Origin of the sequence: Bradyrhizobium sp. CIR48 (assembly GCF_014198315.1) — a bacterium.
GTDB lineage: Bacteria > Pseudomonadota > Alphaproteobacteria > Rhizobiales > Xanthobacteraceae > Bradyrhizobium.
On record NZ_JACIHG010000018.1, the window covers coordinates 56,654 to 113,269 of the forward strand.

55 protein-coding genes and 4 pseudogenes (1 of these 59 running past the window's edge) are annotated in these 56,616 nt (G+C 60.6%); 37 read left to right on the top strand and 22 right to left on the bottom strand.

What is annotated here, in order from left to right; all coding sequences use genetic code 11:
- Nucleotides 1–65: 65 nt before the first annotated feature.
- The gene (locus GGD66_RS42310; protein WP_312014219.1) at nt 66–386 is read left to right on the top strand and encodes a hypothetical protein; all 321 of its coding nucleotides are present in this window, start codon (nt 66–68) and stop codon (nt 384–386) included.
- 639 nt (nt 387–1,025) lie between these two features.
- Here the strand turns inward: GGD66_RS42310 and GGD66_RS41805 are convergent.
- The 5 genes from GGD66_RS41805 to GGD66_RS38200 form a co-directional block, all read right to left on the bottom strand.
- Nucleotides 1,026–1,337: a PilZ domain-containing protein gene (locus GGD66_RS41805; RefSeq protein WP_183238182.1), complete on the bottom strand. Its 312-nt coding sequence runs from the start codon at nt 1,335–1,337 to the stop codon at nt 1,026–1,028.
- Nucleotides 1,334–2,095 carry a GGDEF domain-containing protein gene (locus GGD66_RS38190; RefSeq protein WP_183238181.1) on the bottom strand — a complete coding sequence of 254 codons (762 nt, stop codon included), beginning with the start codon at nt 2,093–2,095 and terminating at the stop codon, nt 1,334–1,336. The genes GGD66_RS41805 and GGD66_RS38190 overlap by 4 nt, the downstream gene beginning before the upstream one ends.
- Nucleotides 2,092–2,451: a PAS domain-containing protein gene (locus GGD66_RS38195; RefSeq protein WP_183238180.1), complete on the bottom strand. Its 360-nt coding sequence runs from the start codon at nt 2,449–2,451 to the stop codon at nt 2,092–2,094. The genes GGD66_RS38190 and GGD66_RS38195 overlap by 4 nt, the downstream gene beginning before the upstream one ends.
- Before the next feature lie 50 nt (nt 2,452–2,501).
- Complete coding sequence (locus GGD66_RS42520; RefSeq protein ID WP_409362399.1) at nt 2,502–2,669, bottom strand: hypothetical protein; 168 nt, start codon at nt 2,667–2,669, stop codon at nt 2,502–2,504.
- A gap of 769 nt (nt 2,670–3,438) precedes the next feature.
- Nucleotides 3,439–3,747: a hypothetical protein gene (locus tag GGD66_RS38200; protein ID WP_183238179.1), complete on the bottom strand. Its 309-nt coding sequence runs from the start codon at nt 3,745–3,747 to the stop codon at nt 3,439–3,441.
- A 471-nt stretch (nt 3,748–4,218) separates the two neighbouring features.
- On the opposite strand from GGD66_RS38200, the gene GGD66_RS38205 reads away from it, so the two are divergent.
- A complete protein-coding gene (locus tag GGD66_RS38205) occupies nt 4,219–5,241 on the top strand; it encodes an ABC transporter substrate-binding protein (protein ID WP_183238178.1) in 1,023 nt (340 codons plus the stop codon).
- 544 nt (nt 5,242–5,785) lie between these two features.
- Here GGD66_RS38205 and GGD66_RS38210 read toward each other — a convergent pair.
- A complete protein-coding gene (locus tag GGD66_RS38210; RefSeq protein ID WP_026202761.1) occupies nt 5,786–5,977 on the bottom strand; it encodes a CsbD family protein in 192 nt (63 codons plus the stop codon).
- A gap of 2,219 nt (nt 5,978–8,196) precedes the next feature.
- Here GGD66_RS38210 and GGD66_RS38215 point away from each other — a divergent pair.
- Genes GGD66_RS38215 through GGD66_RS38230 form a run of 4 tightly spaced genes read left to right on the top strand, consistent with a single transcriptional unit; the run spans nt 8,197 to nt 10,983 of the window.
- Nucleotides 8,197–9,156 (top strand): DUF3618 domain-containing protein, encoded by a 960-nt coding sequence (locus GGD66_RS38215; RefSeq protein WP_183238177.1) that lies wholly within the window; start codon nt 8,197–8,199, stop codon nt 9,154–9,156.
- 11 nt (nt 9,157–9,167) lie between these two features.
- Nucleotides 9,168–9,836: a hypothetical protein gene (locus GGD66_RS38220; protein WP_183238176.1), complete on the top strand. Its 669-nt coding sequence runs from the start codon at nt 9,168–9,170 to the stop codon at nt 9,834–9,836.
- Nucleotides 9,833–10,249 carry a phage holin family protein gene (locus GGD66_RS38225; RefSeq protein ID WP_018322505.1) on the top strand — a complete coding sequence of 139 codons (417 nt, stop codon included), beginning with the start codon at nt 9,833–9,835 and terminating at the stop codon, nt 10,247–10,249. The genes GGD66_RS38220 and GGD66_RS38225 overlap by 4 nt, the downstream gene beginning before the upstream one ends.
- A gap of 20 nt (nt 10,250–10,269) precedes the next feature.
- A complete protein-coding gene (locus GGD66_RS38230; RefSeq protein ID WP_312014223.1) occupies nt 10,270–10,983 on the top strand; it encodes a hypothetical protein in 714 nt (237 codons plus the stop codon).
- Between the two features lie 92 nt (nt 10,984–11,075).
- Here GGD66_RS38230 and GGD66_RS38235 read toward each other — a convergent pair whose 3' ends face one another.
- Entirely contained in the window at nt 11,076–11,339 is a 264-nt protein-coding gene (locus tag GGD66_RS38235; RefSeq protein WP_183238174.1) for a GlsB/YeaQ/YmgE family stress response membrane protein, read from the bottom strand.
- A gap of 41 nt (nt 11,340–11,380) precedes the next feature.
- On the bottom strand, nt 11,381–11,836 hold the full coding sequence (locus GGD66_RS38240; RefSeq protein WP_018322502.1) for a YidB family protein: 456 nt from the start codon (nt 11,834–11,836) through the stop codon (nt 11,381–11,383).
- Nucleotides 11,837–14,005: 2,169 nt separating this feature from the next.
- On the opposite strand from GGD66_RS38240, the gene GGD66_RS38245 reads away from it, so the two are divergent.
- The gene (locus GGD66_RS38245) at nt 14,006–14,506 is read left to right on the top strand and encodes a hypothetical protein (RefSeq protein ID WP_183238173.1); all 501 of its coding nucleotides are present in this window, start codon (nt 14,006–14,008) and stop codon (nt 14,504–14,506) included.
- 139 nt (nt 14,507–14,645) lie between these two features.
- Here the strand turns inward: GGD66_RS38245 and GGD66_RS38250 are convergent, their stop codons facing one another.
- Both GGD66_RS38250 and GGD66_RS41810 read right to left on the bottom strand, forming a co-directional pair.
- Complete coding sequence (locus tag GGD66_RS38250) at nt 14,646–14,915, bottom strand: low affinity iron permease family protein (protein WP_246783518.1); 270 nt, start codon at nt 14,913–14,915, stop codon at nt 14,646–14,648.
- A gap of 6 nt (nt 14,916–14,921) precedes the next feature.
- Nucleotides 14,922–15,762 (bottom strand): annotated as a pseudogene (locus tag GGD66_RS41810) (PhnA-like protein).
- A gap of 700 nt (nt 15,763–16,462) precedes the next feature.
- On the opposite strand from GGD66_RS41810, the gene GGD66_RS38255 reads away from it, so the two are divergent.
- The 5 genes from GGD66_RS38255 (at nt 16,463) to GGD66_RS38275 (ending at nt 23,324) form a co-directional block, all read left to right on the top strand.
- Nucleotides 16,463–19,831, top strand: coding sequence for an adenylate/guanylate cyclase domain-containing protein (locus GGD66_RS38255; RefSeq protein WP_183238172.1), 3,369 nt, complete (start codon nt 16,463–16,465; stop codon nt 19,829–19,831).
- A gap of 453 nt (nt 19,832–20,284) precedes the next feature.
- On the top strand, nt 20,285–20,608 hold the full coding sequence (locus GGD66_RS42525; RefSeq protein WP_409362400.1) for a cupin domain-containing protein: 324 nt from the start codon (nt 20,285–20,287) through the stop codon (nt 20,606–20,608).
- Nucleotides 20,609–20,770: 162 nt separating this feature from the next.
- Nucleotides 20,771–21,730: an ABC transporter substrate-binding protein gene (locus GGD66_RS38265; RefSeq protein ID WP_018322497.1), complete on the top strand. Its 960-nt coding sequence runs from the start codon at nt 20,771–20,773 to the stop codon at nt 21,728–21,730.
- Nucleotides 21,731–22,461: 731 nt separating this feature from the next.
- Nucleotides 22,462–22,713: a hypothetical protein gene (locus GGD66_RS38270; protein WP_183238171.1), complete on the top strand. Its 252-nt coding sequence runs from the start codon at nt 22,462–22,464 to the stop codon at nt 22,711–22,713.
- Between the two features lie 368 nt (nt 22,714–23,081).
- A complete protein-coding gene (locus GGD66_RS38275; protein WP_183238170.1) occupies nt 23,082–23,324 on the top strand; it encodes a DUF6894 family protein in 243 nt (80 codons plus the stop codon).
- 28 nt (nt 23,325–23,352) lie between these two features.
- Here GGD66_RS38275 and GGD66_RS41815 read toward each other — a convergent pair whose 3' ends face one another.
- Both GGD66_RS41815 and GGD66_RS41820 read right to left on the bottom strand, forming a co-directional pair.
- Nucleotides 23,353–23,718, bottom strand: coding sequence for a tyrosine-type recombinase/integrase (locus GGD66_RS41815; protein ID WP_312014220.1), 366 nt, complete (start codon nt 23,716–23,718; stop codon nt 23,353–23,355).
- Nucleotides 23,609–24,031, bottom strand: a complete 423-nt coding sequence (locus tag GGD66_RS41820) for a hypothetical protein (protein WP_246783516.1) — start codon at nt 24,029–24,031, stop codon at nt 23,609–23,611. Before GGD66_RS41820 ends, GGD66_RS41815 begins: the two co-directional genes overlap by 110 nt.
- 289 nt (nt 24,032–24,320) lie before the next feature.
- Between GGD66_RS41820 and GGD66_RS38285 the strand changes: the two genes are divergently transcribed.
- Nucleotides 24,321–25,631, top strand: coding sequence for an adenylate/guanylate cyclase domain-containing protein (locus GGD66_RS38285; RefSeq protein ID WP_183261767.1), 1,311 nt, complete (start codon nt 24,321–24,323; stop codon nt 25,629–25,631).
- Nucleotides 25,632–25,804: 173 nt separating this feature from the next.
- On the opposite strand, the pseudogene GGD66_RS38290 reads toward GGD66_RS38285, so the two are convergent.
- The 7 genes and pseudogenes from GGD66_RS38290 to GGD66_RS41830 form a co-directional block, all read right to left on the bottom strand.
- Nucleotides 25,805–27,158 (bottom strand): annotated as a pseudogene (locus tag GGD66_RS38290) (IS1182 family transposase).
- A 970-nt stretch (nt 27,159–28,128) separates the two neighbouring features.
- Nucleotides 28,129–28,605 (bottom strand): DUF2269 domain-containing protein, encoded by a 477-nt coding sequence (locus GGD66_RS38295; RefSeq protein WP_026202655.1) that lies wholly within the window; start codon nt 28,603–28,605, stop codon nt 28,129–28,131.
- Nucleotides 28,605–29,882 (bottom strand): SDR family oxidoreductase, encoded by a 1,278-nt coding sequence (locus GGD66_RS38300; RefSeq protein ID WP_183238168.1) that lies wholly within the window; start codon nt 29,880–29,882, stop codon nt 28,605–28,607. The genes GGD66_RS38295 and GGD66_RS38300 overlap by 1 nt, the downstream gene beginning before the upstream one ends.
- A gap of 22 nt (nt 29,883–29,904) precedes the next feature.
- A complete protein-coding gene (locus GGD66_RS38305; RefSeq protein ID WP_020508791.1) occupies nt 29,905–30,459 on the bottom strand; it encodes a hypothetical protein in 555 nt (184 codons plus the stop codon).
- Between the two features lie 46 nt (nt 30,460–30,505).
- On the bottom strand, nt 30,506–30,640 hold the full coding sequence (locus GGD66_RS38310; RefSeq protein WP_183238167.1) for a DUF2934 domain-containing protein: 135 nt from the start codon (nt 30,638–30,640) through the stop codon (nt 30,506–30,508).
- Between the two features lie 1,176 nt (nt 30,641–31,816).
- Nucleotides 31,817–32,003, bottom strand: a pseudogene (locus tag GGD66_RS41825) (NAD(P)-dependent oxidoreductase); the annotation flags it as partial.
- Between the two features lie 80 nt (nt 32,004–32,083).
- A pseudogene (locus tag GGD66_RS41830) lies at nt 32,084–32,550 on the bottom strand (metallophosphoesterase family protein).
- A 169-nt stretch (nt 32,551–32,719) separates the two neighbouring features.
- Here GGD66_RS41830 and GGD66_RS42130 point away from each other — a divergent pair.
- The 14 genes from GGD66_RS42130 (at nt 32,720) to GGD66_RS42315 (ending at nt 43,904) form a co-directional block, all read left to right on the top strand.
- Nucleotides 32,720–32,842, top strand: coding sequence for a hypothetical protein (locus GGD66_RS42130; RefSeq protein WP_018322011.1), 123 nt, complete (start codon nt 32,720–32,722; stop codon nt 32,840–32,842).
- 113 nt (nt 32,843–32,955) lie between these two features.
- A complete protein-coding gene (gene coxB, locus GGD66_RS38320; RefSeq protein ID WP_245283345.1) occupies nt 32,956–33,939 on the top strand; it encodes a cytochrome c oxidase subunit II in 984 nt (327 codons plus the stop codon).
- A gap of 2 nt (nt 33,940–33,941) precedes the next feature.
- Nucleotides 33,942–35,849, top strand: a complete 1,908-nt coding sequence (ctaD, locus tag GGD66_RS38325; RefSeq protein ID WP_183261775.1) for a cytochrome c oxidase subunit I — start codon at nt 33,942–33,944, stop codon at nt 35,847–35,849.
- Nucleotides 35,846–36,445 (top strand): cytochrome c oxidase subunit 3, encoded by a 600-nt coding sequence (locus tag GGD66_RS38330; RefSeq protein ID WP_018322014.1) that lies wholly within the window; start codon nt 35,846–35,848, stop codon nt 36,443–36,445. The genes ctaD and GGD66_RS38330 overlap by 4 nt, the downstream gene beginning before the upstream one ends.
- Entirely contained in the window at nt 36,442–36,795 is a 354-nt protein-coding gene (locus tag GGD66_RS38335) for a hypothetical protein (protein WP_018322015.1), read from the top strand. Before GGD66_RS38330 ends, GGD66_RS38335 begins: the two co-directional genes overlap by 4 nt.
- Nucleotides 36,783–37,706: a cytochrome c oxidase assembly protein gene (locus GGD66_RS38340; protein ID WP_018322016.1), complete on the top strand. Its 924-nt coding sequence runs from the start codon at nt 36,783–36,785 to the stop codon at nt 37,704–37,706. The genes GGD66_RS38335 and GGD66_RS38340 overlap by 13 nt, the downstream gene beginning before the upstream one ends.
- A gap of 86 nt (nt 37,707–37,792) precedes the next feature.
- Nucleotides 37,793–38,581, top strand: coding sequence for a heme-binding protein (locus tag GGD66_RS38345; RefSeq protein WP_246789170.1), 789 nt, complete (start codon nt 37,793–37,795; stop codon nt 38,579–38,581).
- A gap of 101 nt (nt 38,582–38,682) precedes the next feature.
- Nucleotides 38,683–40,530 (top strand): methanol/ethanol family PQQ-dependent dehydrogenase, encoded by a 1,848-nt coding sequence (locus tag GGD66_RS38350; protein ID WP_183238166.1) that lies wholly within the window; start codon nt 38,683–38,685, stop codon nt 40,528–40,530.
- Nucleotides 40,514–41,365, top strand: coding sequence for a substrate-binding domain-containing protein (locus GGD66_RS38355; protein WP_018322019.1), 852 nt, complete (start codon nt 40,514–40,516; stop codon nt 41,363–41,365). Before GGD66_RS38350 ends, GGD66_RS38355 begins: the two co-directional genes overlap by 17 nt.
- Nucleotides 41,365–41,994, top strand: coding sequence for a cytochrome c (locus GGD66_RS38360; protein ID WP_183238211.1), 630 nt, complete (start codon nt 41,365–41,367; stop codon nt 41,992–41,994). The genes GGD66_RS38355 and GGD66_RS38360 overlap by 1 nt, the downstream gene beginning before the upstream one ends.
- Before the next feature lie 19 nt (nt 41,995–42,013).
- Nucleotides 42,014–42,391, top strand: a complete 378-nt coding sequence (locus GGD66_RS38365; protein WP_183238165.1) for a cytochrome c family protein — start codon at nt 42,014–42,016, stop codon at nt 42,389–42,391.
- Nucleotides 42,392–42,681: 290 nt separating this feature from the next.
- The gene (locus tag GGD66_RS41835; protein WP_246783513.1) at nt 42,682–42,960 is read left to right on the top strand and encodes a hypothetical protein; all 279 of its coding nucleotides are present in this window, start codon (nt 42,682–42,684) and stop codon (nt 42,958–42,960) included.
- A 144-nt stretch (nt 42,961–43,104) separates the two neighbouring features.
- Complete coding sequence (locus tag GGD66_RS41840) at nt 43,105–43,587, top strand: PQQ-binding-like beta-propeller repeat protein (protein ID WP_312014224.1); 483 nt, start codon at nt 43,105–43,107, stop codon at nt 43,585–43,587.
- On the top strand, nt 43,584–43,904 hold the full coding sequence (locus tag GGD66_RS42315; RefSeq protein ID WP_026202666.1) for a PQQ-binding-like beta-propeller repeat protein: 321 nt from the start codon (nt 43,584–43,586) through the stop codon (nt 43,902–43,904). The genes GGD66_RS41840 and GGD66_RS42315 overlap by 4 nt, the downstream gene beginning before the upstream one ends.
- Nucleotides 43,905–43,992: 88 nt before the next feature.
- Here the strand turns inward: GGD66_RS42315 and GGD66_RS38375 are convergent, their stop codons facing one another.
- Nucleotides 43,993–45,795, bottom strand: coding sequence for an SDR family oxidoreductase (locus tag GGD66_RS38375; RefSeq protein WP_183261769.1), 1,803 nt, complete (start codon nt 45,793–45,795; stop codon nt 43,993–43,995).
- Nucleotides 45,796–46,327: 532 nt separating this feature from the next.
- Between GGD66_RS38375 and GGD66_RS38380 the strand changes: the two genes are divergently transcribed.
- Nucleotides 46,328–47,110 carry a Crp/Fnr family transcriptional regulator gene (locus GGD66_RS38380; protein ID WP_018322023.1) on the top strand — a complete coding sequence of 261 codons (783 nt, stop codon included), beginning with the start codon at nt 46,328–46,330 and terminating at the stop codon, nt 47,108–47,110.
- A 6-nt stretch (nt 47,111–47,116) separates the two neighbouring features.
- Here the strand turns inward: GGD66_RS38380 and GGD66_RS38385 are convergent, their stop codons facing one another.
- A complete protein-coding gene (locus tag GGD66_RS38385) occupies nt 47,117–48,031 on the bottom strand; it encodes a hypothetical protein (protein WP_183238163.1) in 915 nt (304 codons plus the stop codon).
- Nucleotides 48,032–48,045: 14 nt separating this feature from the next.
- Nucleotides 48,046–48,333: a hypothetical protein gene (locus tag GGD66_RS38390; protein WP_183238162.1), complete on the bottom strand. Its 288-nt coding sequence runs from the start codon at nt 48,331–48,333 to the stop codon at nt 48,046–48,048.
- A gap of 326 nt (nt 48,334–48,659) precedes the next feature.
- Here GGD66_RS38390 and GGD66_RS38395 point away from each other — a divergent pair, with 326 nt between their 5' ends.
- The 9 genes from GGD66_RS38395 to GGD66_RS38435 form a co-directional block, all read left to right on the top strand.
- A complete protein-coding gene (locus GGD66_RS38395) occupies nt 48,660–49,760 on the top strand; it encodes an inositol-3-phosphate synthase (RefSeq protein ID WP_018322027.1) in 1,101 nt (366 codons plus the stop codon).
- A complete protein-coding gene (locus GGD66_RS38400) occupies nt 49,760–50,356 on the top strand; it encodes a histidine phosphatase family protein (RefSeq protein ID WP_018322028.1) in 597 nt (198 codons plus the stop codon). The genes GGD66_RS38395 and GGD66_RS38400 overlap by 1 nt, the downstream gene beginning before the upstream one ends.
- Nucleotides 50,353–51,456 carry a glycosyltransferase gene (locus GGD66_RS38405; protein ID WP_183238161.1) on the top strand — a complete coding sequence of 368 codons (1,104 nt, stop codon included), beginning with the start codon at nt 50,353–50,355 and terminating at the stop codon, nt 51,454–51,456. Before GGD66_RS38400 ends, GGD66_RS38405 begins: the two co-directional genes overlap by 4 nt.
- Nucleotide 51,457: 1 nt before the next feature.
- Nucleotides 51,458–52,264, top strand: a complete 807-nt coding sequence (locus GGD66_RS38410; protein WP_018322030.1) for a sugar phosphate nucleotidyltransferase — start codon at nt 51,458–51,460, stop codon at nt 52,262–52,264.
- Entirely contained in the window at nt 52,261–53,025 is a 765-nt protein-coding gene (locus tag GGD66_RS38415; RefSeq protein ID WP_183238160.1) for a TIGR04290 family methyltransferase, read from the top strand. The genes GGD66_RS38410 and GGD66_RS38415 overlap by 4 nt, the downstream gene beginning before the upstream one ends.
- Nucleotides 53,025–53,978, top strand: coding sequence for a beta-xylosidase (locus GGD66_RS38420; protein ID WP_183238159.1), 954 nt, complete (start codon nt 53,025–53,027; stop codon nt 53,976–53,978). The genes GGD66_RS38415 and GGD66_RS38420 overlap by 1 nt, the downstream gene beginning before the upstream one ends.
- Entirely contained in the window at nt 53,966–55,171 is a 1,206-nt protein-coding gene (locus tag GGD66_RS38425; RefSeq protein WP_183238158.1) for a phosphopentomutase, read from the top strand. The genes GGD66_RS38420 and GGD66_RS38425 overlap by 13 nt, the downstream gene beginning before the upstream one ends.
- A 210-nt stretch (nt 55,172–55,381) precedes the next feature.
- Complete coding sequence (locus tag GGD66_RS38430; RefSeq protein ID WP_183238157.1) at nt 55,382–56,494, top strand: NAD-dependent epimerase/dehydratase family protein; 1,113 nt, start codon at nt 55,382–55,384, stop codon at nt 56,492–56,494.
- Nucleotides 56,494–56,616, top strand: partial view of an NAD-dependent epimerase/dehydratase family protein gene (locus tag GGD66_RS38435; protein WP_026202667.1) — the 5' end (the start) only. Its footprint extends 942 nt past the window's final position; the window shows 123 of its 1,065 coding nt (coding positions 1–123); the start codon lies at nt 56,494–56,496; its stop codon lies beyond the right edge, outside the window. Before GGD66_RS38430 ends, GGD66_RS38435 begins: the two co-directional genes overlap by 1 nt.

Sequence of the window (56,616 nt, forward strand, 5' to 3'; positions counted from 1 at the left end):
GGATTGGATCCACGAAAGTAAAGCACGACGGCTACCGGATGCTGGTCATCCGGGAGGATACCCGAATGCGCCTGCTTTCCCGCAACGGCACCGACTGGACCAAAAGCTACCCCTGGATTGCCGAAGCGGCGCTGAAGAACCGGCAGAAGCGCTTTGTGATCGATGGCGAGGCCGTCATTCTTGGGGTGGACGGCATCAGCGACTTCAACGCGCTGCACAGCCGGCAATTCGACCACGAGGTGCAGCTCTATGCCTTCAATGGGCGGCGGCGACGACTTGCGCTCCTTGCCCCTCCACCTGCGCAAAGCAAATCTGCAGCAGCTGCTAGCGCGCCGACCAGACGGGATCAGCGTGGCACCGTTCGAACGAGGCGAGATCGGGCCTGACCTATTCCGCGCTGCTTGCCGCATGGGCCTTGAGGGGCTGGTTTCGAAGCACCGCGATCGGCCGCACCGAGGGGGTCGGCAGAAGCATACGCGAGCGGAAAGATGTCGCCGCTGTTGCTCGCAGGGCCGGCAGCGGAGCAACGAAAGGAGCGACCGAAGCCGCTCGTCCCGTGTTGACCGATCTTACGCTGTGCGCCCAACGTGCCGTGCCGCCAATCTCTCGCAGCATCCCGGCCAAGGTCAGGCAGTTAAGTCCAAAAATGCGAAAGCGTCATTGTCCGCTTCGGTTCAAGCTGCGAAAAACTCAGGCTGAGCAATCAGGTCAGCTCTAATGTAATGCCGGACTTTCGTCCGCCGATGCTCAATTCGCAGAAGGGCCAGAAGGCGGCACCTCTGCCACCGAAGGGCGCGCTCACATTTTTGATCAAGGCGGGAATGAGAACTGCCTTGTGGTCGAGCTCCGCGATGAAAGAGGCTGCGCGTTCTGAACGGCCGGGGGCGACAGCGCTGGGTTGAGCTTGCGTCGGGCGGGCTCGATCTCGCCCGTTTGCTGAGCGAGACCACGCCCTGCTCCGCTAGCCGGCGGCCTTAGACCGGCCCCGTTGCCGCGATTCGCTCATTGGCTTCCGAGGGAGCACACTACTGTTGGGCCGTAGCTCGATTGAGCTTCCGGTTTCCGTTGGCTTGCTTCAGAAACGTCACGCCGGCCTCCGTACCGTTCACCCAGGCCACCTCACATCGCCCGTAAGCCAATCCGGTCGCGGAAAGCACGAGAAAGAACTCTTTCGGAGGCAGACCGTGATCTGAGGCGTCAACAATGAGCCTCGCCCCAGTATCAGACACGTCTTTGACAGTGCAGGCCCGCTGCCAAGAACCGTCAAACGCCATAATGTTGGCGGTAAAGGGACGGGCGAATTCGATTCGCCGTGCTCCTCGTTTGTTCGGCTTCACTCTGTCGTCCTCTGCAGGCTGGCCAGAGATGGAGCGAGGCGCGGCGCATCGGCAGCGCGACTGGCGGTAGTCGAACTGACCACTGTGCAGTTCCTGCCTCGCTTCTTGACATGGTAAAGAGCGATGTCAGCGTCGCTGAGTAATGTGAATTCATCGGACGTGGCGTGGTTTTTTTGCGCCACGCCGACGCTAACAGCCACGCGAGAAGTTGGTGACCGAGGGTGACGAATCTTCAGACGCTGAACCAACAGTCGAATGGCATCGGCGACCCTCGCTGCTTTCTCCTCAGTGCCCCCTGGGAGTATTACTGCGAACTCCTCCCCACCATAACGCGCCGAGAAGCCTCTCGTATTCGCCGTTGCGCGGCCAATCACTTCAGCAACCTGTTGCAGGCATGCATCACTCGCTGGATGGCCCAAACCGTCGTTGAATTCCTTGAAGTGGTCGATGTCGATAAGGAGAACCGAGACAACATCATGCGCAGCGTAGGCATCTCGCAAAAATGCATCGAAGCTGCGCCGGTTTGCCAGTTTGGTTAGCCCGTCCGTCATTGCGAGCTGGGCCGACTTCAAGTTCGCCTTGGACAATTCGTCTTCCATCTCCTTCTGCTTCGTGACATCCCCGAGGACGCCCACAATCTCCGCATCGGCCGAAGAGAAACGCTCAGCGATCTTGAAGTGGGCCTCTAACCACACGATAGAACCAGTCGCGCGCCGCATCCGGAAGCGCACGGACGGAGAGGCCGCCTCCTCCTTCATTGCTTACTCGCATCGATCACTCTATCACGATCATCTTCGTGGACGACATCGAGGCACAATCTGCAGAGAAAGGCATCTTCACAAGTATCCAGCACGGTAACCACGGAAGGCGACACGTAGCGAACGTATCCCTTTTTATCCATAACGATCACGATGTCGGCGATGTTGTCCTCGAGGAGCCGGAAGCGCGCCTCTCGTTCTTGCAAGGAGCGTTCGACCCTCGCACCGAACCGTAATTGGGCGTTCAGCAGGCATGCAACTCCAACGACCACTGCCAAAAGTATCCCAGCAATCAGAGCGTCGGAGGCAAGATCAGTGCGCCAGCTCTCCAAAACTTCAGCCTCCGACTTGGCCACGGTGACGACCAAAGGGTGGTTTGAAGTCTGCTCGTAACCGACGTACTTGATCAGACCATCGAACGGAGATGTGATCTGTAGAACCCGGAGGCGCTTTCGCCTATGCGTTGCTGGAAGAGAGACGTATCGCCAATTGTTCGGACACTCTTAGCCGCCGGCCAGCGCACCAACAGAGTGCCGTCGCTCTTCAAGATGCTGATCCCGCCCTGGGTGCCCAAGTTGAATGAGCTGAAGAACGAACTGAAGAACTCGCAGTGCGAGGCAGGCTATGACGCCTCTACCACCGGGCGAAGAAATTCTCACTGTCGGCATCATGAGCCTCACTGTCCTAATCGAGGTTGCGCTTTTCGCCTCGATCGGGATGTTCTGATAGACGCGCGCGGCGGGTTGGCCGGGAGGACAACTCAATCCCGGCCAAAATTTTAATCCCGGGCCAAAATTTTTGCATCGTTCCCGCAACACGGACCTACCCGCAACGGAACCAATTTTCATCGAACACAATTGTCTTGTCGTCAGCGATGGGAGGATCATCGCCATGAGGATCAAATATCTCTCCGCGATTGTAATAGCTGTTCTTGCCGCTGGTGCCGGGATGGCCGTCAATTCTCTCGGTTCGCTACCTACCGAAACGCAGTCCACGCCGAACATGCAAGTGGCAAACCGACTAGCTGCCTCGGTTGATCCATTCTTGCTTCGGTACGGTGGCTAATAGGCGGCGTTGCAGCCAACGGTGCTTGCATCCAGTGGTAATTCATTTCGCGCTGTGGTTGGATTTTTATTCGCGCAGCAGCGATCTTGAGTTGTTTGACGAAGTTTTGCTGAAATAGAAGGCTGCTATGCTAGATTTTAGGTAACTAGCCCTGTTCCGTTTTTGCACCGATAAGCAAGTTAGCTGATCATCCTTTGAAGTTTGACGCAGCCTGTGGATGGGCTCACATCGGGCAGCATCGCTGGGGCTTAGAAACTCGGAATATCTCATAGCGATACTCAAACGATGGGGGCCCCATGCCCGCCATATTCAACCTGCTCTATCGCGAATACTGCCGCGCCCGCCTCGCTGAAATGCGGAAACAGCTTCTGATTGCCAGACAAAGTCCTGAAGGCTTGCAAGCCGATTATGTTCGGGATAGCGTTTGCAGGACAGACACGCAGCATGAAATCAATTACGGCGCGCCGAATTGAAGCGGCCGCGAGACATGGACTCTCCTTGACGCCGTTGCGGTCGTCCCTGACCATTTTCGTTTTGCTGGCTCTCGGGGTCTGGTAGGCGGCGCACGGGTGCGGCGCTTGCGTCATGGCTACTCTGGCTGCGCTTGGGCACAGGCAAATGCGACAGCCGGAAATTTCAAGTATGTCCTTAGTCCCGCAGAGGCGCGGAGACGATACGCTGGCATGGAAAGCACTTGTAGACCCGTACAGCCTGCCGATCCACGATTGCGCGCAACGCTCCTACCGGTACCATTTCACGTCATTTTTTCGCAGACAGGAGGTGGCGGGGCGTTACAGTCGGCTCGATTCATGCGACTAAGCGCATACCCGAAGCCGGGACCGGCGAACACTTGGGAAAATACGGGTGGCAGAAGCCGCGGTTGGCACTTCAGCTATTGAGGGGAAACCGGACGGCGGACGTCGCTTGCTTTTGCCGCCGCTTTTTGACCCCAAGCGGACCTTGCTCGCCGCCGCCCCGCAAATGCAGCTTTGCCGCTCACACAGTCTTATGACAAAGTGCTAGATTGTTCGCGCTCCGGCGTGATCCTTGGAGGGCACATGCGACGGCGGGAGTTCATCGCGGGTACGGCGATCACCGCAGCCCTGAGCTTCGCAAAGCCTGTTTACGCTCAGACTGATGCTCGGTCGCCGGGCATAAAACGGATCGCGATTGTCCATACCGCCGAAAAGCCCGAGGGAATGACTATCAACGGTCGCCTGACGTTCAAAGCCTATTTTGGGGAGTTGAAGAGGCTTGGCTATGTCGAAGGACAAAACCTGCTCGTGGACCGGTATTCGGCGCTCGGTCAGTCCGACCACTATGGAGACTTGGCTCGCACAATCGTTGCCAGTCATCCTGATTTGATCATCTCGCTCTCCGGCCCGATTGCACGCCAGTTGAAGCCCCTGACCACTACAATTCCAATATTAGTTAGCAGCGGTGACCCGGTCGCCGGCGGAGTCGTGACGAACCTGGCCAGACCGGATAAAAATATCACTGGAGTGAGTGTTGATGCGGGATTGGGAGTATACGACAAGCGTCTGCAATTCCTTAGCGAGACGGTGCGAAACCTACGCAATGTGCGGGTGCTCATTCCTTCATCTGCGACGATGTTTTGGGAAACGGGTCTCGCACCCCTCCGAGAAGCCGCAGGCCGGGTTGGTATTCGGATTGCCGCTGTATTGCTCAGCGAGAAGCTCGACGGAGCAGCGTATGAGCGGGTCTTCGATGAAATGGAAACAGACCGCGTTGACGGTCTCATGGTTGCGCATCAGGGCGAACACCTTACGAACCGTCAACTAATCGCTGATCTAGCCGCCAAACACCGTCTGCCTGCTGTCTACCCTCATCGCGAATTCGTCGATGTGGGCGGTCTGCTGAGTTACGGCACTGACCTTGGGGACGCCATGCGTCGTCTTGCAGATATGACCGATCAAGTGATGAAAGGCGCAAAACCGGCTGGCATCCCGTTTTACCAGCAAACCAAATTCGAGCTGGTGCTCAATCGAACAACGGCAAAGTCGCTTGGGCTGGAATTTCCGGTGAGTTTGTTGGCTGTCGCCGACGAGGTGATCGAATAGCGCTTCATATCTGCTGCAGCGGCACTGGAGGCGGGCTTAGCGAGCTGCAAGTTTCAAGGATTGGGCGCAAGCCGGTTTGATTTTAGCATACGGCGCTGACACCCGAGATCTCTTTCGCAGACCAGCTGGTTTCGTTGACAAGATTATCAAAGGAGCAAAAGCCCGCCGAACCGCCTGTCGAACAACCAATCGAGTTTGAACTGGTCGTCAATTGCCAAACTGCCGGAGCGCTCGGTCTGACCGTGCCACCGTCCGTGCTCGCCCGTGCCGACGAGATAATCGAATGAGCTCTGCGTTGCATGAGTCCGTTAGTGGCCCATCAGCGCAGTTGAGACACCTGAGTTCCGCTTAGCGGGTCGGTACGGACTTTGATTGCTCAGGCCAAGTTTTCGCATTATGACCCAGAGCCGAAATGGGCTAGTTTCACTTACGTATGTGGATTGCGGAGGCAAAGCCTACGAGCTAGAGCGGCCCCAAAGCTTGTCGTGGGACTGACAGAAAAGAAAAGGCCGCCCATAGGCGGCTAGTTCAGACCTTCTTCTACTTACTTCTTGAGGGCGTCAGCGGCGTCCCGCGCGGCGTCCTTCACGTCTCCCGCAGCGTTATGGGCGGAGCCCTTTGCCTTATCCATCTTGCCTTCGGCTTCCAGGTCCTTGTCTCCGGTAAGCTTGCCGGCACCCTCTTTGATCGCGCCCTTTGTCTTGTCGGCGGCGCCCTTCACATGTTCACGGTCCATGATCGTTATCCTTTCTTGTCCGGAAGACGAGCACAACGAAACCGTTGCGCGGTCGTTCCTACGAGACGCGGTGCCGCCGTTGCGCACTAAGACTTGGCTGTAGCGGCGGATGAAGAACACAGATTGCACTCTGTGCTGCTTACTACTGCGTGAGATGTGTCAACGCAGCAGTCACAAGTTTTCATCAGTAGGGCGGAAATGTTCGGGGCTGCGCACATTGATCAAGCGGCGGGGCTAGATGGAGAAACAGCCATGCGATACCTATCGGCAGCTCCTTGTCGCACTTCCAATGATGTCGATACCTGCTGCCGCCCAGCAGCAAACGGAGACGACGTCTCAATCCGGTGTTGCTCAAAACGTGCAAACTCAAGTCGATAAGGGCATTAAGATCCGCGATTCCGGCGAATCCGGCTATGTTGGCAACCAGGACCGGCCTGGCTCGGCTTCTCACGCACCGGGAGAGCCAACGAGCACGAGCGGGGCGACAACTGGTAGCAGTGCCGCCCGGCAATCCATCAAACATCAATAGTTCGCAGGCCGACTACAACGCTTCCTTGAGGGACGGCTCCGCGTCGAAGAAAGAAATAGCCTTCGAGGACCGCCTTAGAAAATGAGATCGCCCGCGATCTGCCAGCGGCACAGGGAGTGAACCCGCAAGAACGCTCGGCGGGTTTCTTTGTTTGAGCAGGGCGTTTGCCTCTTTTGGAGATGTCGGCTGTTGGCCCATCGCTTCCGCTCCTCGTTCCGTTTGCTGCTAACCCAAAGCGGAAAACGACCGTTCAACCGACCTCGTCACGCCTTGAGCACATGCCCCTGGCCGCCAGTCCTAACTGTCAATCCTGCGAAGTCGAAGGGCCGGGTGCGTCTGTTTGATGACTAGGGCAACCTCCAGCCCCGCATTATTCAGCGCCTCAACGATTAACTACCCCAGCAGCTTAGCGTCTTCACTCGCGATCCGAGCGGTGGAATGATCTTTGAAGAAGTCGCAAACTGTTGCTGCGATGATGGTGTTGATTTGGTGGGTGCCATGCATTTGATGCTCCCCGAGACCTCGCCACTTTCAGAACAGGAGCGTAACCTTGATAAGCTATCGTAATTCGGAAGCGAAAATTTCAGGCGGATCGGAAGTCACTGCTGGGCAACTACGTGCTTCCTCGCAACTTGACGCTTTTCAACAGTGCTTGCTTTGTCGAGTTCAACTTCCTTCTGGATAGCCGCCAGGGAATTGCCGATCTTGCTCACAATCTTGGCTAGGTCAGCTTGCGATATGCCGAGCCTCCTTTTTGGATCTCACCTGCTTTACATCCGCTAGATCGAGCGTCGTACGGATCGGATGTCGCGGCCTGGAACACAGCATCAAGAGACTCCCACCGCCCTCACCGGCGCAATGTTCTCGCCCCAACCTCACGGAAAGGGCGTGCAGGCGATAACTATCCTGTCAGTTTGCAATGCGAGCTTCGAGGGGACAAGCGTCCAAAGGTAGCTGGGCGCTTTTTAGCAACCCAATGGTCGACGGGCCCGCCCGCTTACCAGCGAAGGTGGTGCCTCCAGCCGTAGTGGTGGCCACGGCCTCTGCCCCAACCGTAGTGATGCCCTCGGCCGCCACGGCGCCCCCAGCCATGACCGTGCCCAATTTTGACCGGGAGCGCGCTAGAATCGGACGCGCCAATCGCATCCGGTGTTGCCGCGGGCATCGCCGACGCGGAGGACGTTACAAATGAAGCAAGGGCAATCGCAAAACCGGACAAGCCGACCCACTTCATCCATTTCCCTCCTACGATAAGTGAACCGAGCGCCCGTATGGCCGCTGGTTGTTTCAGATGCTCTAATGAGGGAAACGGGAAAAAGTTGCAACGAAAGATGTTGGAGCGTCACAAGGTGACCCAGGAGCAACTCCCTGTACTCCGAAAGTCTATCACCTGATGACCCAATGCTGCCGCCGACTACCGAAGTTCAGGTGCATCCTTGGGGTCACGCTGCTCCAACGCAGTGCTTGCTTAGCGAAGCTATCGGCTTTCCGGAATTTAGCATCGCGTAAAGCGGGCACGCCGCGCGAGCTCTATCGCTTCGAAGCTACATGGACGCGGTGGGCAGATTAGCTCCACCCGCTCTTCAAAGCACGTCACATCGCTACAGGGATCACCAAGACGATCCCTGAGGAACGATTCAAGAAAGCGTGAGTTCGTCATTAAATCCAAGAGAAATAAGAGGATGGATCGATGACGCGATCGGTGGAGGAGTTGAGACGAGAGTCTGAGCGCACGCGCGCGGAGCTGGCGACTACGGTGGGGCGTTTGAGGGAGCGGATATCGGACACCGCCGATGACATTCGCCATAAGGTCTCGCCGCAGCACATCAAATCCGAAGTCACCGAATACGTCAGCCATAAGACCCAGAGTTGGGTCGACGGGCTCAAGCAACAGATCATGGACAATCCGATGCGCGCCGTGGCCGCGGGCGCCGCAGTGGGTGTCCCGCTGCTCCGCTTGGTGCGAGGCACGCCGCTGCCACTTCTCATGATCGGCGCCGGACTAGCCCTGACCTCGAAGACAGTGCGGGATCGCGCTGCAGACGTCACCGGCCCGGTCATGGACAAAGCGGAGCACATGCTTGGGAACGTGACGGAGGGCGCCCGGGCCATTCAGGGCGACGCCAGGGACACGCTATCCTCCGCCCAAAGCCGGGCCGCCGGGATGGCCGGTGACGCGCAGGACAAGGCCGCTGGTCTCGCCTCTGATCTGCGGGCGAGCGCGGCGCAGGCTGCGCGCTCCGCAAGTGAAAAGCTCAAGAGCGGCATCGACGCCGCAAAGGATGCCGCGGCAAACGCCCCTGACCGGGCCCGACAGACCATTGGCGACAATGCCGCGCTGATCGGAGGCCTGGGTATCGCGATCGGCGCCATCATTGCTACCGCTCTTCCCGAAACGAAGGCTGAAGCCAAGGTGATGGGCCAGGCAAGTGACGGAGTGAAGCAGGCTGCGGCTGCTGCCGCGCAATCCGGGTTCGAAGCGGCGAAAGACGCGACCACATCCGCAGCCGATGCTGCGACGCAAAAAGTCGCCGAGGCTGATCTCGGAAGCCATGCCAGCCGTTTGACGCAGAACATGGCGGACACATTGAAGGAGGCAGCCGAAGACGTGGTCAAAGCTGCCTTTAGCCCCTCTCAAACCAACACTTGAGGATAACCATCATGAGCGATTTGGACCCGCACAACGTCACCCAATTCGGAAAGAACCCGGACAAGGGCACCGCAAAGGATTTGAAAGAACACATTGGCGATGCCGGAGCGGAGGTGATGCAGCGCGCCGGCGATGCTTTCCAGGCATCGGCCGGTCTTGCGCGCGACAAGTTCGGTGAGGCCGCGGATGCAGCAAAGGGGGTCGCGGAAGGAACTGTGGACCAGATCCAGAGCCAGGCCCGGTCCGGCGCCGATTTCATCGAGCGCCTGGCAGATAATATCCGCGAAGCGGGCCGCGCGTTTGAGGCAGACGTGCCGTTCGCCGCCCGGGGGATCGATTCCGCCGCCGACTATGTCGAAGACGCTGCGCAGAAGATCCGGGAAGGAAGCTTCAGAGATCTCGTCGAGGGCGCGACCGATTTCGCCAAACGTCAGCCTGCGGCCTTTCTCGGGATATCAGTGCTGGCAGGCTTCGCGGCAGTCCGCTTCCTGAAGGCATCGGGAGGGCAGTCGTCCTCCGCGGGGCAGAGCGACATGACGGGCAGTGCGTCCTCGGGAGGCGGTCAGAAGCCGGGCGGGACCTCGTTCAGGCCGGGCCAACAAGCCTGGGCTCAAGAGTCCATGCAGCGCAGCTCTGATACGAAACAAACCTCGTCGGCACAGGGCAGCACGGTACCATGAGCATCGAGCGCGATATCAAAACCAGCCAAAGCGAATTCAGGGCTATTTCGACACTGCTCGGCGATGCCATGTCGCAGTTCGCCAAGCTCTTCCAGAATGAAATAGACCTGGCAAAGGCGGAGCTTGGCGAGAAGCTTCAGAAGATCGGCGGGGCGTTGGGCCTGATCGTTGGTGGCGCCGTTCTGGTGATTCCGGCGATCGTCATGGCGCTGTTCGCCTTGTCCGCCGCATTGATCTCGGCGGGATGGTCGCCGCCGGTCTCCTATCTGACCTCGGCAATCATCGCGGCGGTCATCGCCGCCGTGCTGGTCGCCATCGGCATCAACCGGCTTGACGCGCGTCATCTGGCCCCCCGGGAAACGATTGGCCAGCTCGAAAAGGATAAGGATACCGTGAAGGGAATGGTGCGATGAGCAGCACAAAAACCAGCTTTATGGACAGTTTGGTGACCGCCGCCGGGGAAAACCCTGTTGCCGCCGCACTGATCGGGGGCGGCGCGCTCTGGTTGCTCGCCGGCGACCAGAGCCTGAAAAGTGCGGCGCGATCGGCGACGGAGGCCGTTGCATCCGCCGCCGACGTTGGAACGAGTGGCCTCAGGTCGGCGGCATCCGCCGTCAAGCAGACCGTGGCGCCTCCGACAGCACCTGAAATGGACGACGACAGTTCGATGGGGATCGGAGACACGTTTCGTGGCGCGACCGCTGCAACTTCCGACGCTGTGTCGGGAGCTGCCGACAACATCCGCGACCGCTTCGACGAGGGCGTCGCCTTCGCGAAGGAGCAATTCAGCAAGCTCGCCAGTTCGTCCCCGGACAGACAAACCATCAACAGCGCGAAATCGTCGCTTGCAGATATGCTTGAACGGCAACCCCTCGTGCTCGGCGTCGTGGGTGTCGCGATCGGTGCAGCGGTTGCCGGCGCATTTCGCGCGTCCGAGCTCGAAAACAGATATATCGGCGAGGTCAGCGACGATGTGAAGGCCGACCTGAATCGGCGCGCCGGTGCGGTCTCGCAGGCCGTCCGGGAAGCTTCGGACAGCGTCATCGCAGAGATCAGCGACACCGGGGCCGAAGTTGTGGACCGGCTCAAGCAAGCCGGCATGGATGCTGCCGCCGCAGCGCGGAGCGAGGTGAAGTCTCCCTCATGAGTGATATAGATAGCAGGAGCGCGCTGACGACGTCGCGCTCCTGGTATCTGATCAGACAAAATGTTCGCTCAGCCAGCAGCCTGACTTTCATCTCAAATCGCGCGCCTTTGTCGCTCGGCGAAGAGGCCATACACATAGAGCACGATGATGGCGCCGACCACGGCACCAATGAGTCCGGCACCCTCTCCTGGACGGTACCAGCCAAGAGCTTGGCCAAGGTAGGTTGCAGCGAAGGCGCCGACGATGCCGAGGATGGTCGTCAGGATGAACCCGGAGGGTTCGTTGTCGCCCGGCATGATGAATTTCGCGATGACTCCCGCAACAAAGCCGATAATTATCGTCCAGATAATGCTCATGCTCTGCTCCTCCTTAATAAAAAGCGGCGACAATTCGGTCGCTAGGAGGTCGGTAAACGCCCATCCGGCGTGTACTTGTCGATTGCCTGGGGCAGCTCGCGCGACAACCTTGCGAGAATTTCCTCTTGAGAAAGCCCGGTCTCCTTCTCGAGCTTCTCCAACACCTCGGGCCCAATTGCTTCCCGGAGCTGCGGCGGCGAGATCTCCTTGTTCGGCCCAGAGCCGACCCAAGACCTGGCCTCGTCTCCATGGCCATTTTGGTTGAACTTCTCCAAGAGTTCGCCAATTCCTCCTTGAAGCAGGCCCCCGACGCCTGCGCCGCTCAACATACCTGTAAGATTTCCGAGTAGGCCGCCGAGCGGTTGCTGGGCGTTGGCCGGCTCAAGCGATCCAGCGCCCGGACCTTTGAGCAGCTCCGCCAGCTTGTCTCGATTCTGATACCCGGCGATTGCCAGCATTCCGAGAAGTGCGGTCATGGAGGGCATTCCGCGGCTCATCTTAGGCTCCTCAACAGGTTAAACACTCGAACTCGGAGGAGACAGCTGTGTTCCTATGCGCCGACCCGTCGCGGTTCTTCTATCTTTCGTCCTGTCTCCTCTGGTGAACTTCCTCGGCGGTTGCGGCTTGGCCGAATCCCATCGGTTCTCATCGCCGTCCTCCTTGCGATCGGGATCATCGCTATCTCGGCACCATCATTGGATTCCAGGTCGCACAATTGCCCGTCATGCCCCGGAGTATGCGGCGACAATCGGGAAGAAGGTATTGACCGTGCGGGAGTTTGCCTTGGACAAGATGTCAGGCATGCTTGAGCACCTGGGGTATAATGCGAAGCCCGGGCAAGCCGCGACCGCGCCGCCTTCGGCGCCCAAGGTCGACTCTCCCGCTCGCGAGCAGGCAGCGCCCGGCAGCCAGCCCACAAACCCGTTAGCGCTGCTGGAGAAATCTCTGTCTCCCGTCCTGTCACCATTCGCCACGTTCGGCATCATGGTGGTGGTCGCCATCTTCGTGTTGCTGCAGAAGGAAGCTTTGCGGGACCGTATGATCCGGTTGTTCGCCTCCACGGACTTGCCTCGGACGACCGTGGCGATATGTCGGAACTCGCGGATACCTGACAGTCAAAGTCGAACAAGCACAAGCGGTGTTGATCCACGTGCAATAACACCCCGCGCGGTTGTTTTCGGTGATCACAGGCGCGTGGCCAGTAGCGTGTCAACGCTCAGACCGGGCATGGCTCCGGTCTCGCCAGGCGCCATCGAATGATTGACAAGGCAACTTCCGTTTGTGGCCCCAAGCTGACCTGAACAGCGCCTCGTTGGAAAGCCGCTAAAAGGGCCAAGCGGACCATCGCCTAATCGCGCCGCGCTCCACTGGGTCGCATTTCTCGTACCGTCCATCGACGCAGCCGAGGTCCGACGACCGCCGGCGGGCGTCGACTTCAGCGCCAGCACCTCTTCGGTGGAGGCGGCAGACAATAGCCGGTTGCGCACGGCCTCAACGTGCCGTCCAGGTTCATGCCGACGTCAAATTCGAGGGTTCGCCCACCAGGGGTTCGAAACATCTCCGAGGCGAAGACGTCGGCTGCGCATGTCGATACCCACTGCCGCCCGACTTGGGCCTGCAACTATCGCGTACTGCAAGGGGTGCGCTCAACAACACGGCTCAACCAGCGGCGCTGGGCGGTCGCCTGCTCAACGCTCCAGTCAAGGATTAGAAGGAGCTATCGTTGCGCCAATCCTAATTAGTGCAGCGACGCCGACGGCCGAAGCGCGGGGGCTAGTCAGCGTGAATGGTCAGGAAATCTAAGCATCTTATAAATTGGGCGGCTTATCTTCCCGGTTGAGCAGCCCCAATCGTCGTTCAAGCTCTTCCTTTTTAGCCACGAGTCTAGCGGCGAGAATGTCATTGACGGCCGTGTGGAGTCGCCACAGCTCATCGAGAGACATCGTCTCAAATGCCTTCCGTACCATGAATCCCCGCGACTCACGAATTGCCCATAGATTGAGCTATGAAGGGCAATTGGCAACTCGGGGTTTGTTACCCGGAAGGCCCTACCTACACTTACGGCGCCGACCTAGTTTACTGGAAACTAAACGCCCCGACCTTGACCGGGAACGGCGCAACTGGGCGTGCGCTAATCGGTTTCGCAGGTCAACCAATTCAGAAATTTGACGTTCGAGAAATACGCTACGTTGGTGCAGAGCAACAGCGGCATCGAAGATCCGACCGGAAATACTCATCACAACCTCAACACAACAGGACTGAATTATATTCTCAAACAATCTTAGCATTACGACCCTAGACGGGCACAATTGCAAGGCGAATTCTTGGGCAACGCCTTAGTTCGAGAACGCATGGGTGGCCTGTTGCTTGAACGCTGACCCCGCGGCAATCCAACATCGTAGTGCTCAGCAAAATTCCCGCTTCCGAGTGCTACTTCCCGTCGGGCGGGGCAAAAACTTAGCACCCCAGAGGATCGTTCCTTTCGCCTACGCCAAGTGTTCCCAGCGCGGCCGATGTGCTTAGGAACTGAGATCGGCGAGACCTCTATTGCCAGGCGTAAAGGCGGGCGCGAATCGCTCGTTGCGCCGATACCCAACAAGCAACTATGGCGGTTGCGGCGCGTTTTCAGCTTCTGGAAGATTGATCCAAAGAGCAAGGAGATGGGCATGGCTGACAAATCAACCTTCACATCCGACGAATGGAAAACCCTTTTGGAAAGCGTGATGGCTCCGGGACTCGCCGTCAGCGCCGCCGAGCCAAGTGGCCTCTGGGGTCTACTCCAAGAAAGTTTTGCGAGCGGCACGCTACTCGCGAAAGCCAAAATGGACACTGGTTCGAACACGCTCATCAAGGCCGTTGTCGATGACTTTGCAACAAGTGAGGGCCGGACCGCGTCCCGAGATGGCCTGAAGGAAAAACTGAGCGGTAAAAAACCTGCCGAAGTGAAGAACGCCTGTATCCAAATTTTACGGAAAGTTGACGGCATTCTCGCTGCGAAGTCCCCCGGCGACGCCGTGGCTTTCAAGAACTGGTTGCGTCAGATCAGCCAAAGCGTTGCCGAGGCGTCCAGCGAGGGCGGATTTTTGGGTATTGGAGGTGTAGCTGTCAGCGACGCCGAGAAGGCGACCGTGGCTGAGATTTCCAGCGCACTCAAACTGCCAAGCTAAGTGGCAACCGGCGGGGCAACCCAGTCAATGGGACCAGTGGCGGCTCGCAAGCTGGCGCATATGTTGGGCTTCTCCCATCAGGAACGGAACTGAGCCGCCCGTTCTTGCTCGACTTCCTCGGCGTCCTTGTTGTCGAGGGTCATGAGTGAGTTCTTCGCGTCCCCGTTGTTCTCAACAGTTCGTCTAACTTTGCATGAAGAGCTTGCGTGTCGCGGTGCTCAGCTCGCTGAATCACCAAGGTCATCCCCCACGTCGAAAGCGTCGCCAGATCGTGCCACCCGAGCCCACGGCCAACGAAAGTCCAAAGTAGTCTGTACACGACAACGATAGCGAATGCGGCGGGACGCGAGGCGAGAACGCCGAGATCCGTAAGCCAGCCCCGGACCTTCTGTAATGCCAACGTGGTCATCTCGCCTTAGGTTGTTCTGACCGAAACAGCCGGAGTCACAGCGCTCGCTCGACCACCCAAAAATGCAGCCAGCGCGCCCAGAAGGAGGGCAAGGGCACCGAATAAGGCGCCCTGCGATACACGCTTCGCCGCGGTGTCGGCCGCCTGCTTTGCCTGTTCTTTGGTCGTCGCTACCGTCTCCTTGTACTGCTGCTGATACTGAGCGATCTGACCTTTCGCCTCGTCTTGAGAGATGTTCTGCGGCTTGGCTAAGGCGTCCGCCGCCTTATCGTTCGCAGCAGCCTGTGCGCAGGGTCGCCAGTTAGTGCCGCTCGAACAGCTGTCATCGCGGCGTCACGAAGTGCTGCAGGATCCCGGCCGCCGGACGCGCTTCGCACTTTGCTTTCGATGGCTGCCATCGGGTCGGCAACGTTATTCAGAGAGGGCGCTGCGGTCTGAGCTACAGTCTGCACTGTTCCGCCTAGATGCCTTACCTGCTCCACCAAGAGCCGAGGACGCCGTGCTGACGGCGCCACCGATCATGCCAGACGCAGCCGACGAGAGAAGATAGACCACAGTGAGCGTCGAGACCGCCCAAGAAATTAGACCGTGATAAGCCGTCGTCGATTGCGATGCTTTGCCGGAAGCCGGCCAGTACGTACCCGCCGAGCGCAGCGGCGACTATTCCCGAGACGACAAACCAAATCCCAGCACCGACCGACATTGAGCCCGCGCTAGGCGCGTCGCCTTGAGCGATATCCATCGTCGATAGACCTACGCCCAGCCCGACCATATTGAGGATAATCTGCATGACTAGCCCGATTACGGCCCCTGCGAAAACAGCGCCCCAAGCCACCTGATTCAGCATGATCGTGCGTATGTCGTCGGCAGGAGCGACTTCACTCCTCTGCGGAGGAGATCGATGATTCTGGCGAGGCGCTTCGGTTGGGTAAGCCATGGTTGTCCACCTATGAAGGAGGGGTTCATACGCTAAGCCGGCACTTCATCATGACGTTCCTAATTGGAGCCAAGACATTTTCCCTGAGCACCACACTTCTACTCTTGGGTCGCTTCTTGGTCCTATGGCAAATGCCTAGTCGGCCGATCGGTGAGCTTCGCGCCCAAGAGTTGCTCTTTTCCAAATTCATATCTGCAAAAGCTCGCGGTGCTGGCGTGCGAGAGATCCTTTCATCGACTCTGGAGGCGGTGGTCAGTCGACTGCCCGCAAATGCAGGCATTTGCTGCGGCACCATTCTCGCGTTTCGGTCGTGTCAGGCTGTGGTCGCTTTCTAAGATTGAAAATGGGCTTCAACTGCAGAGTGTTAGCTAGTTCATAATTTTGTGGTGCCTGCGAGCTTAAGCTTTCGAGACGAACGCTCGGGAGGCAACGATGACACCCGGCTGGCTCATTGTCCTTGTGACGATCGCCTCTATCTCCTTTCTGACCGTTGTGACTTGATCATTCTTGGTGCTTGGTAGGCAGCTGAAGAGTATCGTCGAGAGCGCTCTGAAGGGGCGCCCACGGACCGACGCGACCTCATATTGGTCGAAGCTCGATTGGGTGCGGCATGGATTGCCCGAAGTGCGGCAGATTCAACCTAGAGGGAAAGAAGGTCTGCGGCGATTGCGGCGCGGCGCTATCCTTTCGCTGCCCCGCGTGCGGAGCCGACAATCCGAAAGGAAAGAACTTCTGTGGTGACTGCGGTGCGGCGCTCACGCCAACAGTACTGCCGCAAGTCACGGCGGCTGCCGGCGCATCGACCTCGATAACGTCACGGGTCACCGAGCGTTCGAGCTTATCACCCGTACCAAGTTCTTCCGCCGAGCGCCGCCAGCTCACAGTTATGTTCTGCGACCTTGTCGGCTCGACAGCGCTTGCGACGAAGCTCGACCCAGAAGATCTACGGGACATAATCGCCAAGTACCGCGATAGCGTAGCGGCGGTCGTCCGCAAATACGGCGGAACCATCAGCCGCTACATAGGAGATGGCATGCTCATCCTCTTCGGCCATCCCTCAGCGCATGAGGACGATGCCGAACGCAGCGTGCGCGCTGCGCTTGAGATCGCCGCGACCAGGCATTCGCCTGGAGGGCCGCCCGAGTTCGAGCTGCGGGTTCGTCTTGGACTCGCGACTGGTCTCGTCATCGTAGGTGATCTTATCGGCAGCGAGGCTGCAGAAACACAGGCGGTCCTTGGCGAGACGCCGAACCTTGCTGCTAGGCTGCAGGCGCTCGCTGAACCAGATGGCGTGGTCATCGCTGAGGACACGCGACGGCTCATCGGCGGGCTTTTTGACTATGAAAACCTCGGCGCGGTGACTCTGAAAGGCTTTGCCGCCCCGGTGCAAGCCTGGCGGGTGCTTCATGAGGGAACGGCAGAAAGCCGCTTCGAGGCGTTGCACCCTTCGATGCTCGCTCCGCTGGTAGGGCGTGAGGAAGAACTCGCGCGACTGGAGCGGAGCTGGGATCTTGCGAAGGCGGATAGCGGCCAAGTAGTGCTGCTCGTCGGCGAGGCTGGCATTGGCAAGTCGCGCCTCGTTGCGGCTCTCCAGGAGCGTATCGAGCGCGAGCCGCACACCTTCTTGCGATATTTCTGCTCGCCTCACCATCAGGAAAGTGCGCTCTATCCCTTCACCGCACAACTCCAGCGAGCTGCTGGTTTCGATCGTGAGGACGCGCCAACTGTGAAGCTCAAAAAGCTCCGGCTGCTACTGTCCCCGGCATTGCCGTCCGACGAGGACGTGGCGATCCTGGCCGAGTTGCTGTCGATTCCCAGCGGTGACCTGTATCTGCCGGTTGCTGCTACGCCGCAACAAAAGAAGGAGAGAAGCTTCGCCGCTCTGGTCCGCCAGCTTGAAGTTCTTGCAGAAAAACACCCAGTCATGGTCGTGTTCGAGGACATGCAGTGGATCGATCCGAGCTCGCGCGAGCTGCTGGACCGGACGGTCGATCGCGTAGCAAGCTTACCAGTTTTGGTCCTGATCACCTACCGCCCCGAGCTCCAGCTGGTATGGAGCGGAAAGCCGCACGTCAGTTTGCTTGTGATGAACCGGCTGGACCAGAAAGCAGGTGCCACGCTGATCCGAAGCGTGGCCGGTAGCCGGACGTTGCCGACCGAAATTGTTAATGAGATTGCTGAACGAACGGATGGCGTGCCGTTGTTCGTTGAGGAATTGACCAAAGCGGTGCTCGAGACAAGCAACGAGGGGATCCCGCGAGCCATCTCCTTCGCGCCGCTACCCGGACTTGCTGTGCCGGCCACGCTCCATGCTTCATTGATGGCGCGGCTCGACCGGGTCGGTCCGATAGCCAAGGAAGTGGCGCAGATCGGCGCGGCCATCGGCCGCGAGTTCTCCTACGACCTGCTTGCCGCCGTTGTACAGCGATGCGACAATGAGCTGCAGGCTGCACTTGATCGGCTAATCAATGCCGAGCTCATGTTTGGGCGTGGCGAACCGCCCGACGCCAATTTCTTGTTCAAACACGCACTGATCCAAGATGCGGCGTACGGCACGCTGTTGCGCAGCCAACGCCGCGAGCTGCACGCACGAATTGTGGACGCGCTTGAGGAGAGGCTCTATAAGGGCATTCAAGAGCGACCGGAGATCCTAGCCCATCATTGCACGCATGCAGGTCTGATCGAAAAGGCAGTGTCGTATTGGCAGGAAGCCGGTGAGCGCTCAAAAGCTCGATCGGCAATGACAGAAGCAATCGCGCAGATGCGAAAAGCGCTCGATCTGCTATCCCATCTGCCCGATACCGCCGGACGCCAAGGCATCGAAGCCGACCTCCAGCTCGCACTCGGCGGCGCACTGATCGCTGCGAAGGGACATGCGGCCGAAGAGACCGGCAAGGCTTATGCCCGGGCTCGCCGCCTTTGCGAGTTACTGAACGACAGGCCGAACCTGCTCAAGACGCTTTGGGGGCAGTTCGTGCACTATCATGTGCGGGGCGAAACGGACCGATCGCATCGCATCGCTGAGGAACTGCTAGATTTGGCCGGACGACAGAACGATGCGGCCATTCTTGTCGCCGGTCATCGGGCTGTCGGCGACAGCTGCCTTCATCGCGGGCAATTGGCCTTGGCGCGCGTCCATCTCGAGCGGGGGCTTGCCCTTTACGATCCGTCGCAGCAGCGCTCTTTGACGGCACTGTTCGCAGAAAACGCCCGCGTGGCGATGCTTTCGTTCCTCTCGCTAACCTATAGCCTTCTTGGATTTCCCGATCAGGCGCTTGTTCAGAGCAGTGAGGCAATCTCGGAGGCGCGCGGGTCGTCCCATCCGATCAGCCTTGCCTTCGCGCTGAGCGTCGCTTGCCGGTTGCATTTCGTCCTCGATGACGCGGGTATGGTCGCGCAACTGGCAGAGGAGCTAGTTGCGCTAACCTCGGAGCAGCGCTTTGCTTTCTTTCTCGCGATGGGGACCGCCTATCGCGGTTGGACGCTGGCCGAAGCCGGCGACGCCGAGGCCGGGGTGGACTTACTGCGACACGGTATCGAGGGATTCCAGGCGTCCGGCGCAGCATGGACTCTTCCGTTCTACCTTGCGCAGCTCGCGGCAGCCGAGGCAAAGAGAGCACGATTTGAAACCGGCCTCGGTCAACTCTCCGACGCCTTAGTACTAACGCAGAAATTGGGGGTGCGATGGTTCGAGGCCGAGCTGCATCGGCGACGAGGCGACTTGATGCTGACGGCTCGGCCGGACGCCGAGGCCGAGGCTGAGACCGAGTTTCGACGCTCCATTGCTATTGCTCGCCAACAGGAGGCGAAACTCTGGGAGGTCCGCTCTGCCGTCACTCTCGCCCGGCTCTGGCGCCGCCAGGGCAAGGGTGATGAAGCACGCGACCTTCTCGCCCCGGTCTACGATTGGTTCGACGAGGGCTTCGATGTTCGCGACTTGAAGGACAGCAAGGCACTGTTAGAAGAACTCTGCACCTAGCACCAAGCTATCTCCGAGCTCGTCTCTGAAGATGCCAGACAGGGCATCTCAATACCTTCACTCCTCACGCGCAAGGTTGTGCATCAAACTGCCCGGAGCAGGGCCAAGTGGTGGTTCGAGAGCGGAACTGCGCGTCTGCTTCTGGTTCGAGGGCGAAGATCGCCACCGTGCCCGCCACGTCAGCAGCCGACGCAGACCGGACGTGGTGAGGACGCGGCCAAATCGACGCTCGCGACCCGAAGGAGACTTGGCGAAGCTGTGTTCGCATCCTAGACTTTTACGGTCGCGAGCCGCTCCGCCCGCCTATGCAATGGGAGTCCCGCTATGTGGCGAGCCATTTTGTCTGGGACGATCCTTGGGACAGCTTTGTTTGTAATCGGCGATCAGATTACATTCGGACAACAGCCAGCAACGATTAAGCGGACCGACCTTCTCAAGACTGCCCTTCCAGAAATGGAGGGCAAGCGCATAAACGTCTGGGTTACTGACATTCCGCCGAACTCCGCTACCGGCCGACATTCGCACCCAACGCCGAGATTCGTGTATGTACTTGAAGGTGCGGTTGTCTACGAAGTTGATGGAAAGCCGCCGCAGACCTTCAAGGTAGGCGAAGCATACGCGGAGATGCCGGGCGAGGTCCACAACTTTAGAAACGTGAGCTCGAGGCAGCCAGCGAAGGCTCTCGGTTTCCATTACGGCAACAAAGGCCAGCCCTCCAAACCAATGCTCCTTGAACAAGTCTGGCGCTCACCAGCCGCGACTATAGTGCTGCAATAGCTAGGCGGCTATCTTATAGCGGACGTCGCGCCAACCTATTCGCAAAGGCAGCCTTGCCCCTAAGCGGGCATTGGGTCGCGGCGGCTCCTCTGATCCTCGCCGCACGGTTTTAGAGTTTGTCAGGCTTCCTACGACGATGAAGCGTTTCCTACGGAGGGTTTCATGCGGCGGCGCCACTTCATCGCGTTTCTTAGTGCAGCGGCAACGTGGCCACTCAGTGCGCGGGCACAACAGGCGGCGATGCCTGTCATCGGTATGCTGTCAATGAATTCGCCAGGCTCTGATATTGAGGCGTTCGACAGAAGTCTTGCGGACCGAGGATATGTGTTCGGCAGAAACGTTACGAAAGCGGCCCGATGGGCCGAAGGAAATCACGACAAGCTTGCTGAGCTTGCAAAAGAACTCGTAAGCCTGAACCCAAGCTTGATCGTGGCACCAGGCAATGTGGTTGCTCTCGCTGTAAGGCGCGCCACCTCAACCATTCCCATAGTCTTCATCATTGCGTCCGACCCCGTGAAGATCGGGCTCGCGAAAAGCTTCGCTCGCCCCGGAGGGAATGCCACCGGCGTATCCATGCAGACGGCAACGCTCACACTCAAGCGGCTTGAATTAATCCGGGAACTCCTCCCACCGAACGCGACCGTAGGTCTCTTGATAAACCCTGACAATAAGGAGTTGCTGGTGGAAATCGAACAGATTGCGCGTTCCACGGGGCGGTCCTTGGAGGTCGCCAAAGCGCGCAGTCCGGATGACCTCGAATCCGCATTTGCGCAGCTTGTCAGGGCTCAGGTCGGTGCAGTGCTTGTCGGCAATGATGCGGGCTTTTTCGGCCAGCGCATGCAAATCGTCGCATTGGCCAAGCGTCATTCGCTCCCGGCGACTTACGAATTTCGCGAGTTTTGTGCGGTCGGCGGCCTGATGAGCTACGGCCCCAGCCTAGCCGGAGCGCTACAAAAAGCCGGCGCCTACGCGGCACTCATCTTAAATGGTGCACGGCCGAGCGAGCTGCCTATAGAGCAGCCTACGGCCTTTGAATTAGTCATCAATTCAACCACAGCGAAGTCTTTGGGCATCCAAATTCCCTCCTCTCTTTTTCTTCGCGCCAACGAAGTGGTCGAGTAGGCCGACATGAGCCGAACAACGGGCGAGCTGTCGACCACGTCGGCTCTCCGAGGGAGACCGGACCTCACACGATGAGGGTGCTCACCGCAGCTTTTGACCATAGCGGAAATTCCACGGTGGATGCGGTGTCCCTGATGGAATGGACTTTGTTAATGACGGTCCACCAGATGGGGCTGTAGTCTCCCGCCAACATGAACGAAGCTGATGCCGAACTGCTCAAACGTGCGGACGACGCGATCGCGGAGAGCCGTCGCCTGTCTGATCAAAACCGGGCTTGCATTGCGGAATGCCGCTGGTGGTTTGAGCACCTGTACTGGGTGATCCGAGAGACTAAGCCGAGCCCACCTCCACTGCCGTGAGTGAGTGGGGGATGTGTGTACACTTTAGCACATTTTAATGCGGACCGCGGCACGTCCGGGTAATCTCCCTCCATAAAGCGAGAACTCCGACGCCTCGAACAGGCCGCCCGCGAGCAAGCATCTCTGTCAGCTGACGAGCGTGCTAAGGCCGCCTTGCTGGAGATCGCCGAAGAGTATCGTTCACGCGCTGAATATCTTGAATCCCAAAACGCCGGCTGCACCGAGAAGGATCAAGGGCCTGATCGTTCTTCTGGCACTCTAGGGGGATTGACTGCCAAACGGCTGAGGAACAGTGTGTTCCATCACCGCCCGGTTCGTGGCGTCTATCGGTGACCAATTGCGCTCCCGCCTACTCAAACAGGGAGCACGGTCATGCCGATTTCACGGCTGATTGAGAACACCGATCTTACCCGCGAACAAGAACATGTGCTTGAATTGGCCTTCAAGAACGCGCTGCGAAAGCTGGACTTGGTAGACCGGGACGATCCCCTCTGCGGTCTCGTCGCCCAAAAGATGATCGACATTCAGATGAGCGGCGTTAGTGATGCCGTCGCTCTGGTTGAGATGACGGTCCGGGAATCAAAGGGTTGGAACACTAGAGCGTCTGATTGGTGCCGACCTTGAGTCGAGAAAGCCAAAACCGAAGGTCGGCGGGGCTTTGGGGCCGGTAGCCCACGTTCACTCGCCTTCACTCACCGAGGAAGTCTGCGTAACTCCTTGATGTGCTCAAGGATCATCTGGCGCATGTTGGTCTCGCGCTCGGCCTTTGTCACAGGGCGCCCCTTCACGCCGTTGCGCCAAGTTGTCAGCTTGTGCCCCAAAGCCGACGAAAGCAGCTCGCGGCTCGTTCCAGTTTCCGGTCTGTCCCCATCGTGTCGTTGGCGGGGCATTGACCCGTGGTGTCCTGTTTGGTTCTGGCGCAGTGAATTGGCGGGACAGGAACAGAATTAACTTGAGTTATTTTGTCCGTGGGGGTGCCTTGGCAGTGACAAATGACACGCTACTACTTCGATCTAGTAGACCAAGACGGCCTTGTGGTTGACGAGGAAGGTATGGAATTTGGCGACATGGACAGCGTAGAGCGGGAGGCGACCCAAGCCATGGCTGACGCTGCCCGAGAAAGCTTGCAACGCCCAATCAAACCCGGCGAAGCTGTCATTGAAGTCCGCGATAATATAGGGCCCGTCATGCGGGTCAGGTTCACGGTCGAAATAGAGCGCTTTAGGAAGCAATAGCACGGAGGGGAACTTTTGTTCATGGCGCTCAGTCTGGTGAGTTCGGCTTTTGGCCCGGAGCCGTCTGTGAGGGCAGCGCAGAGCACGTCTGCTCTGCCCCCGAAGTCACTGCTATCGCGAGAGCGTCGTCGACCTCGATGCCGAGATATCGAACGGTACTCTCGATCTTCGTGTGCCCCAGAAGGAGCTGTACGGCTCGTAGGTTGCCGGTTCGGCGATGAATCAAGCTCGCCTTCGTCCGGCGAAGGGAATGCGTCCCGAACAGGTGCGGGTCCAGTCCGATGTCAGCGATCCAGTGAGATAGTAGTCGGGCATACTGGCGGGTCGTCATATGTCCAGTCCACCGACGGCCAGTGAACAGGTATTCTCCTGAGTTCTTGGCGCAGGTAATCATCGATTGCCTGCCGGGCTGATTCCGTCAGTTCAAATTTGACTGGCCGACCGGTCTTCTTTTGTCGGACGGTCGCGCGGTCGGCCGCATATCCGCCCGGCGCAAGGCCATCGACTTTCAAGGCTACGACGTCGCAGCCGCGCAGCTTGCTGTCGATGGCGACGTTGAATAGCGCCAAATCGCGCATTCGGCCTTCGACCTGCAGCTTGATTCGGATTGACCAGACGTGCTTCGGACGGAGCGGCGGCTTTGCGCCGATATCTTCCCCTTGTTCCAAGGAGCGTGTCTCGAGGATAGTGCTTGGGCTATCGGTCATGTTGACCTCCTCAGCTAGGGAGGCTGGTCATTTTCAGCCCGGAGCCCTTCCAATCCCGCGTCCGCTTCGAGATCATTGGAGACGTACTTGCGTCCAATTCGAGCGATGACAGGACCGATTTTGACCCAAAGCAGGCCTCCGAAGGCTTCGGCAGAGGTGCGCCGCGGACCCTCAGCGAACATGAGCAGCCTGGGGCCATGGCCACACGGTCATGAGCCTCTCGCCGCTCGATTGCGCTGCGTGGCCGTTTAGCCGTAGGCTACCCGGTGACCCAGACTGGCGGGAAGCCATGGTTGTCGAGACGCGCTATGTGACCAGCGGCGAGGTCTTCGTCGCGTACCAAATATCCGGACAGGACGGTCCGGATTTGCTCATGACACCGGGCTTTGTATCGCATCTGGAGCTGTCGTGGGAGAATCCCAACGCCGCGCGTTTCCTTAACGACCTCGGCTCGTTCTCGCGACTGATCCGATTCGACAAACGCGGCACGGGTCTCAGCGATCGTGGCGTCGGTGTCCCGCATCTCGATGAAAGGATCGACGATATCCGCGCCGTCCTCGACGCCGCGGGTTCTGAGAGAGCCTACTTGTTCGGTGTCTCGGAGGGCGGGCCGATGTCGATCCTGTTCGCGGCGACCTACCCGGAAAGGGTCGCCGGTCTCATCCTGTTCGGCACGTATGCGCGCACGGTTGGCTCCTCCGTTCCGTTTGACGATTTTGCGGGACTGGAGCGCGATATCCGGTCCAACTGGGGTACCGGCAAAAGTCTGCCAAGTTTCTCCCCCTCGGCAGCCGCAATTCCCGGGGCCATGGAGCGCTTCGCCAAGTTCGAGCGCTCGGCGGCCAGCCCGTCCGATGTGATTAACCTGATGCGTATGAACCGCGAGATCGACGTAACGGCAATCCTGCCGTCGATCCGTGTTCCTACGCTTGTCATGCACCGGCGCGACGACGTCCGCATACGTGCACTCGCCGGCCGCGAGCTTGGAGAGAGAATCTCTCGGGCGCGCTACATCGAACTACCGGGTAGCGATCACCTCGCATGGTCAGGAGATCAGGATCGGCTTGTCGAGGAGATCAGACAATTCATGGGTGTTTTCGCTACTGCCGTCGACGTTGATCGCGTCCTCTCGACCGTGCTGTTCACCGATATCGTCGACTCGACAAGGAGAGCTTCGTTGGTGGGCGATAGGCAGTGGCGTTCAACTCTCGAAGCGCATCATGCGGCGGTGCGTTCGGAACTGGAGCGGCATCGCGGACGCGAAGTTAAGACTACAGGCGACGGATTTCTGGCCCTGTTCGACGGCCCGGCGCGCGCTGTCCGCTGCGCCCAGAGGATCGTCAGCGCGGTGCGGCCGCTCGATCTCGAAGTACGGGCCGGCGTTCATACCGGTGAGATTGAGTTGATGGGCGACGATGTGGGCGGCGTTGCTGTGCACATCGCAGCCCGGGTAGCTCAGCATGCGAAAGCGAGCGAAGTTCTGGCCTCGAGCACGGTAAGAGACTTAGTCGCGGGTGCTGGCCTCAAGTTTGTCGATCAGGGACCGGCCGAGCTTAAGGGTCTTGCCGAGCCGATGCGCCTATTTGCGGCTGTAACCTGAATCAGTTTCCGGGCGCCGACTGCGCCATAAGAAGCTGAGACGCTATCACTCCAATGTCCGCTTCTGGTCGATTTTGTTGCAAAAGTCGGCTGTGACCGACGGATGTCTTTCGGCACGGTAAGGCCGACCGGCTTTGATCCGCCGACCCTAACGCTCTCAACGCAACTTCTACGCTACGCAATGCACAGAGCATGAACGGGTGGAGGTCGCGCAACGAACGACGCGAGGCGCCTCAGATTTTGAGCGATGGCAGCCAGAACAAACTCGACCTGGGTGCCCTGTGGGTCACGAAGCCGAAGCCGGCCAAGCCTCAGGATGCGCTTCAAGAGCGCAAACCGCATCTCGATCTTCTTGCGCTGACACGTCGCGAAGTCTCGAAGCCTTCGGCGCCAGCGAACGACCGGGCGACGTCCCGGGCGTGCTCATGTATATCGCGCGGGATCTTGCGCGTTGGTTCTTTTGGACAGCACTGCGGTTTAAGCGGGCATGCGTCGCAGTCGAGCTTGCTCGCACGATACAGAAGCGTTTGCCCTCGTGCACGTTGCCGCTCGTCCCGAGCCGCTTTCCGCCCGGGCAGTGGTAGACGTCGCTGGTCGGATCATATCGAAGTCGCTGCGCGAAAAGGTACCGTCATCTCGCTTCGACTTGTCGAACACGGGGACATGTGGCGCGATACCTCAACCAGCCAATTCAGCATCGGAGCAGCCCCGCAAGCAGTATCCCCGACAAGCCGCTCCGGCTTGAGACCAAAGCGCTCCTCTGTTCGTTCGATCATTGTCCTCGCCGCTCCGACCTCGGCCTGGCGAATGGCACGGGACGCTTCGACATCAACGATGACGCCGAACTTCACTTATAGTTGTCGGAGTAAGAGAAGAATGCTGGTCCCTTGTGAGCGCCGGTCCACTGGGCTGCGGGGTCGGAGAGAGAAACGAACTTCGGGACAACGTCACTGGCCGCGCCCCACGCCGTATCGTCGAGGTCGCCAGATACTCCTTCAGCCGCGCGGCTTGACCTCGCCGGATCGCGATCCCTGCGCCAATCCTGACCCGCGATTGAGCGCTGCTTGTTGGCATCTGCCTGGATCAGGCTCGCGTCTACCGCAAAACCTTCGCCACCAACCAGACCGGCCACAATGCACACCTCGACAATATGTTAGAATACGCGACGAACGACATCTCCCTCGCGGAAGCACTCATTGCGAACCCGCGAGACGGCCGAATGACCGGGATAGCGTCCTCGACACGAGCTTGCAGAACCACCGATAGGCGAGGTTCACCTGCACTTCACGGCAGAGCAGTCGCTCCAAGCGGATCGCGAAGACATACCCCACGATCAGCATCCGGATCATCAGCTCCGGATCGATCGACGGGCGACCATGGACGAATAATGAGGAGCTAGTTCGCTGCGAAGCCACGACAGATCGAGAGCAGCGTCGATCTTCCGCACCAGATGATCTTCGGGAACCGCGTCGCTGAGATGAAACTCGTAGAACAGTTGACCTTGGTCACTCTTCAGACGGCCCATCATGGATCGACCTCATCGCGATTCGCGTCAACACAACGGAATCACGCTTACCGGCTCGTCTCAACTGACTTTTGCAACAAAATCGACCCTTCTCGGAAGCCCGACAACGCCCGCTTTCGCGCCGCTATTGGGGGACAAGCGGAAATCGATTCACGCGGTCGATTTATGAGTACGCGGCCTAGGGGGGAGCGACTCGAGCCTCGACGTCAGTTTTTGCTTTCTCACTACAGCTCACGTGACATCTCGGCATTGACCGACGCTGAGCGCTGCTCGCGAAGCTGGGCATCTTAGTAGACCCTGCGGTGGGCGCCAGCCTGCGCTGCGCACGCGCTCTCTATCCGCTAACGTTTTGCGACGTTGCGCAGCTCCAACGAAGGACCCCCGACGCTTGCCTGCGATGGATTTTTCTTGATCTCCCGGTGCACACGTCATGCACGCGCGGCCTTCTAACGCATTGAGAAATTTGAACTCTGCTCCAATCCATCATGGACCAATTTGAGCGAGCTAGAGCATTTTAAAAGCGATGACATCAAAGATCGTCCGCTTCGAGCTAAGAGCTTTGGGTCGGGTAAGGCGTTGCCTTCCGAAGGCAAAGGTCATCTTCTCACGTGGTGGCTGGCTCGAGAGGCGTGTCGCACAGTGCCTCGCTCATCCTGTACCTCGACCGGCCCCTTGGTGAGGTGCCAAGCCTTCGCGGCCGCGTTGGTTCCTACCGCCTCCCCTCCCCCTCAATAGGCTTTGCGATCAACAGGCTGGCGCCGCTGCCGCGCGTCGCGCTCTATTCCTCGCGATCGAGAAGCTGGCGAATGTCGAGAAGAAACCGGGTGAGTCCCTCGTCGGCAGCCGTGTTGTCGGGCGGCCCAATGGTCGTGATGCCCCAGTTCGCTACGTCTGCGCGTTGTCCGGGCGGCTGCAGCAAGTTGGCATAGGAATACCCGATTCCTGAGTCTAGCTCGGCAATTCCTCCCATCTTTCAAAAAACCGCAGGTTGGGGTTTGGCTATCATCAGCCAGAGTATAGCGGCTACGGCAGTGAACGCTGGAATGCCGAAGGCGAACCATAGCCAAAAAATTCGGTGATATTCAGGCGGCAAAGGCGAGCCTTTTGCCGCCGCGATTGAGGCAATGTCCCTAAGGCGCATTTGCATCCAAACAACGGGCAGCCATAGCGCCCCTGTGATGAGATACAGCACGATCGACCAAACGATCCATCCTTCCCAGAAGGAGTAACCGACGTGCAGCACAAGCAGCGAGCCTGTGACGGGCTGTGCAACGACGGCAGTGGCTGTGAAGATAAAATCCGCAATCACAACAATTCGGGCGACGCCCGCGATCACGGAGGGCTTTCCGCCGAGGTGAGCTGCAAGCATGAAGAATGCAATGCCGGATCCCGTGCCAAGCAAGACAGCGGCGCCGACGATATGTAAGTACTTGAGAACGAAGTACAGCATCATCGATCTTCAAGAACAGCTAGCGCTGCGAAATGCAGGACGATAATCGGCCAGATTTTCAGCATCGGCCCTAGAGGGTCGGCCCATAGGCGAGGCACAAGTATGGTCCCGATGATCGCGTAAGTGAAGGAAATCGCGATGGCCGCATAGACGCCGTACCGGCTGGTTGGGCGATAGGCAATCGCGAGTCCAATCACCAGGTCGGATAATGCGCCGGCGACCACCGTGAGCGCCGCACTCGCTCCTTCGACGCCGCCCTCGCCCATGAGACCCATACCGTAGCCCCAGCCCGGCCCGAGCGAGACAAAGGCAGTCGAGATCCAGAATAGAGACAACACAATAAGTATCGCTGGCTTGAGCAAATACATCCGCGCAAACCAGCGTTCCTGCACTGAAGCTGGTTCGGAGGCGAAGAACTCCGGCAGGCCTCTTGGATGCAGCCCAAGCCGCCGCATGTCTTCGAGATCGCCGACCGCGCCCCGCCTGATCTCCCGCTCGGCAGTGCTTCGTACGGGAGGCCGCCAGCCCAACAGCGAAATCATGTCACCGAATTTGTACATCAGGCTCGAAGCGAAGTTCGGCAAACGGATCTCGCGCGCCGGAGGCCAACGGTACCAACGGCGGATCAGTGCAATGACTTCATGGAAAGAATGGCGATGCGGGCCGACCAGTTCGACAATTGTCCGTGTCGGCGCACCGGGCTCTAGAAAATGCTGCACTGTTTGCACGACGTCCTCGAGCAGGACGATCTGGAGCTGTCCCGTGTTCGGCATCACCGGCAGAGCCGGCAGGGCCGCCAAGCCTCGCATGAGCGCGCTGGCCCCATAGGCCGCCCGACCGATCACGACAGACGGCCGCAAGATGATCCAGTCGAGGTCACGCCCCATCAGAGCCTTGTCGCCAGATAATTTCGTTTCTGAAAACGCGCTGGGAGTTTGCCGGTCTACCCCGATTGCGGAGAAATGGATGACGCGGCGGATTTTGAGTTGCTCACAGGCGGCAAAAAGATTCGCAATGCCCTGATGATGGACCATTGACGTGGAATCCTTTGGGCTATCTTGGAGTACCCCGGCGCAATTCACTACGGCTTCTACGCCATCGAGGTGGGGCAGCCAATAAGACGGAGACGTCGCCTGGTTAAGGTCGACCGAGATAGCACTCGGACTCCCAAAATCCACGCTTCTACTCATAGAAACAATTGAATGGCCGCGCGAGGATAGGTAAGCCACAATCGCGGATCCCAATAGTCCTGTCCCTCCGATGACAGCAACCTTCATTGATGGTCCTCCGCGTTCGGAGCTAAGCCCTGTTCCGCGATCGCAAACCTCGAACGAATTCCTCCATATAGGGAAGGACTTCAAACAGCAGGACTGCGAATAAGAATGCAGCCACGTAGGTCCAGGGTAATGGCTCTCGCTTCAAGACGAGTTCGTAGCGTGCGGGCTCAGACCCCATCCCCCAGAGGCTAAGGAATTGCGGCCAGTTCAAGATAATCACGATGACCATCGCCATGAGGGGCATCAGTTCAAGAAAACTATGGACCTGCTGTTCGATGGGCGTGATGAGCCGCTTATGGCTAGCGAATGTTGTGTCCCAGAGGGCTGTCAGCTGATGCGCAACAAAGCCCGCGATCATAGTCGCGATAATAAGAGCGTTAATCTCCAAAAAAATCGCCGCCAGCATCGGTATCGCCAGCTCGATCAACATCAATAGATGAAGCAGAGTTTCCTTATAACCGCTCGTTATCTCAATCCGAGAAGCGCGATGGCAAAGGTAATCAGCAAAGCCGGCCAATAGCCAAAGGGGCAGCACAAAGTACAGCAATATGGTTTCGGCTGCTGCGAAATGAGACATTCGGCAAGCGCTCTCCTCTCTACAGGCTGCCTGGAGTGCGGAGGGGTTATGACCTGTCCTCATTTCGCAACTCCTGGTTCGCCAACTGGAAGAATTCTTCCTCCCTGCCTTCGGGTTTGCCGTTCCGCTCCCATATTTCATAGGTGCGCTTCTCGATTTTCTTTTCGGTCGGTTGGGCCACCACGACCTCCTTCAACTCTGTAGGGGATCGTGGGGTTGTCGGCTAATCGCGACCTCTTCAACAGTTCGCGCCAGCGATGGCTGGGCCGTCTGCTGCCGAAGCTCCATATTTTTCACTCGTCGGGGCGAATCCCCCTCCGCTGATAAGCACGACAAGTCCGCGAGGTTCCTTCGCTGAATGAACGCGGCGGGCGCGGCTTGCGTTCCTCGCTTCTCACTTCCCAGTGCACGGTCAGGAAATGATCTGCAGCGATCCCGTGCTCTTATTTCCTGCCTGTCGCGCTCCGGTCTCGAAACGGCGTAGCGCGCGTTCACTTGCTGGATGAGGTCGAGCCGGGGCGTTGTTCGGAGTCGTGGTGGTGGTCTGATGTCCGACATCGCGTCCATTGTAGAAGACTGCCGCGACGACCGCTATGACGAAGATGGCGCCGACCATCCAGCCACTGCGCTGTTCTGCCGTGACCGAACGATGGTGTGGTCGTTCTGATCCATGCTGTTCTCCCGTGACTGCCTCGAAAACATGTCGCCGGGAGAGATGTTCCTAACTCGGCTTGCTCGGTCGCGGCACAACATCTACCGATCGAAGACGCATCGGTTGGCCTCCCGGCGGGCGACAGGATCGTCGACGATGCATCGGATGCCTGGCGTCGGCGGGCGACCATAACGCCGACACCAATGCCGCGGCCAGGGACCGGAGCGGTGCCGCGATGGCGATGTCCCGCAGTTGCTGGGGAAATGAGCGCTGTGGCTGCCTTCGCAGGTGCTCCATGCCGCGGGGTTTCCGCTCTCCGGGCGCCGGTTGCTGCCGAGGGGTTACCAACGCTGGGATCATCAGAAAGGCCGGATGCTTCGGTCATTGCGGACGCGTCTTTCAGGTCCATGGGAAACCTCGTGTGGCAGGTTCGAAGCAACCGTTCGCTGCCCGTGCGGTTCCTCGATCGGCTTGCAACAACAGAAGCGCGAAAATAACCCCATGCACAGTAACCCACAATGGAATCAATGGATTAGCGGCCGATCGCGACGTACTTCTGTTTTTTCGAATCCAGCTTGACGCGTCGGGCAAAATACTCCTAGACAGACATCATCCCGAAACGGTACGTCCTGAATTGCTAGCCGCAACCAGGATTGCTGAACGCGGGCGCCGCCCCGCACCTGTGTGCATTGGAACAGATGAACGGCTGACGGCCAACGTGGCCCCCGACGCATAGCTCGAGAGCGGGTTGGGCAGCAGCACATAGGCCGCCGCGAGCTCGGAGGGCTTTCCGGCGCGCTGCGTCGGCACCTGCTTGCCGAAATTTTTGACGGAGTCCTCCGGCACGGTCGCCGGAATGAGGGGGCCAGATCGGCTCGGGAGCGGCTCCGGAGTTTGCGCCGGTGACGGAAGCGACGGCAAGCGTTCCTGACCCGCAGTCAGACCTCTTCGTCCAAGCGCCATATGTCGGCGCTAGGACCGACCGAGCGTGTGCACGATCGGTCGAAGCTCGCCGCTCTCGTCTAGATCGAGCGTCGCAAGCGTGATCGGAAGCTTGAAGCGTCGCGGCCCGGCGCCCCCGGGATTGAGATAAAGAACCTCGTCAACCGTCCTGACGCTCCCCGGTGCGAATGACCGCAAATCACGGCAGCGGTGCCCTCAGGCGCAGGTTTGCTCCCGAGCCCGTTCAGATCATGCAGGATGTAGAAGTCGTACCGGCCGAGGCGCACAGTCTCCGTATCCCGATAGTCCCGCGCCCAATGGCCGGTATCGACATTCCCCCGAATCGCAGTGACAGGCGCAATCGTGCGCAGCCCTTCGAGCACCTACCCGGCACCGATATCGCGGGCATGAATGATATGCGCGACTCCGTTAAGGCAAGGCGCCACTTCTGGCCGTAGGAGCCCGTGCGTGTCCGAGATCACCCCAATTCTGATCACAGCGCTCTCATGACGTCCCGCCGCGTTCCCGCGCTTAGGAACCACGGCAGCTTGCTCGCAGTTGGCGTCGTAGCGAATGCGCCCATCTTGACCGGAACACCGAAGCGACGCAACGCCGCGATGATCGACAAAAGCTGATGGCAAGGTGATCGAACGCGGAGGACGATATATGTTCGAAGACCTTCGCGCGATCGCCCAGCCCGGAGCGATGATTGCCATAGTCCTTGTCTTGCTGCTGATGGCCGTGGCTGACGGGGCAATCTTCATCGCAGCCAGGGGCTGGCCCTTCTGACTTGTGAGACCAGCCGCCTCGCTGCAATAGGAACCTTCATAGGATTGACCGGTTCGCCCTGCAACAGGAGAGCACGGCGAACATCGATGCCCGTCCGGATACGAACGGCTCTGGTGCCATTTACGACGTTGCCGCTGGCCGCATGTGCCGGCCGCCAGTCCGTGCTCGATCCGCAGGGACTTCAATCTGACGAGATCCTCCACACCCTCTTCATCTTCCTGATCGTGGCGGCCGTCGTCTGGATCGCCGTGGTGATCGTGCTTTGCGTGAGCATGCTGCGCCGGAAGCGCGGGGCTGACCAACCCCTCGCACTGGACGCGCCCTTTGAGCAAACGACCGGCCGCGTCGTCTTTGCCTTGGGGCTCGCAACCCTCGTCATCGTGCTCGGGCTCTCGATCGTCAGCTATGCCGGTCAGCGCACCGTCTTCGCCAAGGACGAGCACGCTCTCACCCTCAAGATTATAGGCCATCAATGGTGGTGGGAAGTCCGATACGAGGACGACAGCCCCGACAAGAGCTTCGTCACCGCGAACGAGGTCCGCATTCCGACCGGGCAACCGGTGAAGGTCGAGCTTGAATCCGCCGATGTGATCCACAGCTTCTGGGTCCCGAGCCTGACCGGAAAGATGGATCTGATCACCGGGCAGAAGAACGAGCTTCAATTCACGGCGAAAAATGCCGGCGTCTATCGCGGCCAATGCGCCGAATTTTGCGGCCTTCAGCACGCGCACATGGCCTTCGCCGTGCTCGCGCTATCGCCGGACGAATTCGGCCGCTGGCGCGATCACGAAAACCAGAGCGCAAGCAGCCCGACCGACCCGCTCGGCAAGCAGGGCGAGCAGCTGTTCCGCGGAAGAGGCTGTGCGCTCTGCCATACCGTCCGCGGGACGCTTGCCGGCGGGCAGCTCGGCCCCGACCTCACTCACGTCGGAAACCGAACAACGCTTGCAGCCGGAACGCTGCCGATGTCATCGGCAACCCTCGCCGCCTGGATCGCCGATCCCCAGCACATCAAACCCGGCAACATGATGCCGAGGATGCCGCTGCAATCGGATGAGCTCATCGCGATCCTTCACTATCTGGAGCAGCTCAAGTGAGCATGGTGGCCGAGCAACGCGAGCTGCGCGATGACGCTCTGAATGGTCTCCAGCTTTCGACCCGGCTCGAGGGCATCTGGCGCACACCTTCCGGCTTTTTCGGCGCACTGATGTCGGTGGACCACAAGGTCGTGGGGCGCCGCTACATCGTCACGGCATTCGCGTTCCTGCTGCTCGGAGGACTTCTCGCGGTGCTCATGCGCGTTCAGCTCGCCCGACCCGAGAACACGTTCCTGTCGGCGGACAAGTACAACCAGATCTTCACGATGCACGGCTCGACGATGATGTTCCTGTTCGCCGTGCCTATCATGGAGGCCTTCGCCGTCTATCTCGTCCCGCTGATGGTCGGAACGCGAAACCTTGCTTTCCCGCGCCTGAATGCCTTCAGCTACTGGATGTTCCTGTTCGGAGGCTGCTTCCTCTGGATCTCCTTTGCGGTGAACGTCGGCCCTGATGTCGGCTGGTTTGCCTATGTTCCGCTGGCATCGCTGCAGTACACGCCGACGAAGCGCCCAGATGTCTGGGCGCAGATGATCACCTTCACCGAGGTCGCCGCGCTCGCGGTTTCCGTCGAGATCGTCGTGACCGTGTTCAAGCAGCGTGCGCCCGGCATGACGCTCGACCGTATCCCCCTCTTCGTCTGGGCGATACTGGTTACGGCGCTCCTCGTAATGTTCGCGATGCCGTCAATCATGGTCGCATCGACGTCGCTGATCCTGGACCGCCTCGTCAACACGCGCTTTTACGATTCGTCTTCGGGCGGGCATCCCCTGCTCTGGCAGCATCTGTTCTGGTTCTTCGGCCACCCCGAGGTCTACATCATCTTCATTCCCGGTACGGGCATGGTCTCGGCGATCCTCGCCACATTCGCGCGCCGGCCGGTGGTGGGCTACCCGGTCATCATCGTTTCGCTGATCGCGACGGGCTTTTTGTCGTTCGGCCTGTGGGTCCACCACATGTTCGTAACCGGTCTGCCCCAACTCGGCGCCGGCCTGTTCACGGCGTCCAGCATGCTGATCGCGGTGCCAAGCGGTCTACAGATATTTTGTTGGCTGGCAACGCTCTGGGATGGCCGCCCGGTCTACCGCACCCCGCTCCTGTTCGTGATCGGCTTTATCGTCATTTTCGTGCTTGGCGGACTGTCCGGCGTGATGGTCGCGTCGGTCCCAATCGACACCCAGGTGCATGACACCTATTTCGTCGTCGCCCACTTCCATTACGTCCTGATCGGCGGCGCCGTATTCCCGCTCATTGGCGCGGTCTACTATTGGTTTCCCAAGATCACCGGCCGGATGCTGAGCGAGTGGCTCGGCCGCTGGAACTTCTGGCTCGCCTTTGTCGGCTTCAATGTCGCGTTCTTCCCGATGCACATTCTCGGGTTGATCGGGATGCCGCGCCGCGTCTACACCTACACCGCCGACATGGATTGGGCGCACCTCAACCTGCTGTCCAGCGGCGGAGCCGCTATTTTTGCGCTCAGCTTTGCGCTGCTGCTCGTCAATGTGATCCTCAGTCTGCGCAGCGGCACGCTGGCGGGCGATAATCCCTGGGATGCCTCCACCCTGGAGTGGGCGACGTCCTCACCGCCGCCGCCGCAGAATTTCGACCGCATTCCCGTGGTCAAGCACCGCGATCCGCTCTGGCTCGACAACGCGAGCCTGGCTGTCGTTGCCGGCCTCAGCGTCGAGCGGCGAGAGGTGCTCCTGACATCGCTGGCCGAAGCGGAGCCGCAGATCCGGGAGGCGTCTCCCGAGCCGAGCATCTGGCCGCTCCTGACGGCCATCGCGACAACGGTGTTCTTCATCGGCTCGATCTTTACGCCTTGGGCAGTGCTGTGGGGCACGCCGCCGATGGCTGTCGCCTTGATCGGCTGGTTCTGGCCGGCCGGCAGCAAGGAGGACGAAGAGTGAGACAAACAATCGTCTGCAATGTCGCCGAGCTGCCTACCTATGGCTACGGTCCGCGCAGCGGCCCCTGGTGGGGCGCCATCGGCTTCATGGCGCTGGAGGGGATGGGATTTGCCATCGCGATCGGCGCCTACCTCTATCTCTATGCCGTCAATCCGAACTGGCCGATTGGCGCAGCGCCTCCCGATCTTTGGCCCGGCACGGCCGAGACCATCATCTATCTCCTGAGCATCATTCCGAACGAGATGACCAATCGCGTCGCTCATCGGCAGGACCTTGCGAAAGTACGCCCAGGCCTCATCGTGATGGCGCTGATCGGAATTGCCCTGCTCGTCCTGCGCGGCTTCGAATTCGCTCATCTCAACACGCGCTGGGACAACTCGGCCTACGGATCGATCGTCTGGTTGATCCTGGGACTGCACACGACCCACCTTGCCACCGACGTCGGCGACACGATCGTGCTGGCAGTGCTGATGTTCACCCGGCACGCCAAGCCGCGCCGGTTCAGCGACGTCACCGATAACGTGTTCTACTGGAATTTTGTCGTGCTGGCCTGGCTGCCACTCTACGTCCTGCTCGACTGGGTGCCGCGCCTATGACCGCCGCCGAAAGACATACCAGACTGCTTTATTGGTCCGGTGTCGCCCTGGGGCCGCTAGCCTGGGGCATCAACCTGCAAGGCGTCTATGCGCTCGCCCATTTCTCGTGCGAGACGACGAAGCTTACCGGCACGATCATGAGCACGGTCCTGGTCGTTGTCGCCCTCGCGGGCACAGTGATATCGGCACGCGCGGTCCGGCGCGGCGCGGGGGCTCAGTGGACCGATGCCCAAGGCGGCGGCCCCCGGACGTTCATGGCGTGGCTCGGCGTCGGCTCCGGCGTGCTGTTTGCGCTGGTGATCCTAAACCAGCTTGCGGCATCGCTCATGATCAGCCCATGCCTGCGCTGAGCCTGTTGGCGTTCCTGCTTGGCCTCATGGCAACGCCTGCAATGGCGCACGGCATCGCGGACGTCGACACGGGCTCGCTCTGGAGCTCCGATCCCTGGCTACTGGCGCCGCTTTATGTCGTCGGCATCGGCTTCTATGTCGGCACGCAGCGGCTGTGGCGCCATGCCGGCGGCGGCCGCGGTGTCAGCTTCCGTCAGGTCGGCGCATTCTGGACTGGATGGCTGGTGGTCGCGCTCACGCTGACATCGCCGCTGCATTGGCTCGGGGAGCGCCTGTTCACGGCGCACATGATTGAGCACGAGCTGCTCATGGTGGTCGGCGCGCCGCTGATAGCCTACGCCCGGATCAACGGGCCGATAATGTGGAGCCTGCCCGCCTCGCTGCGTCCCGCTGCGGGCCGTCTCTTGTGTTGGTCGACTCTGGCGCGGCCATGGGCCGTCATCAGCCATCCTGTCAGCGCGACCGCCCTGCATGGTTTGGCGCTCTGGGCTTGGCACGCGCCGCCTCTCTATGCGTGGGCACTCGAAAACACCGCCATCCACCGCCTCCAGCACATCAGCTTCTTTGCGACCGCGCTGTTGTTCTGGTGGGTGCTTTTCCATGGCCGCGGCGTCGGACGCAGCCTGCGGCTGCGGGACGGGATCGCGATCGCTTGCCTGTTCGTCACCGTCCTGCATTCCGGCGTGCTCGGAGCACTGCTGACGCTGTCGACACGCATTTGGGTTCCGGGACAAGGCGCACTCGCCAGCGAATTCGGTTTGTCTCCCCTGGAAGATCAGCAGCTCGCGGGCATTTTGATGTGGGTGCCCATGGGTATGCTCTACACCGGCGCAGCGCTGTTCTTCGCCTATCGTTGGCTCATCACGATTCCTGCGCACTGCCACATTCCAGCGGCTCGGCATGCCGGCTGAATGACCTTAGACCCACGGCGAACATAGGAACCGCGGCTGTAATGCAACGTTCGCCAGCTGACTCTCGACCATCCCGTGGAGGCCATATGGGCATACGAACCGTCCGAGCGACTGTTATCATCGCGGCCGCTCTTGCGATGCTGCAAGGCGCGACAGCGCAAGATCAGCCGCGCCCGGGAATGTCATGTCCGGTCGACCATGATCAGCTGGCGGACATCCTGAAGAAAAGCGTCAAGCCCAGCGGCGGCCCCAGCAATGGCGGCCTCGACAACAACGAGTGGGCTGCCGTGGTGAACCGGCAGGGAGTGGTTTGCGCCGTCGCCTACAGCGGCAGCAAGGTCGACGACCAATGGCTCGGCAGCCGCGCCATCGCCGCCGAGAAGGCCAACACGGCAAATGCGTTCAGCCTGAAAAACAAGGCGATGGCCACTGCCAATCTCTACGCGGGCGCCCAACCCGGCGGCTTCCTGTTCGGCGCGGCGCTCAGCAATCCGCCGTCTCCGGAAGTTATCTATGCGGGCACGCCAGAGGAGTTCGGCACGGCAAAAGATCCGATGGTCGGCAAGCCCGTTGGCGGCGTGATCGTGTTCGGCGGCGGGCTCGCACTCTATGACGGCAACGGCATTGCCGGCGCGCTCGGCGTCAGCGGCGACAGCTCTTGTGCGGATCACAATGTCGCCTGGCGCGTGCGACACTTCCTCGGCCTCGATCACGTGCCGACCGGCGTCAGCCCCAACATGAAGGACGCGATCATCTACGACATCGGGCCTGACGGCAAAAGCCCGTCGGGCTTCGGTCATCCCAAGTGCAACGGCAAGGAAGACCAGATCGCCGTCGATCTCGGTGCCGGCGTCTCGGGAAATGTCGTGAGATAGCGACACTCCGCAGAGCTTAGGAACCAAGCGGAAGCCAAACGTTTGTACGTTCGCAAACCGGCCTGGGCAAGGCCTCGTCGATGCCGTGGAGATCTTCACTTATGTTAGGTTTCGGCCTCAGGCGATTGCTGTGGGGAGTACTGAGTACGCTCTGCGCAGGCCTCGCATTGTTATCGCCTAGCTTTGCCCAGACCGATCTGGCCAGTCGCATGAAGGATCCCGATCAGTGGCCGATGGCTGCGCGCGACTACGCCAACACCCGTTACAGCGAGCTCGATCAGATCAACGCAGGCAATGCCTCACGCCTGCAGCTCGCTTGGACGTTCTCGATCGGAGCGGATCGCGGTCAGGAGGCCGCCCCCCTTGTGGTCGACGGGACCATGTATGTGGTCGGCCCCTATGCCGGCCCCTACCCGAACCGTGTGTTCGCGCTGGACGCAACAACGGGCGAGTTGAAATGGTCTTATGCGCCGAAGCCGGAGCCTGCTGCGGCGGGCGTTGCCTGTTGCGACGTCGTGAATCGCGGGCTTGCCTTCGACAACGGCAAGATCTTCCTCAATACGCTCGACAATCATTCCGTCGCACTCGATGCCAAAACGGGGAAGGAGCTTTGGCACACGAAGCTCGGCGAGATCAACAAGGGCGAGACCATCACGATGGCGCCCGTCATCGTCAAGGGCAAGGTTCTCATCGGCAACAGCGGCGGAGAGATGGGCGTGCGCGGCTGGGTTACCGCGCTCGACGAGAACACCGGAGCCATCGCCTGGCGCGCCTACGCCACGGGTCCCGACAAGGACGTCTTGATCGGCGACGACTTCAAGCCGTTCTACGACAACCTCAAGGGCAAGGATCTCGGCGTCAATAGCTGGCCTGCCGACCGCTGGCAGGTGGGCGGCGGCACCATGTGGGGATGGATCTCCTACGATCCCGACCTCAACCTGATCTACTACGGCACCGCAAATCCCAGTCCATGGAATGCGAACCAGCGAAGCGGCGACAATCTCTGGAGCACGACCATTTTCGCGCGCGATCCCGACAATGGCCATGCCAAATGGGCGTATCAGGTCAACCCGCACGATCTGTTCGATCATGACGAGATCAACGAGAACGTATTGGTCGACCTCGAGCTGAATGGTCAGCCGCGCAAGGTGCTGATTCATCCTGGCCGCAACGGCTACATGTACGTCATGGACCGCGCCACCGGCGAAGTGATCTCGGCGGACGCCTATGAATTCGTGAACGCCTACAAGGGCGTTGACTTCAAGACCGGCAAGATCATCCCGAATGAGGAGAAGACTCCCCTGGTCGGCAAGACGGTCGAGAACATCTGCCCGAGCGCGCCGGGCGCCAAGGATTGGCAGCCGTCAGCGTGGTCACCGCGCACCAAGCTTCTGTACGTTCCACATCAGCATCTCTGCATGAACTTCAAGGCGTCGCAGGTCGGTTATATCGCCGGCACGCCCTATGTCGGTGCCGATGTCGACATGTATGCCGGCCCGGGCGGCCATCGCGGCGAGTTCATGGCGTGGGATCCGGTCGCGCGCAAGAAGGTCTGGGAAATTCACGAAAAGCTGCCGGTCTGGAGTGGCGCGCTGGTGACTGCAGGCGACGTCGCCTTCTACGGAACGATGGACCGCCTGTTTAAGGCAGTGGACGCCAAAAAGGGCAACGTGCTCTGGCAGTTCCGCGCAGGCTCCGGGTTCGTCGGACAACCAATCTCCTATCGCGGCTCGGATGGGCAGCAATACATCGCAATCCTCTCAGGTGTCGGCGGCTGGCCCGGCGTGGTGGCGAATGTAGAGGTCGATCAGCGCGTACGCAATGGTGCGCTCGGTTTCACCGGTGCGATGCAGGATCTTCCGTTCTACACCACGGGCGGCAGCGAGCTCCTGGTGTTCAAGCTCGGCGGCGCCAGTGGTCAGGACAACAGCCATGCACCTCCGCAGTGATTGCGCCGCCCTTACTCTTGCACTTGCGCTTGCCGGCCTGACCGGAATCGCGTTCCCCGCATTCGCCGCGCCGAATGGCACGCTTCGTGTCTGCGCCGATCCAAACAATCTGCCATTTTCCAACAACACGGAAGCCGGCTTCGAGAACAAGCTTGCCTCCATGGTGGCCGAGGCGCTGGGACGCTCGGTGTCCTTCACCTGGTGGGCACAGCGTCGGGGCTTCATCCGCAACACGCTCAAGACGGAAAAATGCGACGTCGTGATAGGGGTGCCTTCCGGCTACGAACTCGTGGAGACCACAAAACCCTATTATCGCTCCACCTACGTCTTCGTCAGCCGCCAGGACGCGCATCTCGATCTGTCTTCGCTGCTCGACCCGCGCCTGCATCGTCTGGTGATCGGCGTTCATCTCGTAGGCGATGAGGGCAACAATCCACCGCCGGCGCAGGCGCTCGGCGAGCTGGGCATCGTCGACAATGTTCGCGGCTATTCGATCTATGGAGATTATCGTCAGGCCAATCCGCCTGCACGCCTGATCGAGGCGGTCGCGCGCGGCGAGATCGACGTCGCCGCGGCCTGGGGTCCGCTCGCCGGATACTTTTCCGGGCACTCCAGGGTGCCGCTGACGGTTACGCCGATCCAGGACGGCGAGCGTTTTGCGCCTCAGCAGTTTGAGTTCGCCATCTCGATGGGGGTACGCAAAGGAGACCGCGCGCTCCGCGATCAACTGAATGCTTACATCGACGAGCATCGGTCCGAGATTGCCGCACTGTTACGGAGCTACGGCGTGCCTATGGTCGACGTGCCGGTCGCAGCCTCCGGAGGACGTCAATGATGTCTGCGCCGCGCACGAGCGCCCTGTCCCTCCTGCTTGCGGCCTTCCTGAACGGCCCAGCTCTCGCCCAGCAAACCCTGCCACAATCTCAGGAGGCGCAGACGCCGATGTTGGCGCCGCGCCCGAATTTCGGCGGCAGCGTCGGCAATGGCCGACCGGGCGTGTTCATGCAGGTGCCCGTGACCACTCTTTTGCCGGGTGCGCAGCCGGATCCGCCTATGATCAAGAACCCGGTGCAGGGTGACCCCAATGCCGAGCAACGCGGGATGACCTATTTCGTCAATTTCAATTGCGTCGGCTGCCACGCGCCGAATGGCGGCGGCGGCATGGGCCCGGCTCTGAGCAACAACCTCTTCACCTACGGCTCGCAGCCCGAGAACATCTACCTGTCGATCTATCAGGGGCGCCCCAATGGCATGCCGGCCTGGGGCGGGGTGCTGCCGGACAGCGTGATCTGGGATCTCGTCACCTATATCGGCAAGATCAGCAACGAGCCCAGCCGGCAATGGGGTCGGACCTTCTCGGCCAATCCGCTGTCGCCTGAGGTCGAGCAAGTCCCGAGCGAGCAAGTCTCGACGACCGATCCGTGGTCCGCCACGAAGACCTTCAATTTCGGCCAAAAACCCTGATTAGAAAAGGGAGCAGCCGATGGTGAGTCCGACGACTCGATTACTCATCGCTTCGCTGCTGGCCGTGACCGCTGCGGCCTGCGAGGCAGGCAGGGCCACCGGCCCCGACAATTTCATGGGCGATGCGCGCCGTGGCACCGAGCTCGTCAAACAATATCACTGCGGCAGCTGCCACGACATTCCCGGCATCGCAGGTGCCGACGGCAATGTCGGCCCGCCGCTGCAGCGGATCGGCACGCGGAGCTACATCGCCGGCTACATCCAGAATTCGCCGGACAACATGGCCGACTGGATCGAAGATCCGCAGCGGGCGTTGCCGGGCAACGCCATGCCCAGAATGGGCATCCCGCAGAAGGACGCACGCGACATTGCCGCGTTTCTCTATACGCTGAAGTAAACCACATGAATTCCATCCACCGTTCGGCAAGATTGCTTCGCGACGCCGATACTGGCCACCACCGTTGTCATTGTGGCGATCATCGGATTGGCACTCATCGGCGGCGGCGCTTGGCTCGCGACGCTTGGCGGCTCCGTCTACTATCTCGTTGCCGGCATCACGCTCCTCCTCACGAGCTGGCTGCTCGCGCGCAGGGGCGTTCTGGGTCTATGCCGCGCTGCTGCTCGGCACCTTGGCGTGGGCGGTCTGGAAGCCGGGCTGGATTTCTGGTCGCTCGCGCTCGCGGCGACGTGCTTGCACCATTGGGCGTCTGGCTGCTGTTGCCGTTCATCGCGGGCCGCCTGATACCGCAGATGCGGACCGCGCGATGGGCGCTCGGCCTGGTGCTGATCGTGGCCGCTGGCGTGCTCGCTTTCTCCCTGGCGCGCGATCGTCACGACCTTGCCGACACCATCGCGGACGCCGGCGCCGTTGCCTCCTCCGAAGCAGCCCCGCCCACCGCCGGCGAGGACCGGACGGGTTATGGCGGCAGCGGTTTCAGCGCGCGCTATTCCGCGCTCGCCAGATAACTATAGCCAATGTAAAGCATCTCAAGCCTCGCCTGGGAGTTCCGCACAGGCGATCACAAGGGTCCTGATGATCCCGACGAGATCACCAGCGAGGCAACGCCGCTCAAGATCGGTGATCTGCTCTACACCTGCTCGCCGCACCAGATCGTGTTCGAGCTCGATGCGGCGACCGGCCAGTTGCGCTGGAAGTTCGATCCACAGGTCCAGCACAACAAGGCCTTCCAGCACATGACCTGCCGCGGCGTGTCCTATCACGCCACGAAGCCGGGCGCCGTGACGGCCGACGGCGCGACGGCGCCAGGCGATTGTCCGGAGCGCATCTTCGTGCCGACCAATGACGGCCGGATCTTTGCGCTGGATGCCCAAAGTGGCTCGCCTTGTGCCAGCTTCGGCGATCATGGGCAGATCGACCTCAAGGAAGGTAGCGAGGTCCAGACGTTCGGCTTCTACGAGGGTACCTCGCCGCCCGTCGTGACCGACAAGGTACTGATCGTCGGTGGTGCCGTCATCGATAATTATTCCGACAAGGTCCCGTCAGGCGTGATCCGCAGCTTCGACATCTATTCGGGGCGGCTGATCTGGGCCTTCGACGCCAGCAACCCGATCCGAACGGTGAGCTCGCCGTGAAATGGTGTGACGCCGACGGCATCTCGGCGGTCGATGAAAATCTCGGGCTCGTCTATGTCCCGCCCGGCTCGAGCTCTCCAGATATCTGGGGCGGTGGCCGTTCGCCTGACAAGGAGCACTACGATTCAGCGCTGATCGCACTCGACATCACGACCGGGAAGCTGCGCTGGTCATTCCAGAACGTGCATCACGATGTCTGGGACATGGACATGCCCTCGCAGCCGAGCCGGGTCGATCTCCGTTCGAATGGGCGGCACCACGCCCGCGATCTTTATCCCGGCAAAAGCCGGCGACGGGCGGCCAATCGACGCCGATGACGTATGAGGCAGGCGGCAAGCAATATGTCGTGACGGTCGATGGCGGGCACGGCTCGTTCGGCACCAAGCTCGGCGCCTACGTGCGGGCCTACTCGCTGCCATGATGCCCGTCGGTACGATGCGTGGATGCTCGGCGACGTCTTATCCCGCTCTGCCGGCGCGGACGAGCAACTGCCAAGGCTACGATGGCCGCACACGCTGCTATTCCAAGCACAGCTAGCCCTGCGCTGATGACCCCAGCCGGCGGAAGCTGCTTCCGCGCCAGCCAACCCCCATCGACCGACGTGCCCGGCGGAGACGCCTCGATCATGCTTCCCTCGCTAATCGGAGCCCGGCGCGCGCGCGACAAGAGAAACCGGAACGCGCCTCCGAGCAAATCCTCGGTCAGCTTCGGCGCCACGGCGTAGGCCATCTGACCGGCACGGGCCGGCCACCCGACGGCCATTTCATCGCGCGGCGCGCGAACCAGGCTCAAAAAGGTCTGGGCGACGTCTTCGGACTGGTACAACAATGGGCCCGGTTCGAGCCTCTCCCCGGACATGTTGGCGCCGTGGACGAATCCCGGCGTATCCACCATCGCCGGGAACACACCGCAGACATGGATGTGAGGATGTGCCCCGAGCTCCTGCCGCAGGCTTGCCGTGAATCCCCGCAGGCCGAACTTGCTTGCTGTATAGGCCGCAGCGAACGGTGTCGGCGCCCATCCTCCAAGCGAGATATTGTTGATCAGGACGCCTCGCTTCTGGCGCAGGAAGATCGGAAGGACTGCGAAGGCGCCGTGCATCGCTCCCAGCAGATTGACCTCAACAGTCCGGCGATGAAGTGCAAGATCGGCGTCCTGGTAGGCGCCGAACACACCCGTGCCGGCATTGTTGATCCAGACGTCGATCCCGCCGAAGGCGTCCTCCGCCTGCCTGGCCAGTCGCTGCACCGCCTCGGCATCGCTGACGTCGGTCGGGACTTCCAGGGCGCGGCCTCCCAGCGCCTCGCACTCCGCCGCTAGGCCACTCAGGACCTCGCCGCGCCGCGCGGCGAGCGCAACGCTCGCCCCTTCCCGCGCAAATGCCAGCGCCGCAGCCCGGCCTATTCCGCTGGATGCCCCCGTAATGACCACGCGCGTGCCTGCCATTGACCGGGTTGGCGATCGCGAAGTGCTCCTAGGAAGCAGCCATCGCAGTGACCGGCGGAGACGCTGTGCGCCGCCGGTTTCGAACCAGTCGCCGTGGGCAAAAATGACCCGCTCGGGCGCAAGGCCCACGAGCCGCTCTGCCGCGGCTTGGACGGAACGGCCGCCCAGGCGCAACAACATCCGCAAATAGATCGGTGCAATCCCGTCCGGCTTGGCGATGCCAAGCAGGCTTGCGGCGGCCTGATTCGAGCGAGGAAGATGATGAGGATCAAGATTTTGCACGAGATCCGTCAGGACCAATGTGCGGCTCCGTTTGTCGAATATCTCCACCTCGGAAAATATCGGGGCCTGCAACGAGACGGTCTCAAGCTCGACCGCCCACTCTTCAGGGGTGGTTTCGCCGAGCTCGCGATCAATGCGAAGGCCGGCCTCGCGTGCCTGCTTCCGCGCCGAAATTCCGCGCGCCGCGAAGGTCCGTGCTTGCGGCAACTCTCTCTGCCAAGCAAGCAAAAACGTCCAATGCGCAACGTTCGGCGCCATCAAATATTCGATCGAACCCAGACGTTCCAGCTCATCGCGCAGAGCTCGCGAATATCGCACCGGCGAGTGCAGGATAAGGTCGCCGTTCGACAACCGGATGACCGTCATGCGAACAGGCAGGCGCAAGCCCGCTGCACTGATGGGTGCATCGTCGGCGATCCAGATGTCGTCCGTAGCCCTCGTCAGGGTAGCAGTCAGTGGGGCGGCATCAACTTCGTGCATGAGCGTCTTCCGGTGGAGACCTTGCTCAAATCCCCGGGTAGAACGCTCGTTCCTCTCACCTATACCTCCGCGCGACGGAGGCTTCGGACAAAGCCCTGGAACCGGCCTGCCTGAGGTCGTCAAAAGACGTCTGTCCTCTTGTCGCCGCTTCCAGAAGCTTCGAGGCCACGTGAGTCCGGGCACCAATCTCGCGACAGAAGATGGTTTTGCAAACTTCCTCGAGCACGGCGCGCAAAAGCGCCGTCGGATCGGTGTCGAACATCCGCCTCCAGCTGAAGACCCAAGACTAAGGCAACGGGGACGGCGGGAGATTCAACATTGTTAAAGATCGAGCGACCCGTAGATAAATTTTCGCGCGGTTTGCAGCGGCCTCCTAGTGTGATCTCCTTTCCGTGGGAACATTGAAGATCGTCGAAGGTCGACTTGTATCCGCCGATGCATACGCATGGATCTATAGACAGTATCACAGGTTATTGCCTGCCCTTTTCCATTTGAGTCAGAGTTGGTGGAGGCGCGGGCGATCGGAAGACCAATGCAGACTGGATTTGCTTTTTCCAGGCTCGCCGATCACCTGGCGAGTCTCGGTGACGTGACCGCCGACGATCTCGATCTGCTGGCAGAGATGCCGAGCACGATCGCGCACCTCAATTCACATCAGGCGATCCTGCGCCACGGCGACGACAGCCATCAATGCTGCGTGCTGCTCCAGGGTTATCTGTCCTGGCAGGATGCCCAGCGAGCAAACGGGCAGATCACATCGATCTCTGTGCCCGGCGACATCGCTGACCTCCAGACACTCTACCGGCCCCGCGTCAACGGCAACCTCATTGCGCTCGGCCCCGCCGTTGTCGCGCTCGTGCCACATCGCTTCTTCCGCGAGCTATCAGCTCGCTCGCCTGCATTGTCGCGTACCCTGCTGCTGATGCTGCTTCGTGACCACGCCATACAGCGCAACTGGACCATCAACCTCGGCAGCCGGGATGCGTTGACACGAGTGGCCCACCTGCTCTGCGAGATCACCACGCGACTGCAAAATGTCGGGCTCGCCAAGGATTTGCGGTTGTCTTCGCCCTTCACCCAATCCGACCTCGCCGCCGCCTGCAGCATCTCTCCCGTCCACGCCAACCGCACCATCCAGGCGCTACGGCAGGGCAACCTGTTGCAATGGCAGGGCAAGACTCTGGTGATCTCGGACTGGCCCGGGCTGGTTCGGCTGGCGGGCTTCGAGCCCAACTATCTTGGCGTCCGGCCGCGCGATCAAAGCGCGCGGCCAGCCCAACTGGAATCGGATAAAGCGGCCGTCGTGCCGGCCTAACGGTATTTATGCGACCCTTTGCTTGCAATTCGCACGCGCCCGCAATGCTTCGGCCACCTCAGAGATGACAGCGCCCCAGTCGCCAGCCGCCTTTTGACGAAACAACCGCAAGCTCGGATACCAAAGTGAGCGGCACCCTGAGGATGGCCACCGCCAGTCACAGTCGGCGTGCAGCAGCACCCAGGCCTCGCATCCGAGTGCGCCCGCGAGATGTGCGACCATGGTATCCACGCAAATGGCCAGATCGAGCTGGCAAAGAAGATGGCCGAGGGTCGGGATGTCCGGCGTACTGATGTCGCACGCGCCGATCCGGATGAGATCTTCAGCCGGCGCATCCCTCTGAAGCGAGTGAAGCGCTACGCTAGGGACAGCGAGATGTCGCAGCATTGCGGGCGGAATCGCCCGTCGCTTGTCCCATTGGCCAACTTCCCAGACCAGGCCGACGGCAAAAATTTCGCCGTCGACTGAAACCGGCGTGCTCCTCGCTGGCAGAGTCAAATATGGCGCGGGCATCGCGACTTGCTCTCGCCCTACCTTGAGAGCGTGCGGTACCTCCATAATCTCTATATCCACCTCGAAATCTGTTTCGGGCGTCCCCTCTTGGAGCACAAGTGCGCGATCGACGCCTGTCGTGCGCTCCACCAGCGGTAAGAGTCCGGCCTGACACCAGACCGTGACGCTGCGCGCCAAGTCGCGGAGAGGCTGCATGAAGCGCAGAAACTGGAGGGTGTCGCCGAGCCCGTGGTAGCACCGCACCAGCACGTGCCTGTCCGTGAGCGGCTCGCCACGCCAGATCCGCTGGAGATGACGCGGGCCAGTGTGCTTTGGCGGATATGCCAGCACTGCCAGATCGCGGTCGTTGATGGCCCAGGCGCGCGCGAAATCGCCCGCGCGCATCGCCTCCACCCAGTCGTTCGCCATCGCCGGCGATCCGGCTAGCGGCGGACGAATTTGTGGAAACGGCTCAGCTTGCCGTCCCTGGTCCGGTCCTGGTGCAGCAAGGCAATATCAGCCTGATCGAATCTCTCGAAGAGTTCGTCCCAGCCGATACGGTCGAGGCCCTCATCCGGCGGATCGAAATCGATACGCAGGATGCCGGCATGCCCGTCCTCCTCGGTTGCCTTGACCGTCGCCGGCTGGCCACCGCGCTCATCCACCCATTTGCGCATCGCAGCGTGGTCGGTGGTCTGCTGGGCTTCGCTGCTCTGGGTTTTGGACGTCATGCGGCACCTCGCCTGTTGGTAGGTCCGGCAATGTCACGGGATCGCATCGAACCATCTGCCGTGAAACGCGGGTCGGCAAGATTTGTTCTTTACGGCGCGACACGGCTGATGCGAGACGACCTGCATCATCTTCTTCATCTTCATCCAAGATGATCTTCGTTCCTTTCATGCAGCCCCGGATTCTATCCCAGGTTAAGCCCGGTGCATTTTCTTGCCCGGAATCGATCCGCGCGCAGGCATAGCGGCTTGGACGCAGGAACGAACATACCTTCCGGCACGTTCGCCGACCTACTTACGCTGACACCACGCGCCGGAGGTTTTCGTCCATGCACTCCCGTCTTCAGGACAGGCGGCGCGTACGCGTCGGTATCGTCGGCGTCGGCAACTGCGCAAGCTCCTTCGTCCAGGGTCTCACCTACTATCGGAACGCCAATTCGAACGAGCCTGTGCCCGGCCTGATGAACGTCGACCTCGGCGGGTACCACATCAACGATATCCAGATCGCATCGGCCTTCGACGTCAACGCCAGCAAGGTCGGGCGCGACGTCGCCGATGCCATCTTTGCCAAGCCAAACAACACGCATCGCTTCGCTGATGTCGATCAGACTGGCGTGGTTGTTCAACGTGGCCCGGTGATGGACGGCATCGGTCATTATCTCGAAGATGACGTTCCGGTCGCTGACGTGCCGGAGGCCGATGTTTCGGAAGTCCTGGCGATGTCGCGCACCGACGTTCTGGTGTCCTACCTGCCCGTCGGCTCACAACGCGCAAGCGAATGGTATGCGGCACGCGCGATCGAAGCCGGCTGCGGTTACGTCAATTGCATCCCTGTCTTCATCGCCTCAAATCCGGACTGGCGGCGGCGGTTCGACGATGCCGGCCTTCCGATCATCGGCGACGACATCAAGAGCCAGGTCGGCGCGACTATCCTGCACCGCGTGCTTGCCAATTTGTTTCGCGACCGCGGCGTGCGGCTAGACCGCACATATCAGCTTAATGTCGGCGGCAACACCGATTTCAAGAATATGCTGGAACGCGAGCGGCTGACTTCGAAGAAGATATCCAAGACCCAGGCGGTCACCAGCCAGTTCGACGTCCCGATGGATCCCGACAACATTCACGTCGGGCCGAGCGACCACGTACCCTGGCTGACCGATCGCAAGCTCGCCTTCATCCGGCTCGAAGGCACGACGTTCGGCGGCGTGCCGCTGAGCGCCGAGGTCAAGCTCGAAGTGTGGGACTCACCGAACTCGGCGGGCGTCGTGATCGACGCGGTCCGCTGCGCAAAACTCGCCATGGACCGCGGCCAGGGCGGCGCCCTGACCGGCCCTTCGAGCTATTTCATGAAATCGCCGCCGCAGCAGTTCACCGACGAAGAGGCTGGACGGCGGACGCGCGCCTTCATCGACGACAAGGCGTACAGCTAATGGTCGGGATCATCCATCTTGTCCGCCATGGTCACCACGCCCTGCTCGGCCACACGTTGTGCGGCCGGATGAACGGCGTCACACTTGATGACATCGGTTGCGAGGAAGTCGCGCGTTGTGCGACCAACGTCAGTCCGCAGCCTGCCTTGATCCAGTCGAGCCCGCAGCGGCGCTGCACGCAATCGGCCTCCATTCTTGCGGCCCACTTCGGATCGGCGATCGAGATCGTTCCCGCGCTCGACGAGCTCGACTATGGCGAATGGACCGGACGATCGTTCGAGGAACTCGGCAGGGATCCGCGATGGTCACGCTGGAACAGGCGGCGCGGCAGCACCCGCCCACCCGGAGGCGAGAGCATGCGGTCGCTCCAGAATCGCGTCGTCGGCCATTTGGAGCAACTGCGCAACGATAATTCGACTGGCGCCGTCATCGCCGTCAGTCATGCCGAGCCGATCCGTGCGGCGCTGCTGCATTACGCACGCAGGCGTCTTGACGACTTCCTGTCGATCGAGATCGATCCATCCAGCATCAGCACTCTCAGCGCTGACAGAGGCGGGTTCAGGATTACCGGGATCAACCAGCGGGTGCCGGCGTGAAGATCGTCATTTTTGGACTGACGATCTCGTCCTCCTGGGGCAACGGCCACGCCACACTCTGGCGCGGCCTCTGCAAGCATCTGACGCGTCTCGGCCACATCGTCGTCTTCTACGAGCGCGACGTGCCCTATTATGCCGATGCCCGGGACTTCAATGAATTGCCCGGTGGGCAGCTGCGGCTTTTTTCGAATTGGGAGGAGACCCGCTCCCTCGCCCGCAATGACATCGCGGATGCCGATGTTGCGATCGTGACGTCCTACTGTCCCGACGCAATTGCGGCGACCGACCTGATCATCTCCGAAGGGCGCGCCTTACCCGTCTTCTATGATCTGGATACCCCGATCACGCTGGCGCGGCTCATGGCGGGAGAATCCGTTCCCTACATGGGTCCGCGAGGTCTACGCGACTTCGCGCTTGTCCTCAGCTTCACCGGCGGACCGCGCGTCGTCCAGGAGTTTCGCGACCGACTTGGGGCCCACGACATACGTCCCCTGTACGGCCACGTCGATAGCGATATTCACCGCCCAGTGCCGTCCGAGCCGCACTATCGCGCGGATCTGTCCTATCTCGGCACCTACTCCGAAGACCGCCAACACGGGCTCGAGGCGCTATTCGTCGAACCGGCGCGAGCGCGGCAAGACCTGCGCTTCCTGATTGGTGGAGCACAATATCCTGACGACTTTCCGTGGTCGCCCAACATCTACTTCGTGCGGCATCTGCCGCCATCGGAGCATGCGCCTTTCTTTGCGTCCTCACGCATGACCCTCAACGTCACGCGCAAAGCCATGGCGGAGATGGGCTGGTGCCCCTCCGGCCGTCTGTTCGAGGCGGCGGCCTGCGGCGTCCCGCTCCTGAGCGATGATTGGCCAGGCATCGTAGAGTTCTTCACGCCCGGCAGGGAGATCCTGATCGCCCGCGATGCACAGGACACTTTGGCTGCGTTGGCGCTGTCGAGCCCCGACCTCCAGTCCATCGCCAAGCGCGCCTATGAGCGGACGATGGATCAGCACACATCCGACAAACGGGCGCGCGAGCTGGTGGCGCTGCTCGAGCAGGCGGTATCCAGCGGCGCGCGTTACCAGCAATCCGAGGAGGCCTGACATGTGGGGCATCGTTCCGGCCGCGGGCCGCGGCAGTCGTATCCAGCCGCTGGCTTTCTCCAAGGAGTTGCTGCCCGTCGGCAGCCGGTGCGACGATGGCACCGAGCGGCCCTGCGCGGTCTCCGAGTATCTGCTGGAGCGCCTGATCCTCGGCGGCGCGGACAAGATCTGCTTCGTGATCTCGCCTGGCAAGTCCGACATTCTCGAATATTTTGGCGATCACTACGGCAGCGCCCAGCTCGCCTATGTCGTCCAGCCCGACGCCTCCGGCCTGTGCGACGCCGTCTTCAGGGCCGGCACCGTCGTTGGCCATGATGAAGACGTCGTCGTCGGCCTGCCCGATACCGTCTGGTTTCCGAAAGCCGCCTTGCAGGCGCTTCCCGGCGCCGACCTCTCCTTCCTGCTCTTTCCCGTCGAGCGTCCGGAATTCTTCGACGCCGTCGTGCTCGACGGCGACAGCGTGCGGGAGATCCAGGTCAAGCAGCCGAACCCGACATCGCGATGGATCTGGGGCGCGTTCAGGATGTCCGCCCACGGCTTCCGCGAACTGCATGCACTCTGGATCGACCGGGACAAGCTGGACGAATACTTCGGCACGTTGGTCAATGCTTATCTCCAGGCCGGCGGCAGTGGCATCGGGATCAAGGCAGGCGAGTCCTATGTCGATGTCGGGACTGTCGGCGGCTATCGCACGGCAATGGCGGTCCTTGCGGAGAGCACAGGCGCCGACAGTCGATCGAGATTGCGGGCTGGCGTCGCGGATGGAACTCGACCGATCGCTGCAATGGAGAATGGAGCGACTGCATGACGAGAGCGCTACTCACGCGCGAGGAAATTCGCAGGCGCATCGACGCGCTCGGGCCGTGGTTTCACAATCTCGACCTCAACGGTGTGCCGACCGCCCCCACACACTTCCTGGGCGACTATCCCAACGTGAAATGGCGCCGCTTCGCGGCAATCATACCGGACCGGCTCGATGGCAAGAGCGTACTCGACATCGGCTGCAACGCCGGCTTCTACGCCATGGAGATGAAGCGGCGGGGCGCCGAGCGCGTGCTTGGCCTCGATACCGACGAGGAGTACCTCGCTCAGGCGCGCTTCGCCACCGAGGTAAACGGCCTCAGGATCGAATTCCGCCAGATGTCGACCTACGACGTCGGACAGCTCCGCGAGAAGTTCGATCTCGTGATCTTCATGGGCGTGCTCTATCATCTGCGTCATCCGCTGCTGGCGCTGGATCTCATCCATGAGCACGTCGCCACGGATCTCCTGCTGTTCCAGTCGATGCAGCGCGGCACCAGCCATGTCGATACGATCGACAAGAATTACGATTTCTGGACCACCGACCAGTTCGATTCCGCCGGCTATCCCAAGCTGCACTTCATCGAGCACAAATATGCCGACGATCCCACCAATTGGTGGGTGCCGAACCGAGCCTGCGTTGAGGCCATGCTGCGCAGCGCCGGCTTCGCGATCACCGCCCATCCTGAGGAGGAAGTCTACCTCTGCAGGCGAACCGATCGGCCTCAAATCGACGGTCCCGTCTATCCATCCCGGAGTACTAGCTGATGATCGAGGCCGCCAAGATCTGGAACGAGCCGAACAACAAATCACATTGGGATCTTCAGATCGATCCGGATTGGTCTATGTTCGCGGACCTCGCCATTGCGGCCGGCAAGGCGATCCGCAGTACTCGGCCCGCACTGCCCATCGTGCTTGGCGGCATCTCGCCGATCGACCCCTCCTTCATGCGCAAAATGCAGAGCCGCGACGTTCTCGACCATTTCCACGCGGTCGCCGTACACGGCTTTCCGCTCGACTGGAACCTGTGGCGGATCGGCGAGTGGCCGGCCAAGATCGAGGAGATCAAGGCGGTCACCGCGCTTCCCGTCTGGGTCACCGAGGTCGGCGTCTCCTCGTTCGGCGCCGAAGAGGTGCAGGCCTGGGGCCTGTCGCGCACCGCCGAGCTCCTGATCGGCCGCGCGCCGCGCATTCACTGGTACAGCCTTTATGACCTTCCCTCCGCATGGGAAGCCACGACGCGGCACAAGGAAGCTGAGGGCTCGTCCTATTACAGGCATTTCCACATGGGCCTGCTGCGTGAGGATGGCACGCCGAAGGCGGCCGCCAATCTGTTCGGCGCCTATGCCCCGGCCATGGGGCTGTGCCAGTGGTTTCACTTTGGGGATCATCGCCTCGACAATGCCGTGCAATGGATGCGCCGTCTCGGCGTGACCCATCTCAGGACTGGCCTGTCATGGGCTGACAGTTTCCGTCCGAATGCGCTAGATTGGTTCGATCGCCAGATGGAGACGCTGGCGGAATTTCAGGTCACCGTCACGTTCTGCTTCACGCCCGAGCATCGAGGCATCGAGCCGCATCACACCAGCCCGCCGCTCGATGTCAATGAATTCGCCGATTTCTGCGCATCGATGGTCGATCGTTACTGCTCGAAGACCGGTCTTGCCGCCTCGCCAGCATCGGCCGATCCTCCCATCAGAGAGCCAACATGCGTGCCCTGATCCTGGTCATGGACTCCGTCGGCATCGGCGGTGCGCCGGATGCCGCACGCTATGCCGACGATGGCGCCGACACCGTCGGTCACATCGCGGACGCCTGCGCGGCTGGGCGGGCCGACAGCAACGCCCGCGAGGGTCCGCTCTATCTGCCCAATCTCGTCGCGCTGGGCCTTGGCCAAGCCTGCAGCCTCGCTAACGGTCGCGTGCCGCCGGGCCTGGACGGTCAGGTCGAGCACCGGCAATTTGGCTGCGCAAGCGAAATCTCGAAGGGCAAGGATACACCGTCGGGCCATTGGGAGATCTCCGGAGTGCCGGTCCCGTTCGAATGGGGCTATTTCCCCCGAACCAAACCCTGCTTTCCCGCGGATCTGACGAACGCATTGTGCGATCAGGCCGGGCTACCCGGGATCCATGGAGATTGCCACGCGTCCGGTACAGAGATCATCGCCGAGTTCGGCGAGCGCCACATGCGAACGGGAATGCCGATCTGCTACACCTCAGCCGACAGCGTGTTCCAGATCGCAGCGCATGAGCAGACTTTCGGGCTCGAACGTCTGTACGAGATTTGCGCAATCGCAAGACGACTGATCAATCCCCTCAACATCGGCCGCGTCATTGCCCGCCCTTTCGTCGGCACAAGCGCGAGCCACTTCAAGCGGACGGCGCACCGGCGCGATTTTTCCGTGCTGCCCCCTGAAAACACCATCCTCGACCACGCCGCGAGCGCCGGCCGTGACATCGTGACCATCGGCAAGATCGACGACATCTTTGCTCATCGCGCGACAGGGCGAAACTTGCGCGGCGATGGCAACATGGCGCTCTTCGATGCCACACTGAGGGGACTGGCGAGCCTTGCGGATGGCGGATTGCTATTCGCCAACTTCATCGACTTCGACACGCTCTACGGCCACCGCCGAGACGTTACCGGCTATGCCACGGCACTGGAAGCCTTCGACGATCGCCTGCCCGAACTATTGTCCCGATTGCGCAGCGATGATCTTCTCATCATCACCGCCGATCACGGCTGCGATCCCACCTGGAGCGGCACCGATCACACCCGCGAGCAGGTGCCAATCCTGGCCTGGACGACGCAATCTTCTTCTCCCGTCGGCCGCCGCGCCGGCTTTGCCGATATCGGCGCCACCGCGGCAAGGCATCTTGACCTGCCCCAGCCGCCTCACGGGGTGCATTTCTAGACGTCGTCAGCACACCGATTCACTTGGGTTATTGATCCAGGTTATAGAAATATTCGTTTGTACAATTCCCAGGAACGAACATTCCTTGCATTGCTTCTGAGTCCATACGTGACCGGCGCGCGGGTCATCCGACCAGTCAGCAAGGTGCGCTTCACCAGACATCATCGACCGATCTGAGCGGATCGGTCTTAAGGCTGCACGGAGCGGTGAATGACGCGGGTATTGATTACGGGTGGCGCTGGTTTCATCGGCTCTCATGCGACGGACATTCTGCTGGCGGCGGGCTACGAAGTCCGTCTGCTCGACAACCTTTCGCCTCAGGTTCACGGCAGTAACTGCCAGCGTCCCTCCTATCTCGCCGAAGATGCCGAGCTCATTGTTGGTGACATCACTGACAGCGTGTCCGTGGACCACGCGCTGCGCGGCGCCGACATGGTCTTGCATCTTGCTTCCGCCGTCGGCGTCGGCCAGAGCATGTACGACATTGAGCCCTATGTGCGGACGAATGAGCTGGGCACCGCCGTACTGCTCCAAGCCTTGTCGAAGCGCCCCGTCGAGCGGCTGGTCGTCGCCTCGTCCATGAGCATCTATGGCGAAGGCCTCTATCGAAGGCCCGATCAAAGCGTCGTTGCCTGCGACGAACGATCAATCGAACAGCTCCGCCGAGGGGAATGGGGGTTGCGCGACACAGCCGGGCATCCGCTCGAGCCCGTGCCTACGCCGGAGACCAAGTTGCCTTCACTCAGCTCCGTCTATGCGCTGAACAAGTATGCACAGGAACGCATGTGCCTGATCACCGGCAAGGCTTACGGTATTCCGACCGTCGCGCTGCGCTTCTTCAATGTGTTCGGCCCCCGTCAGGCGTTGTCGAATCCCTATACCGGCGTACTCGCCATCTTCGCCGCGCGGCTCCTCAACGGGCGCCCCCCGCTCGTGTTCGAGGATGGCGAGCAATGTCGCGATTTCGTTCACGTGCATGATGTCGCCCGTGCCTGCCGCATCGCGTTGGAAGCCGAACATGCGCATGATGTCTTCAACGTCGGCTCGGGCCAAAGCAGGAGCATCCTGTCGGTAGCCGATGATCTCGCCCAGGTCATGGGGCGCAGCGACATCGCCCCCGAGATCACGCTCAAATACCGCGCCGGCGACATCAGGCACTGCTTCGCAGACATCGGCAAATCGCGCGACCTTCTCGGCTTCGAGCCGCACGTGGCGTTCAAGGACGGCCTGGAGGAACTCGCGGATTATCTCGCATACCAGGTTGCCGACGACCAGGCGGCACGGGCGACGCAGGAGCTGCTACAACGAGGGTTGGTTGCGTGATAAATGAGCAAGATAGCAGGCCCGTGCTAATCACCGGAGGCTGCGGCTTCATCGGCTGTAATCTTGCCGACCGGCTGGCGGAGCGCGGCGAGCGTGTATTGGTGCTGGACAATCTAGCTCGC

Coding starts and splice junctions, on each gene's coding strand:
- GGD66_RS42310 (WP_312014219.1), top strand. CDS start 66: ATGCGCCTGCTTTCCCGCAACGGCACCGACTGGACCAAAAGCTACCCC.
- GGD66_RS38190 (WP_183238181.1), bottom strand. CDS start 2,095: ATGAAGGAGGAGGCGGCCTCTCCGTCCGTGCGCTTCCGGATGCGGCGC.
- GGD66_RS38200 (WP_183238179.1), bottom strand. CDS start 3,747: ATGACGCAAGCGCCGCACCCGTGCGCCGCCTACCAGACCCCGAGAGCC.
- GGD66_RS38205 (WP_183238178.1), top strand. CDS start 4,219: ATGCGACGGCGGGAGTTCATCGCGGGTACGGCGATCACCGCAGCCCTG.
- GGD66_RS38210 (WP_026202761.1), bottom strand. CDS start 5,977: ATGGACCGTGAACATGTGAAGGGCGCCGCCGACAAGACAAAGGGCGCG.
- GGD66_RS38215 (WP_183238177.1), top strand. CDS start 8,197: ATGACGCGATCGGTGGAGGAGTTGAGACGAGAGTCTGAGCGCACGCGC.
- GGD66_RS38220 (WP_183238176.1), top strand. CDS start 9,168: ATGAGCGATTTGGACCCGCACAACGTCACCCAATTCGGAAAGAACCCG.
- GGD66_RS38225 (WP_018322505.1), top strand. CDS start 9,833: ATGAGCATCGAGCGCGATATCAAAACCAGCCAAAGCGAATTCAGGGCT.
- GGD66_RS38230 (WP_312014223.1), top strand. CDS start 10,270: ATGGACAGTTTGGTGACCGCCGCCGGGGAAAACCCTGTTGCCGCCGCA.
- GGD66_RS38235 (WP_183238174.1), bottom strand. CDS start 11,339: ATGAGCATTATCTGGACGATAATTATCGGCTTTGTTGCGGGAGTCATC.
- GGD66_RS38240 (WP_018322502.1), bottom strand. CDS start 11,836: ATGAGCCGCGGAATGCCCTCCATGACCGCACTTCTCGGAATGCTGGCA.
- GGD66_RS38245 (WP_183238173.1), top strand. CDS start 14,006: ATGGCTGACAAATCAACCTTCACATCCGACGAATGGAAAACCCTTTTG.
- GGD66_RS38250 (WP_246783518.1), bottom strand. CDS start 14,915: ATGACCACGTTGGCATTACAGAAGGTCCGGGGCTGGCTTACGGATCTC.
- GGD66_RS38255 (WP_183238172.1), top strand. CDS start 16,463: ATGGATTGCCCGAAGTGCGGCAGATTCAACCTAGAGGGAAAGAAGGTC.
- GGD66_RS42525 (WP_409362400.1), top strand. CDS start 20,285: ATGGAGGGCAAGCGCATAAACGTCTGGGTTACTGACATTCCGCCGAAC.
- GGD66_RS38265 (WP_018322497.1), top strand. CDS start 20,771: ATGCGGCGGCGCCACTTCATCGCGTTTCTTAGTGCAGCGGCAACGTGG.
- GGD66_RS38270 (WP_183238171.1), top strand. CDS start 22,462: ATGCCGATTTCACGGCTGATTGAGAACACCGATCTTACCCGCGAACAA.
- GGD66_RS38275 (WP_183238170.1), top strand. CDS start 23,082: ATGACACGCTACTACTTCGATCTAGTAGACCAAGACGGCCTTGTGGTT.
- GGD66_RS41815 (WP_312014220.1), bottom strand. CDS start 23,718: ATGATTACCTGCGCCAAGAACTCAGGAGAATACCTGTTCACTGGCCGT.
- GGD66_RS41820 (WP_246783516.1), bottom strand. CDS start 24,031: ATGACCGATAGCCCAAGCACTATCCTCGAGACACGCTCCTTGGAACAA.
- GGD66_RS38285 (WP_183261767.1), top strand. CDS start 24,321: ATGGTTGTCGAGACGCGCTATGTGACCAGCGGCGAGGTCTTCGTCGCG.
- GGD66_RS38295 (WP_026202655.1), bottom strand. CDS start 28,605: ATGCTGTACTTCGTTCTCAAGTACTTACATATCGTCGGCGCCGCTGTC.
- GGD66_RS38300 (WP_183238168.1), bottom strand. CDS start 29,882: ATGAAGGTTGCTGTCATCGGAGGGACAGGACTATTGGGATCCGCGATT.
- GGD66_RS38305 (WP_020508791.1), bottom strand. CDS start 30,459: ATGTCTCATTTCGCAGCAGCCGAAACCATATTGCTGTACTTTGTGCTG.
- GGD66_RS42130 (WP_018322011.1), top strand. CDS start 32,720: ATGTTCGAAGACCTTCGCGCGATCGCCCAGCCCGGAGCGATGATTGCC.
- ctaD (WP_183261775.1), top strand. CDS start 33,942: ATGGTGGCCGAGCAACGCGAGCTGCGCGATGACGCTCTGAATGGTCTC.
- GGD66_RS38335 (WP_018322015.1), top strand. CDS start 36,442: ATGACCGCCGCCGAAAGACATACCAGACTGCTTTATTGGTCCGGTGTC.
- GGD66_RS38340 (WP_018322016.1), top strand. CDS start 36,783: ATGCCTGCGCTGAGCCTGTTGGCGTTCCTGCTTGGCCTCATGGCAACG.
- GGD66_RS38345 (WP_246789170.1), top strand. CDS start 37,793: ATGGGCATACGAACCGTCCGAGCGACTGTTATCATCGCGGCCGCTCTT.
- GGD66_RS38350 (WP_183238166.1), top strand. CDS start 38,683: ATGTTAGGTTTCGGCCTCAGGCGATTGCTGTGGGGAGTACTGAGTACG.
- GGD66_RS38355 (WP_018322019.1), top strand. CDS start 40,514: ATGCACCTCCGCAGTGATTGCGCCGCCCTTACTCTTGCACTTGCGCTT.
- GGD66_RS38360 (WP_183238211.1), top strand. CDS start 41,365: ATGTCTGCGCCGCGCACGAGCGCCCTGTCCCTCCTGCTTGCGGCCTTC.
- GGD66_RS38365 (WP_183238165.1), top strand. CDS start 42,014: ATGGTGAGTCCGACGACTCGATTACTCATCGCTTCGCTGCTGGCCGTG.
- GGD66_RS38375 (WP_183261769.1), bottom strand. CDS start 45,795: ATGCACGAAGTTGATGCCGCCCCACTGACTGCTACCCTGACGAGGGCT.
- GGD66_RS38380 (WP_018322023.1), top strand. CDS start 46,328: ATGCAGACTGGATTTGCTTTTTCCAGGCTCGCCGATCACCTGGCGAGT.
- GGD66_RS38385 (WP_183238163.1), bottom strand. CDS start 48,031: ATGGCGAACGACTGGGTGGAGGCGATGCGCGCGGGCGATTTCGCGCGC.
- GGD66_RS38390 (WP_183238162.1), bottom strand. CDS start 48,333: ATGACGTCCAAAACCCAGAGCAGCGAAGCCCAGCAGACCACCGACCAC.
- GGD66_RS38395 (WP_018322027.1), top strand. CDS start 48,660: ATGCACTCCCGTCTTCAGGACAGGCGGCGCGTACGCGTCGGTATCGTC.
- GGD66_RS38400 (WP_018322028.1), top strand. CDS start 49,760: ATGGTCGGGATCATCCATCTTGTCCGCCATGGTCACCACGCCCTGCTC.
- GGD66_RS38410 (WP_018322030.1), top strand. CDS start 51,458: ATGTGGGGCATCGTTCCGGCCGCGGGCCGCGGCAGTCGTATCCAGCCG.
- GGD66_RS38415 (WP_183238160.1), top strand. CDS start 52,261: ATGACGAGAGCGCTACTCACGCGCGAGGAAATTCGCAGGCGCATCGAC.
- GGD66_RS38420 (WP_183238159.1), top strand. CDS start 53,025: ATGATCGAGGCCGCCAAGATCTGGAACGAGCCGAACAACAAATCACAT.
- GGD66_RS38425 (WP_183238158.1), top strand. CDS start 53,966: ATGCGTGCCCTGATCCTGGTCATGGACTCCGTCGGCATCGGCGGTGCG.
- GGD66_RS38430 (WP_183238157.1), top strand. CDS start 55,382: ATGACGCGGGTATTGATTACGGGTGGCGCTGGTTTCATCGGCTCTCAT.